We start from the raw sequence: 57,671 nt of genomic DNA on the forward strand, positions 1-57,671 counted from the left end.
GAAAACTCACAAGATATGGATTCAACCTTAGATACCATGCGTTCGATTGGTGATAGAGGCGACTATTTGCAACAGGAACTTCTCCCTGCGCTACTGCGAGGCGATTGGGAAGAGTTAGATAAAATGGTGGTCTATCAAGATCAAAAAAAGACCATCTTGTTTGGCGAGGATATATGGGCGTTTAGAGATTCTGACTACAAAGGGAGTGGGATCGCGAACTTGATTTTTAATATTGAGCCAAAGCAAGAAAAAAATGTCATGGCACTTCATCAAAAAGGGCGTCAAATGCTTAATCAAATGAAGTGTGTAGCATTGGCAGAGATGTGGTTTTCTATTAAATATACAGAACTGGCCTCAATTAATAATAAAAAAAACTCTCTTCGAACGGATATTGCTCAACTAATCAAACGTGGCATCAATTCGTTTGAGGAATTGAATCAAGAGTATTTAGAAATTTTGGTTATTGAGGGATGGTATGATATTTCTAGAAGCTATTGTTTTATAGGGTTGAATAGCCTTGTTCACTTGAAAGGGCTGCTACCTTTCAAGGTCAACTTTTCACATCAAACTCATAAGATATATAACGTGAATTCTGATGCGCAAAACGGAAAAGTAGTGATTCCCCCACGAATCTATTTTGCGGCATTAAAAGGGTACAGTGAAGACATCGTAAAAGCCTACAGATTAAGAGATGAAATAGAGCAAGCTGTTGAGCAGATGATTTCGCTTTATGAGAATGAATTAGAAAGAAAAATCCTGAGGATTAGAAGAGGTTATAGCCACAAACCTGGTAGCAGCTACGTAAAATCATGGGAACAATTTACGCAGGCTCTCAATAAAAATGGAATAACCTTAGTGGATAAAGGTGAGGATCATCGGTGGATGCAAATATTCACATCTATTCAACCCCGAATTCAAATAAACGGAGGACGTCTTAGCACCTTCAGAGCACACATTGACAACACTTGTTACGGCTGGGGTGATTTTAGGCGATATTTGAGGAGCTTAAATACAAAATCTTCATGGCTTTGTCTGGCATTGTCAGGAATGCGTGTAGACGAGCTGTACAAAATGAGCCCTGTTTACGGTGCACAAAGAATGACTTTCGATAAAAATGGCTGTGAGTCGGAAACGGGCAAGGAAACCATCTACTTTCTAACTACACGCCAATCAAAGATTACGCTCAGTAGTCAAACCAAAAATGACACGTTTGTAACCACGGAAGCTGGCTGGAAAGCATTCCATATACTGAATGCTATTAATACGCCCTATCGCAACAGATTTGCAAAGAAATATAATCATCGAATGTTTGCAAACTTGAAGGATATCGCTTTTCCCTACCCTATAGGAAAGAGCGCATTGCACACAGTAATTAATACGAAGTTTAACCGCGATAAATTTAATTTTACACTTACAGCAGAAGATATGGGGTATTTACAGACTTCAGACCCAACCCAAACATCTTTTAATCAGGGCGATAAATTTCACTTCTCTCCACATCAGACACGGCGCTCCCTCGCATACTACTTAATTGGTTATGAATTGTGTTCTTTCCCCGCCTTGAAGCAACAGTTTTCGCATTTGTCGATGGCGATGACGCGATGGTATGCCCGAAATGCCTATTCATTTGAAAAACTATACAGCGAAATACAAAAAGAGCGTGTCACACAACAAGCTGAGATATTTGCTCGCATATATCAAAAAATGGCGAATGGTGAGCGTATCGCGGGCGGTAAAGGTCAAGCAGCCGTTGCTGAAATTAGTCGCCAAGGTGAAAGTTATTTTGAAGATGGGGTAAGCAAACGCAAGCTATCAATTGACTACTGGATAGATCGGTTGACCAACGGGAAAGAACACTTACACGCTATTGCTCCTTCGATGTATTGTACTAACACTCAATGTTCAATGCGTATCAACATTGATTTAAGTGAATGTGTAGACTGCGAATATGACTTTATTGAAAATGCTGCTTATGCTGAATCCTCCCGTATGGACGCAATGCGCAACATTGAGTTTTTAAAAGAAAACAATGAATTAAATTCCAGTTCTGCAACCAAATACATGATGCAGGTAAAAGCTGCGGAAGCGATCATGGATGATCTAGGGTTTAAATATGAAAAGTATGAATTTGCAGAAGATGTGCTGAATTTAGTGATCGAAACGACAATGGGGACGTAAGGCATGGCAGACAAGTTTGGATTAAACTCAACAGAAAGGCAGTTAAGAGACGCATTGGCGCGACTTGTTGATCAAAAGCCGATTAACCGGGAGTTGAAACAAAAGCTTAAAGCTAACAAGCTTAAAATTGTTGTTTCTAATGTTGAAAAAGAAGCTGGGTTATCAAATGGATCGGCCAGACGCTATCCAGAAATAAAAGCGCTGATCGAAGGCGCTGAAGCAACGCGTGTTCATGGTGCAAGCAATGTGTCCGATAATGTGATTCGCAGTCACCCTCTCCACATAAAGGCTAAGGAAGACTTAGACAAAGCCAAAAAAGAAATCAAAAAGCTCAAGGGCGAAATTAAAAAGAAAGAACAAAAGCTTGGAGATTATAAAAAACGCTTAAAGTCTCAAGCCGTGAGAATGCACGAAGTCACCGTTGCCATGTGGAAACATATACCTGAAGAATGCAAGCATATTGAGTTAATGATCAAAATGGAAAAAACGGGGTCAACAAACAACGTTCTAGAATTCAAAAAACGAGAGAAGCTAGATTAGTTTTAGCCTCAACCTTTCGTATCGGAATACGGTTAAGTTATTGATGGCTTCTATTTATAATATATTTACAACTACTAAGGACAGATATGAGTGAAAATGAATTGCGATTAGCCTATTTCAAAAAGAAGCTTTTAGCCATGGAACGAGAGTTATTCGATGAGTTATCTGTAGGGATACAAACTGGCGGACATGCAACAGTACAGCTTGATCAACAAAGTGTCGGGCGTTTATCAAGAATGGATGCGATGCAAAGCCAACAAATGGCTTTAGAACACCAAAGAAGACGAGAAATGCAACTGGTTGCTATTCGAGGTGCATTACATAGGATAAAAGAAGATGATTATGGCTATTGTGTTCAATGTGGTGAAGATATCAACCCCAAACGCTTAGACGTTAATCCTTGTGTTATTAAGTGTATAAACTGTGCAACCTAATGACATGTAAAGGATTTGTTAAAAGCAAGCTTTACTTTGATAACAGTCATTGATACTATCAAGGAAACTTTTTTTAGAGCAGGCCAATGTAACAATTATCCATATCAACTATAACTCAGAAAATTTATCTGTTTTTAGTTTTCTTATTTCAAACTAATGAAATAAGTGATGTGGATTAAGTATGGTTTGCAATATTCCATTCACTTATCTTCATTAGATTCTATATAAATTATTTTATAATAAGGGTTTTAATGAACGAGCAAGATGTAGAACTTTATCACCACATGTTAAATGTTGAGTTAAAGTTCGTTTTTAATAATAAACTCCGAACAAATTATGATGAATTTAATTTCCCTAAGTTTGTAATTAAAGAATTTAAAGATCTTAAACGGAAAAAGAAAATATCATTATCATTATTTAAGTTTTTTAATAATGCTTTTATCCCTAATCAAAGCGGATTCTTAAACCGTTGGTTTAAAAGGTTCAAGCGATATGGTGATATATATAAAGTTAATGAGAGATTAAATGGTTGCACGGTCGAAGAACGGCTAGAGATGCTATTTTCTAAGTTGAACGACTATCAATTTGTCATAAAAAAACCACATAATGATAACATTGAGTTTTATGAAAACGAATCCCCTCACATATTATCATTTGGTTTTGTAGGTATACATAGCAATGAATTAGTAAATATAAAATCTGGCAGTAATGAAATTATGCTGACTTATTATATTGGTACTAGTGGGATTGCAGCAGAAACACTACTTATTTACCAACTGCAAAATTATGGCTTTAACATTTCACTTGAACTTCAAAGATCACAAACTCGATTAGCTCATAATGAATTTTCATATTTATTTATCGAACCATTCTATGAAAAATTAAGCTTGTGTTCTAAGGAGATAGAAAAATGATAAAAAATAAAGCACTTGTGGTTGAAGGCGGAGCGATGAGAGGAATATTTGCAGCTGGAGTACTAGACGCACTAATGGCTCATAATTATTATGATTTTAATTTTTTTGTAGGTGTTTCTGCTGGTTCTACAAATCTTGTTGGTTATTTATCAAAGCAAGTTGGCCGTAGTGAAAAAATCATCAAAAAATATGCTACTAGCTCTGAATTCATTAATCTGAAACGTTATATTAAGGGGGGGCACTTGTGCGATGTCGGGTGGCTGTGGAGAAGCTCATATGACAATGAGCCGTTACATAGACCATTTTTCATGCCGCTTTGGGTAGTGACAACAAATATTACTACGGGGGAGCCCTGCTATTATCAAACTTCGAGTGATAATATTAACCATTCTGCGATCATGGCTTCTTGTGCTATTCCGTTAGTTTATCGTTATTATCCCATGGTTGATGGTATACCAATGACTGATGGAGGGATCGCTGATGCTATTCCTGTCAAGTTTGCTTATCAGCAAGGCGCAAGAGATATTACGGTGATATTATCTCAGCCCTTAGGCTATAGAAAAAAGAAGCCATATATTTTAAAGTGGATGAAATCATTAGAAAAAGAGTATCCTCAATTATATACTGCGATGCTTAAGCGTCATGAAATGTATAATCAAGCGTTAGACTTTATTCAAGCTCCTCCTAAAGATTGCAAAATTAATGTGATTGCCCCCCCACCTTCATTCCCTGTTTCTCGTTTTACTCGATCTAAAGGAAAACTAGAATTAGGGTATCGACAGGGATTGGAAAAAGGTATCTTATTTCTAGAAAACGTATGATTGTTGTTTTCCAATCAATTGATTATTGGAGTGATTTTTGAGTAGTTATTTTCGTTTTATGAGCCAAGAATGGCCGCTTTTAAGCTTTGGCTTTATTACTGTTTTTATCGGTAATATTGGCCAATCATTTTTTTTGAGTTGGTATGGCGCAGATATTCAACAATCACTTAACATTTCTGCTGAGGACTATGGTTTCATTTATGCCATTGCCACGTTGTGCAGTAGTGCCGTCATTTTTATGGTTGGCGGCCTTGTTGACCGTTGGGCTTTGCATAAAGTGGTTATTGTCGTGTCATTTTTACTTTGTGTTTCCTGTTTATTAATGGCGAACATTCAAACTGTGTGGATGTTATTTTTTGCATTTTGGGGACTGAGGCTCGCTGGACAAGGACTCTTTCCACATACCGCGCAAACAACCATGCTTCGAGTTTACACTCACCAAAGGGGGAAAGCGCTTAGCCTTTCTGCTAGCGGAGTTGCCTTCGGTGAAATGGTGCTTCCCATAATTTTAATGACGACTATCGCTTTGCTTGGTTGGAGGTGGAGTTGGTTGATGTTGGCATTGATAGTCATGATTATTTATTTACCAATGGCTTTAACTTTATTAAAAAAGTCGAATACATCTGATAAGAAAAAACCTTTGGAACCCAAAAGCACAAAAACACAAGAGCAAGGGCGTAGAGATGTCGTGAAAGATTGGCGATTTTGGTCGATTATTCCTGCCGTTTTATCCGCTCCATTTATTGTGACGGCCGTATTTATTCAACAAAATTACTTACTGGAACAAAAGGGATGGCCTGCAAGTTTATTAGCGAGTAGTTTCGTTGCATATGGTTTTTTACATTGGGCAAGTTCTATGGTCTCTGGCTCTTTGATTGATCGTTTTCAAGCTAAATCTTTATTACCATTTCTTCCATTACCTTTAATTGCCGGTTTATTAGTCTTAACGTTATTGGATAATTACTGGGCTGCACCTCTATTTATGTCCTTATTTGGTCTAGGCATTGGTAGTTCCAGTCCTGTTATTAGTGCATTATGGGTAGAGATTTATGGGACTCAGCATATTGGAGCAATCCGCTCTATGGTGACCTCAATGATGATCTTTTCTACAGCAGCTGCCCCATGGATATTTGGGATATTTATTGAAAAAGGCTGGACAGCTTCCACTCTATTTGGTTTGTTTAGCGGCCTAACTATGATCGGATTATTACTTCTTATACCTGCTTATCAGTCCTTTAAAGATAAACAGTGTCATAGTGACTAAAAGAGTGTTAAAGATTAATTCATCTAATGATGAAGTGAAAAACCGTTTCTTTTTTGTTCTTACCATATAGACCTTTTGTGATATTCGTGTAACAATTCACACATTATTAATTTTAAAAGGATTGTAAGTTGCATATTACGCCGCCTTAGGCTACCCACCTCTTTCTTCAAAATTGTCACCATTTTGCGTGACTATTATGCCGTTTGCCGGCAGGTACCTTAGTACCATTTATTCTATTAATTTCATTAAATACAATTTCAAAGCAGCATAGTGCGTTCACTAAATTATCTTAGGCTAAATCTGCCTATAGGATCTTGTGTGCATCGATGTCGCTTTCTTTTATGATAGGATTTTCATGTTAGAAAAAATAAAACTTGAATGGTTTTCGAATGTTCGTGGCGATTTGCTCGCGGGTATTGTTGTGGCTTTAGCTCTGATCCCAGAAGCTATTGCTTTTTCTATTATTGCAGGTGTTGACCCTAAAGTTGGTCTTTACGCTTCTTTTTGTATCACTTTCATTATCTCTATTGTGGGTGGCCGCCCCGGAATGATTTCGGCTGCAACGGGTGCGATGGCGTTACTTATGGTCACTTTGGTTAAAGACCACGGTTTAGAGTATTTGTTAGCGGCAACTATGTTAACAGGGGTATTCCAAATCATAGCCGGATATTTAAAACTCGGCAGCTTAATGCGTTTTGTATCACGCTCTGTCGTGACGGGGTTTGTTAATGCATTAGCAATTCTTATCTTTATGGCTCAATTGCCCGAGTTAACCAATGTAACTTGGCATGTTTACGCGATGACAGCAGCAGGGTTAGGAATTGTTTATTTATTCCCATATGTTCCTGCTATCGGTAAAGCGATCCCATCTCCTTTGATTTGCATCATCGTTTTGACAATTGTAGCAAGCGTCTCTGGAATGGATATACGAACTGTTGGTGATATGGGGCAACTTCCCGATACGCTGCCTATTTTCTTATGGCCAGAAGTTCCACTTAATCTTGAAACTTTATTCATTATTTTACCTTATTCATTGGGCCTCGCTATGGTTGGTCTGTTGGAATCAATGATGACCGCCACGATTGTGGATGACCTTACGGATACCAAAAGTAATCGTAATCAAGAGTGTAAGGGACAAGGTATTGCTAACATTGGTGCAGGCTTAATGGGCGGTATGGCTGGTTGTGCCATGATTGGCCAGTCAATTATTAATATTAAATCTGGCGGACGTGGACGATTATCCACCTTAAGCTCCGGTATTTATCTTATCATCATGGTAGTTTTTCTAGATGAATGGCTTAAGCAAATCCCGATGGCAGCGTTAGTTGCAGTAATGATTATGGTAGCAATTGGTACCTTTTCTTGGAGTTCAATTAGAGATCTTAAAAAGCACCCATTATCAACAAATATTGTGATGATAACGACCGTTGTTGTGGTTGTGGCAACGCATAACTTAGCAATTGGTGTTTTTGTCGGGGTGTTATTAGCGACGTTATTCTTTGCCAATAAAATTGGTCGTTTTATGGTGGTAAAAACAGAGTCACCAGTAGATGCAAGCCGAACTTATCAAGTTATGGGACAAGTCTTTTTTGCATCATCAGAGCAATTTATTGAATCATTTGATTTTAAAGAGGTGGTGAATAAAGTTGTGATTGATCTCACTCATGCTCACTTTTGGGATATTACTTCAGTATCATCACTTGATAAGGTGGTGATTAAATTCCGACGCGAAGGAACAGATGTTGAAATTATTGGGATGAGTGAAGCAACAGAAACCATCGTTGATAAGTTTGGTGTGCATAATGATCCTAAAGAAGTCGAAAAGCTCATGGCAGGCCACTAAGGAGAAAGTAATGAATAACGTAATTACCTGTATTGATGGCTCAATCTATGCTGATTCCACTTGCCGTGCTGGCATTTGGGCATCGAATAAATTGAATAAAAAATTGTTGTTGTTACACGCAATTGAGAAAACACCATCAACCCAAGCCGAAGATCTTAGTGGTGCTATTGGCTTAGGCGCTCGTTCATCTTTATTAACTGAAATGGCCAGTTTAGATGAACAAAAAAGCAAATTAGCCTTGGAGTTAGGTAAAGAGATGCTGGAACATGCTTCTCAATTAGCGCAAGCACAAGGTTGTCACACAATTGAAAAAATGCAACGACATAGCGGTATCGTTGAAGCCATTTATGATCTGGAAGAAGAGGCTCGTTTAATTGTGATTGGACGCTCTGGTGAAAGCCATGGTGATAATTTCAATGTGGTGGGCTCTCACATTGAGCAAATTATTCGTCAAGTTCATACTCCTGTTGTTATTGCCAATAAAGAGTTTGCAGCCCCTAAAAGTTTTATGTTGGCTTATGATGGGCGTGAAACCGCAGATAAAGCGGTGAAAACTATTATTGAAGGAGGCTTACTTCATGGTTTGACATGTCATCTTGTCAGTGTGAAAAACAATCAACCTAAACAACAAGAAAAGTTTCAGCAAACCGAAGCTATGCTGAAAGAGAATGGATTTGAAGTATGTTCGAGTTTATTGGAAGGCAATGTATTTAATTCATTGATGGAATATAAATCGAGTCATGATGTTGAAATGCTTGTGATGGGCGCATTTTCACGCTCTAAGCTGGCACAGGTTTTCCTTGGCAGTAATACACTTAAAATGATGGAAAGTACTCAACTACCAATGGTAATTCTTCGCTAAGAAATTTTATTGGTTGTACTATTAGTCCAGCACAATTGAGTGCTGGTCTTTTTTGTCAAATTAAGTGTGATATACCTTATCCCTCCTTAATTCTGGTTCAGAAAATCTTTCCACAGAAGTTTCTGTGCGTTTATTGATGACTCAAGTATCAATGAACAACATGTAAAAATCCGAAGTGCAGTGACACTATTTGCCCCTCAATATCAAGAGTACTTGGTTAAAACGAAAAGGCTAACTCGCAACTCTTGGAATGATCCTGTAATGGCTGCTCTATAAGTTACTGGGTATCAAATGTTTGAGTCTAGTACAGTGAAAGTTGCACGCAGGGTTCTCAAGAAGACGGCTTTTAATAACAAATGTCGTCCACCCGACAAAGTGAATTGTGTTGGTGCTGAGTGAAGATTGTACATTCGATCCCTCGGTACTAAACTTAGTACATCTTAGTAATCCAATTGGTAAAAATTAGACATGTTGATGAATACTTACTATTAAAAATAGACAGCTGATTAAGCTCGGTGATTTTTTTAATATTAGATACTATCAACCTATGAAAGGTAATGGTTAATCGCTTACTTATCTATCTTTGACAGGAATTCTTAGCCAACTGTACGCCCTTTATGCTGACATGAGTAATAGAGTCATGTCACTATTATCAACATTCGTGCCCCGTTTAGAAATCTATTCAATAGACGAGGCCTTTCTTGATTTTGCAGGTATGAATAATACCTTTAATCTTGAGGAATACGGCCGCAAAATCCAATCAACTATCCTCCAAAATACTCACCTCCCTGTAGGCATCGGTATTGGCCCTACAAAAACTTTAGCTAAACTAGCTAACCATGCGGCAAAAACATGGAAAAAAACAGGTGGAGTTGTTGAACTCTCCTGCAAGCAACGGCAGCGAAAATTATTATCTCTTATCCCAATCGAAGAGGTGTGGGGTATTGGTCGTAGAATATCGGCAAAATTAAGAATTATGGGTGTAAATACTGCTTTGGATTTAGCGAATGCACCGGTAGCAACTATCCGTAAAACGTTTGGGGTTACATTAGAAAGGACATTGAGAGAACTCAATGGTGAGCCATGTATTGAATTAGAAGAAGTCCGAAAAATTAAGCAGCAAATACTGTGCTCTCGTTCATTTGGCCAGAAAGTTTTAGATATAGAAACAATGCGTAAGGCTGTTTGTGATTATGCAGAACGAGCAGCAGAAAAATTAAGGGAAGAGAAGCAACGCTGTAAAATTATCGGATTATTTATTCAAACTAGCCGTCACGCATCAGGTGAAGATTACGCAAATAGCATTAATATAAAACTCGAATACCCCAGCAGTGACACCAGAGATATTATCAATGCAGCAATGCGTGGGTTAAATACTATTTGGCGTGACGGTTACCGGTATTATAAAGCAGGCATCATACTATCTGATTTTACTGATTCAGATGTTACTCAGTTTGATATGTTTTCAACACAAAAGCCATTTCGTAATAGCGATGAGTTAATGAAAACATTAGACGCGATTAATAAGAGTGGGCAGGGTAAAGTGTGGTTTGCAAGTAAGGGCGGTGATAGCGGATACAAAATGAAAAGAGAAATGTTGTCGCCTGCTTACACGACAAATTTTGATGAATTACGAGTGGTTAAAAGCTAAGAAATGGGCTGGACGTTTTAACTGTATTGCTGAATAAGTAAAAAAGGGTAGGGAGAGGAGCTGTGAAGTACAAACAATATGGACTTTACTTTTTGACCTGACACAACTGGGGCACAGAGCTAAATTGAATATAATTGGCTGCTTTGTGCCAGAAGCAGACATAATTCATTATTCATGGATTGAGCCTTAGTGTATCGCCACGTAAGTTAAAAAAATTCCATTAGGTTATAAGTATTTTTCCATAAATATCGCAAATTAATAATGAAGATTCGAAATATTTATCTGTAAAAACGCTATGAACATGACGATAACACCATATTACATTCATCTTAAATACTGTGAGAAAAAGTGCCCCACCTCAGTGAAATGAGTTATTGTTTCGGATGCATTTGGGTCCATGTGGTACTGAGCATGAGATATTCCTTCAAGTATCATTAAATTTGCATCAACGCCTGCTTGACGTAATTTTAAGTGCATACGAACGGTATTGCTTAAAAATAAATCTCGCGTGCCTGAGGTTAATAATGTGGGAGGAAATCCTGTAACGTCACTATAAACAGGTGAAAGCATTGGGCCTTTTAAATCATGCCCATTCGCATAAAGCTTTGCAGCATCACCTAACCAACCATCATAGCTGACCAAAACATTATCGACGCCTTCATTCGTAAAATAGCTATCCCCAGTTTTTGTTAAATCAGACCAGGGGGTGCCAGGGGCTATAGCAGCAGGTAAAGGTAACCCAGCCGTCTTAATCCTTAACATAAGGGCTAACGTCATGCCACCGCCCGCCGAAGTGCCAAATACACCAATTTTATTTGCGGGTACACTTTTTAATAACGTTTGATAAGCATCAAAAGCATCATCTAGCGCAGCAGGATAAGGATGTTCTGGTGGCATTCGGTAATCAACCACAATGACTCGATACCCTGCGATCCCCGCCATATAAGTTGCTTCTAATGTCCCTGCTTCTCCCGCCCCAAGAACATAACCCCCCCCATGAAGATTGAGTAACACACGGTCTTGATTTTCTTTTTTCATCCGTTTAGGGGTGAGAATAAAAATAGGTACGTTACCGAGTTTATTCGCTTCTAATGAAACTTCTAATTGTTGGCGTAACGCGGGTAATGTTGTTTCAATTGCAGTATCAAAATCTTGAACCCATTGATTCCACTCTTGTGTATTTTTAGGATGAACGTCCCACGAAGATGCAGGTTTGGCAATCAAAGACTGCATCTGTGTACTGACCGTATTAGGAATAGGAAACTGACGAGTTTCGCTCGAAGAAAAAGCAAAGAAAGTCATCATAAAATTGACCAATAAAGCAAACAGTATTTTTCTCAATGCATTTACCTCAATTGTGCTTTAATGACTAAACAGGCTACAACTTATAAGTTCTGCTGAAAGAAAACAGTGAGTTTATCGAAAGGGATCTTGCTTGGATTATCATATAAATCAACATGATCAGCATTTGGAATAATCAAGAGTTCTTTAGGTTCTGAAGCTACTTTGTACACATCTTCAGAGTAATAACGAGAGTGTGCATTTTCTCCTGCAATCAGCAAAATTGGTCTTGGTGATATCATTTCAATATTGGTATGCATTGGAAAATTAAAAAAAGATATAGGCGTTGTTGCTGTCCACGCGGTTGTTGAGTTAATTGAACGAGGGTGAAAACCTCGAGGAGTACGGTAATAATCAAAAAATGCGGCTAATACAGGTGGCGCATTCTCTGGCAAAGTCTCCGGTAAAACACGTTGCCCCTCGATAATATTGCCATCTTCATCGAATGGCACCTCATGGTAACCTAAAGCATAGTATCCATTTTTTGCATCTTTCCAGCGCTGCTGGCTAAGATAATCAATCACTTTATGTTGTTCTTCAATAGTGTAACTATCTTGGTACCCACGGCTAATACTACGAGACATATCGTACATTGATGCTGTCGCTACGGCTTTAATGCGTGAATCGCTGCTTGCTGCGGTTAAAGCCATACCACTTAATCCACAAATAGCTAGTACCCCAATACGATTACGGTCAACATTTGGCTGCAGACCTAAAAAATCAACAGCAGCGCTAAAGTCTTCCGTATTGATATCCGCAGAAGCAACATTTCGAGGCTCCCCCCCACTTTCGCCAGTAAAAGAGGGATCAAACGCGAGAGTAATAAAACCACGTTCCGCTAATGTCTGTGCATACAACCCTGAAGACTGTTCTTTTACCGCGCCAAATGGACCACTCAATACAATCGCAGCGGATAACCCACTGGTATCTTTAGGTTGATATAAGTCCCCAACTAGCACTAAACCATAACGATTTTTGAATGTGACTTTTTTATGTTCAACTTTATCACTTTTTACAAAGGTTTTATCCCATCGCTCACTGAAACTTGTATTTGGTTGTGCTAATACTGGCGCTGTAATTATGGATGCCATACTTGCAACAGCAATACTTGCCCCCGTCAATTTCAATAAATCTCTACGTTCATGATTCATAATGTGCATCCTCTTTTAGTCATTTCTTTGGATAAGCTCTATTACGGCTTGTTTTGGTGATGTAAATTCCAGATATTCCAGTCCTTGAGTTATTTTTCCTAATTTAAATAACCCTGATGAGTAACTAAATGGTTGATAAAAAATAGCGATATTCCCCCAAGGGGCATAATAAGTAATGTCTCCCACTTCTGGCACGATCCCACTGGATGTATTACCGGTCAGTAACTTTCGGGGAAGATAAGTGATTTTTTCTGTGGATGAGTAATCTGCCAATTCAACGGTGAGCGGTAATAAACGGATAAAATCACGCGTCATTTCTGAATCTTCTAGCTCTGCCTTAATTATTTGCGTATCAAGACGGATTTCGATTAAGTACACTTGAGGCTCTATTGATAAATTACGCGCCAATAATGGCTGGTTAATACTGCCAAATACCAACAGAAAATAAAAAGTTAATGGGGTAAACCTATTTTTAAATAATAGATTCAACATATTATTTTTCCCTTTCGGCCTTTGCTGTGCATTGAACAAGTATTGCTGCAACGATAAGAAATAACGCACTGATTGCAAAAGTACTTTCATAGCCCATCGAATCAAAGAATATGCCTCCTACCGAAGCACCACAGGCAATAGAAAGTTGGATTACTGCAACCATCAATCCGCCTCCAGCCTCTGCGTTATTGGTAAATACTCGAGGTACCCAGCTCCACCAGCCAACAGGTGCCGCAGTCGCAATAAAGCCCCAAATACTCAGCAATACAATGACAACAAAAATGGAGTAACTAAAGAAAATAAGTGATACTGCAATACTGGCCATCAGTAATGGAATGACCATCAATGTTTGATAGAACCCTATTTTTAATACACGATTAATCAGTAGAGTTCCGATAAATCCCGTAATACCAATAAGTAACAAAATAAATGTCACCATTGAGATATCGACTTTTACCACGGTCTCAAGAAAAGGACGTACATAGGTAAATAGAGTAAATTGCCCCATAAAAAATAGACCGATAGCAAACATACCGAGTATGACGACACGGTATTTCAAAAAGCTAAAAATCCCGAAAATCTGAGGTGTATTTTTATGATTACTAGAATCAGTTGGCATTGAGGGTAAACTCACCCATAACCACACCATCGTTGCCACGGCTATAGGGACTAAACTTAAAAAAGCACCTCGCCACCCAATAGTTGATCCTAAATAAGCTCCTAAAGGTGCAGCAATAACGGTTGCTAGCGCATTACCGCTATTGAAAATAGCCAGTGCTTTAGGCACTTGCTCTATTGGTACAAGACGCATTGCTGTCGCAGCTGACATAGACCAAAAGCCACCTACGACAATACCGATTAGCGCACGGCCTGCCATATAAATATAATAATTGGAGGCTAAAGCAATCAATGCACCTGAGACTCCCATTAAGAACGTAAGCCCCAGTAATAAAGCTTTACGATTTAAATGGCGAGTAAGTGCAGAAATAAATAAGCTCGTTATGACAGCAAATATTCCAGAGATAGTAATACCTTGTCCCGCCATTCCTTCTGTCACCTGAAAATCAAGCGCTAACGGCGTTAACAAACTCACAGGCATAAATTCTGAAGCTATCAAAACAAAAACACATAGCGTCATGGCAAAAACTGCACTCCAGTTCGCTCTTTCGGGAAAGTTTCGCTCTTGTAAAATGGCATCATCCATCGATTATATTCACCTATGCACCTACGATATTTAATGGACATCATCATGGCATATGGGTAATAATTTAATTAGTGGGTATAATCTTTATGAACTTGTGAGAAAAATTCATTAATGATGAAAGGTAAAATGAATGACTTGCACGCTTTTCTGATCGTTGCTCAAGAGCAAAGTTTTACAAAAGCGGCTGCAAGACTTGGTGTGACGCCTTCGGCCTTAAGCCATACAATACGACTTTTGGAAGAGCGTTTAGGGATTCGACTTCTCGCAAGAACAACCCGAAATGTTTCAGTGACAGAGGCTGGCGCACAACTGATGAATGCCATTCGTCCTCTATTTGAACAGATTGATATTGAACTTAATGCATTAAGTGAGTTAAGAGACAGCCCCAGAGGGACTATTCGCTTAAGTTGTACCGATGACCAAATAGAAATTTATATTCGACCAATATTGAATAATTTTTTACAAAAATACCCTGATATCACAATAGAAATATATGTAGATTATGGATTTACAAATATTGTTGAAGAACGTTTCGATGCAGGAATTCGAATTGGCGATGATATCAATAAAGACATGATAGCCGTTCGCATTGGGCCCGATTGGCGCTTAGTTGCAGTCGCTTCACCGGATTATTTTAAACAGCATCCTAAGCCATTATTGCCTAAAGATTTATCTGATCATCAATGCATTAATATTCGCCATCGTGCTGCGGGTGCTATTTATGCGTGGGAATTTAAACAAGATAGCCATATAACGAGCATAAAAGTAGATGGCCAATTAGTTTTCAATAGTACACTACACCAATTAAATGCAGCACTTGATGGAATGGGGATAGCTTATATTCCTGAACATTTAGCAGAACCTTATATTGCCAAGGGGACATTACAGGCAGTATTAATTGATTACAGTCCTTATTTTGAAGGTTTTCACCTGTATTACCCAAACCGTCGCCAGTCCTCACCCGCTTTTATGGCTTTTGTAGAAGCAATAAGGTATCGATTCAAGGAGCATCACAAGTAAAGATCAATATAATCACTCTATATATTTTTCATATTATAGAATTAAACTTACTATATAAGTAATACGTCCGCTGTTCGCTCTGAGCAGACCGTCAAGTTTAGTTGTCTTATATAGAGTAAAGAGAGTTTGAGCAATTAGAAAAGACGATTGCTGTGATGGGGTTAACCTTAGTTTTATTCCGTTTTAAATTTAGACAAATAAAACATTAATTAGTTTGCTTATTTGCTCCATGAAAGCTACGTAGAAGGATAGGATTTAAGTGTGTGAGAATCGATTGAATTGCGTTCAATGTTTGAGAAATAGCAGTTATCAAAACTAAATTAATCATTTATGTTATCAATGACTTAAAAGCTTCTGTTTTTACCATGAGAAAGATAAAATATTAATAATAATGTTATAAATATCAGATGATTGTGATTAATGCAGCTATATACTGCTGCGCCATATGGGCTGGACTGAAGCGGCTGACCTAATCGTTAAAGGTATGGAAGGCGCAATCGAAGCTAAGACTGTAACCTATGACTTGAACGTCAGTTAGAAGGCGCTAAATTACTGAAATGTAGCGAGTTCGGTGACGCAATCATTAAACACATGTAATTTATTACATGGTGTGATTAGGAACGGGAGCCTAAAAATTCCCGTTTATTTTTTGTTCAATTAAAATTTTCCCCAAAACCCCTCCCCAAAACGGCTCAAAAAATAGGCTATTTAGATTGCGGTAATTTGCCATTCTTTACCTCGGTCATCATTATATTTATCAGTCATCGCTTGACTCTTATGGCCTGATAAACTTTTAGTATCGATGCCTTGTTTTATATAACCTTTCAGATAAAGCGTGTTGAAGCTCTCCCTATTCAGCCGATAGCTGAGCGCTTGCGTTTTAATTTGTTAATTTTTGGCATAAGAAACACGTGGCAGAAATAATAAAAAAAGTCATAAAGATTCGGAAGTGGCTCGCTGAGTTTGGAGGATTACAAGGTGATAAAGCCAAGTGGAAGCGAAAGCAACTAGGGCTCCCCGACATTCTCTCCCATAAATTTGATGGTATCATTAACGAGCTTCTAATCGCTTATGGCATTATCTGTTGTAACTGTCGATATGCAGCTCATCTGTTACCTTTATATCTCTCGAAGATATCGATCAGTACCTTAGGATTACGGTGTAGGCCTGTCAGCTATGGTGTGTCCTTTATTCTATGACGATGACTATTAATTTGTAAAGAAATGTAATTGCAAGCTTGAAATTCTAGTTAGAGACACTATATAAGAAATGCACCAAGATAAAACATTATTCTACACTAAGTACATAATTAATGGTGCATGAGTAGTGTGTGTTTAGTTTGATATATAAAATATTGAAGGAGAAATTATGTCTAACATTAGATCTTTTTCATTATTCCCAACATTATCGGATAGCTTACTTTCTAACAGATTTGACCAAATGGATCGTCTGTTTAGTCAACTTACAGGTAATAGGCCTTTAACTTCAGAACATCCGTATAATTTAAAACAAATAAATGAAACGAGTTATCAATTAACCATTAGTGTTCCAGGTTATAAGGAAGATGATTTAAGCGTATCCTTAAAAGGTGGGAAATTGTATGTTCAAGGTGAGCAATCAGCTGAATTAGTTAATGACTCAGAGAAAGAGAAATGGATCCATCAAGGAATCACTCAAAATAAATTTTCGCTTGAATTTAATCTCGGTAAGAATGTAAAGATTGAAAGCGCTGAGTTATCTAGTGGTTTACTTACTTTGGACATTGAATACGAAATCCCAGATGAAGAAAAACCTCGAGTTATAGCTATTGAAAATAAAGATATAAAATCATAGAGTTATAATTTATGACCCGTCAGCAATGGCGGGTTTTCTTTTTTAAGAGTCAGCTCATATCACAAGTGGAATATTTAATATTACCATCTAATTATTTTCGTTAATTTCTGGTTTTGTGCTGAACCTGACCATTTTCTATAAAGATGATGTAAGTGTTATTGAGAGAACCAAGCGCACAGTAGTGCTTGGATATTTGAGCAGCCCTAATTTAAACGGTTCGTCTGCGCTATATCAGTTATCCATAAAAGATCGCCTAGGCGGTCTTTTTTATAGTTAAAATAAACATAAGATTTATCGTCACGATTGGTCAGAGTTACATGTGCAGTTATGTGCAATAACCCCTCTAAAGTGTTAATTATTTGCCTTAAGATTCTGTTAAGATTTAATCGATAAACTATAAAAAATTAACAGACAAAAGGAATTATTATGAATAAGGCAATTATTGCGCTCGTATTATCAGCAGCTTCATTTGGCGTGTTAGCTAACAACCATGCTGGCGGATTAGTTTCGAATGATGGTTCTGTTGGTCCAAAAGGTGGGTTTGTTGCAACGGCTCAAGCAGTGACAACTGTCGTTCAAGCGAAAGAGCTTCCTGATGATGCATGGGTTTCACTTGAAGGTCATATTGTTAAACAGATTGGTAAAGAGCTTTACGAATTTAAAGATAGTACTGGCTCAATCGCTGTAGATATTGATGATAGACGCTGGCGTGGACAGGTTGTGACGCCTGAAACAAAAGTTCGTTTAGATGGTGAAATTGATAAAGAGTGGGCTTCATTAGAAGTTGATGTGAAGCGAGTAACTATTATCAATAAATAATCGTAAATCTTTAATGAGCCCCATGATCGGGGCTTTTCTGCAATGAAAACTCCGCTTGCTAGCTTCTGTCTAATTCGTATGTTAGTTAGATAGCTTTATCTATCGCTCTTTCAATCGCTTTACATTCGGGACTATTTCCACTGGACTGTTCTATTTTCCCAGGTAAGTTACCTTCGGGAGTATCCATTTTTATCTCGCAAGTATCTGACTTAGTTTGGGGTTTAGTGTTTGATGAACAAGCTGTTACTAAAGCGATAACAAAACATACTAATATAGCTTTGTTTTTATGCATACTGTCTATCCTGTTTTAAAGGGGGTATTCTGAGGCTACAAAGGTTAAGTGCAAAGCGCAAAGAAATCCATGAGGTTGTGCTGTGTGGTTTTTGTTTTCTATAACAATAAGGTAACTTCAAGTGGTATGCCTGTCAAAAACTCCTTACTTTGGATTATTGGTTAATCCTTACTTTATCTACAGTGCTTATAACTTCGGTGTTTTCCCTCATTAGAATACTTCGAGATTGTTTTTATTTAATTCTACAAATGCTATGCATTGAGTAGTATTTGTAGAATTTGGTATACCAGATTAACTACCTATGACTGCTTTCATTGCTTCGTTTTGTTTCGTAATTGCATTCAGGTAAGCGGGACTCGATTTTAAATTATCATGATGGTTAATAATATTTTGAGGTATTTTGAATTCTAAATTCAAAGCCTATTGAGTTGTTTGGAAAAGGAAAATATCGGCGATAGAAAATTTATTATTCGCGATGTATATCACAATTTATCCCACTTATAATCAAGAAGATAAAAGGATTGGAAGCGAATATTGAGTTTGGCGTCAAAGAAAACTCTTGGGAAGACTACAGGTAGAAAAGGATTCCGTTTCTCGCTATTTCAAGATAACAGATATAATCAATCTCCTGTGATGTAGATATTTAATTATGATTGTTCTTTCGAAAGTGCTGCAAAGATTGCCGTTTCCATTTTTTCAGGGGTAGTATTGGGTGCAAAGCGCTTGAGCGGGGCGCCGTCACGACCAATCAAAAACTTAGTAAAATTCCACTTAATTCTCTTACCTAGCAAACCGGGCAGTTCGTTCTTAAGATAGCGAAACACTGGATGTGTAGCGGCTCCATTGACTTCTATTTTCTCGAACATCGGGAAACTCACACCATAGTTAATATAGCAGGTCCGTGCGATTTCATCAGCGTTGCCAGGTTCCTGTTTCCCAAACTGATTGCAGGGGAAACCAAGCACCACCAAACCTTGGGCGGCGTATTTCTTGTAGAGAGATTCAAGTCCACCGTATTGTGGTGTAAAACCGCAATGACTGGCTGTATTAACGACTAGAACCACCTTACCTGCGTAGTCTGCCATAGAGACAAGCTGGCCACTAAGACTTCTAGCCGTTAATTGGTAAAAGGTACTCATATTCTAGTCCTCAAATGTGTGCGATGTAGCATTGAAGATATTGATGGTACAGTTTAGTGCTTTAATTTTATTATTTACATAAATAATTATTCGCAATTGCCATCCCGAATTTTGTCATAAAGCTTAAGAAATTACAGCTTGTGATAATCATAACCTCTATGAACTTAATAAGCTCCAGCGAGAATTTGACGACCTTTCTTTCAGGAACAGGGGCAACCTTGAGCAATATTTCCCCTTCCAGTTTTATGGGTGAATAAGTTCGGCGCACTGCAGCAGCGGATTGCTGGAGGGTGGACTTATAATTTTCGTTATGCTTTTTTGATTTAAATCAAAGTTGCATGCTATTTGCAATTTATTAATTGACCATTAATTAGTCCCTAAACTATAAATGGTAATGATACTGATTATTATTATCATAAAGGTTAACTATGCGTACGGATATTAATGGAACATTTTTACTCAGCTCATTAGCGCTTTTTGTTAGTCAAGGAGCCTTCTCTGCATCAACGCCTCCACCGCGTGCCCATATTGATGCCAGTGAAACGATGGTTGTCACATCAACTCGAAGTGAAAGTAGTTTATGGAATAGCCCAGTAACAATGCAAGTCATTGATAAGCAACAGCTTGATAGTTCGACAAACATAGCGCTAGCAGATGATTTACGCGATATTCCAGGTGTTGAAATTACCGATAATGCCTTAGCGGGACGTAAACAAATTCGCATTCGTGGGGAAGCATCTTCTCGAGTATTGATCTTAATTGATGGGCAAGAAGTCACTTATCAACGGGCAGGGCAAGATTATGGTGCTGGGCTGCTTATTGATGAATCCGCATTGGAACGCATTGAAGTGGTGAAAGGCCCCTATTCAGTACTTTACGGCTCTCAAGCTATTGGTGGTATCGTTAATTTCATAACCAAAAAAGGTGGCAATAAGCCATTGGGAGGCACTGTTAAGGCGGTATATAACTCCGCAACGACAGGGTGGGAAGAGTCAGCAGCGGCATGGGGGAGCATAGGTAAGTTTGATTATCGGCTCAACGGAAGTTACTCCGATCAAGGTGACAGAGATACTCCCGAGGGGCGCCTAAAAAATACGAACCATCGCAATAATAGCCAAGGTATGTGGTTAGGTTACACCGAAGGTAAACATAAATTTGGTCTTTCCCTTGATAGATATAAATTGTCGACACAAACATGGCATGAAGACCCAAGCTATGAACACTTCAGTGTCAAAATTTCTGATTTAACTCGTGAAAAAATTGGTCTTTTTTATGATTATCAAGCGGATGGTGAATATATTAAAAATATTCATTTAGATGCTTATGAACAAACTATTGAGCGTGATTTTGAAAATAAGCTGGCGGTTGTGACACCAACAGGGAGCCCAATGATTGGCGATTTACGAGTAGCTAATCAGACTCAATCGAATGACAAACAATATACTCAAGGGATCACACTACAAACAGATATTACACTACCCGCGAATAATCAACTGGTTGTGGGAGCTCAGCTTCAGCGCGACCGTGTAAAGCAGTCTTCAAAAAGTTCAACAGAGTCCCAAAGCTCAACGCAGTTCCCTCCTGCCGTCAATTATACAAAAACCAGTGATTCACATAATCGAACAGAGCAAACAAACTGGTCGATATTCGCTCAAAATCAATATGCTTTTGCAGATGATTGGAAGTGGACATTAGGGGCGCGGCAATATTGGTTAAGTTCGGAGTTGTTAAGTGGTTTTGAAAATACAAATCACTCAACAACGGGGAACACTTATCATAACCTTAAAAGCTCAAAAACGCATGATAATCAATTTATTACATCAACAAGCTTACGGTATTCAGGGTTTGAGAATACAGAGCTGCGTATCGCATTCGCTCAAGGTTATGTATTTCCAACATTGAGCCAATTATTTATGCAAACCTCAGCGGGGGGAAGTATCAATTATGGAAATGAGGGACTAAAAGCAGAGCGTTCTAACAACTATGAAATCGGTGCGCGTTATAACGGTAATCAATGGTATATCGATAGCGCTTTATATTATTCTGAAGCGAAGGATTATATCGCTTTAGTCACATGTTCAGGGCAGTCAATATGCAGTGGAAACAGTAATTCTTCACGAACAGGATATCACTATTATGACAATATCAATCGTGCGAAAACATACGGGCTAGAAATGACCGTCGAATACCAAGGATGGGATATCACTCCTTATGCCACAGGGAATTATTTACGTCGTCAATTTGATGGTGTGAATATAAAAACTTGGGATACCGGAGAGCCTAATGTTAGTGGGCGCTTTGGAGCTAAACATCAATTGATTCTAGACCAAGTGAACTTAACCTCAGATTTATATCTTCGAGCTGCTGCAAAAGCACAGGATAAAACGGGTGAAAAGCCAACGAGCACAGCAGGCTGGGCCACTCTTAACCTTGCGTTTAATACAGAATTTGGCTCAGACGATCAGTACCAAATTAACTTATCGTTAAATAACTTAACCAATAAAAAATACCAAACTGCCCACGAATCAATCCCTGCTTCTGGTTTTAGCGCTGCAACAGGCTTTGTATGGAAATTCTAAAAATGAAAAAAATAATAGCTGCACTATTTGTACTCAGTTTTTCAATAGTGAGTGCTGCGAGTGAAAGAATTGTTGTGGCAGGAGGCTCTCTCACAGAGTTAGTTTACGCTTTAGGCGCTGGAAACCAAGTGATTGGTGTTGATGAAACAACAAGTTGGCCAGTGGAAACAGCAAAATTACCTCATATTGGTTATTGGAAACAGTTAAGTGCCGAAGGAATTTTATCTTTGCATCCAACGTTGTTTGTCACTTGGCAAGATGCAAGCCCTCAATTGGTTTTTGATCAGCTAAAACTGCAAAAAGTCAGTGTATTAACGTTACCTCGAATACCAGCTACGGTTGAACAAATGTATCTCAATATTCATACCTTATCGGAGGTGTTACATAAACCGGAACAGGGGAATGCGTTGGTTAATCAGTTACGTAGCCGATTGGATAATATTGCTCAAATAAATGAAAAGAAAGGCAAAAAAATCAATGTGCTATTTATTCTTTCCGCGGGTAGTAGTGCGCCACAAATTGCAGGGAAAGGTAGCGTTGCCGATATCATTTTGACACTGGCTGGTGCGAACAATCTTGCGCAACACACACAATACAGAAGTTATAGCGCAGAAGGTTTGATTGCGGCAAACCCTGAAGTGATCATTGTAACCAGCCAGATGGTAGAAAAGGGCCTTAACCAGCTAGAACAAGTTCCCGGACTTACCCGAACTTCTGCTTGGAAAAATAAACGCATTGTGAGTATCGATCAGGCACTCATTTTAGGTATGGGGCCTCGAATTGCGGATGCCGTTGAGATTTTACACCACAATATTTGGCCAGATGAAACGGATAGTGAGTGATAATATGAAATATGATATTGATTTATCGCCTTATTTTGCATTAGAAGGCCATCAACCATTTAAAGATAGGCATGCAACAATGCCTTGGCGCGGGGCGGTACCAATTAGTGCTGATAAACGACAAGACACATGGCAGAAATTAATCAATTCGACGTTCGAACCACGTAAGCGATTGGTATACCTACATATTCCTTTTTGTGCAACACATTGTACTTTCTGTGGTTTCTACCAAAATCGCTATGATGCCTCTGAAAGCCATATTTATACAGAGTATTTGATCCGGGAGATTGAAACGGAAGCCGACAACGTATTACACCAGTCTGCCCCGATCCATGCTGTTTATTTTGGCGGTGGAACACCCTCTGCACTTTCTGCTAATGATTTAGCGCGTATTATTAATGTGTTACGCCTTCGTTTACCATTAGCTCCTGATTGTGAAATAACCATTGAAGGGAGAGTTCTTAATTTTGATGATGCACGTATTGATGCATGCTTAGATGCAGGAGCAAATCGTTTTTCAATTGGTATTCAGTCATTTAATAGTAAAATTCGTAAAAAAATGGCCCGGACATCAAATGGTGAGGAAGCTCGGAAATTTATGGAAAAATTGTGCCATCGAGATAGAGCGGCGGTGGTTTGTGATTTGTTATTTGGTTTACCTGAGCAGACAACCGAGTTTTGGGGTGAAGACCTGAGAATTGCAAGTGAGATTGGCCTAGATGGTGTCGACCTTTATGCACTTAATTTGATCCCAAGTACGCCACTTGGTAAAGCGGTTGAAAATAATCGAGTCACAGTTCCTGATCCTGCCAAGCGTCGTGACTTGTATTTACAAGGCTGCGAATTTATGGATAAACAAGGCTGGCACTGCATCAGTAATAGCCACTGGGCGCGGACAACACGGGAACGCAATTTATATAATTTGTTGATTAAACAAGGGGCTGATTGCTTGGCGTTTGGCTCTGGTGCCGGGGGCTCTCTCAATGGATATTCATGGATGGGGGAGAGGAATCTGACCTCGTATTATGAAGCAATTAATGCGAAAAGAAAACCGCTCATGATGATGATGCAGACGACCGATCCGCAGTATCAATGGCGCCATCGCTTACAGGCTGGTATTGAAACAGCGCGAGTTGTACTTGAACAATTTACCCCTCATGCGCAAATGCTGTCTCCACTCTTACAGCAGTGGTATCAGTCAGGATTAACACAAGATACTTCGACTGATTTAAGACTAACGAATGAAGGCCGTTTTTGGGCAAGTAATATTCTTCAATCACTTCAAGAGATTATCGTGAATCTTAATTCTATCCAATTCACGCAAGAAAAAATATCGTAAAGGAACATTTAATGAGTAATGTAGCGTTAGCTGATTTTTTGAAAACAGAGCCCGATGGAACATTAGAAACTATTGCAAAACAATATGATACCACCTTATTGGATGTAGTAAGACATTTGCCCGATATGGCTTTGACGATAGGAAAACATTTTGACTTGATTTGGGATGCTGTCCACACATGGGGTAATGTCACCACGCTAGTTCATACGCAGGATGTTATTCTAGAATTTTCAGGTGAGTTGCCTTCAGGTTTTCATCGCCATGGTTATTTTAATTTACGTGGCAAAAAAGGCATGACAGGGCATATCAAAGCTGAAAATTGTACGTATATTGCACTAATTGAACGAAAGTTTATGGGAATGGATACCGCCTCGATTTTATTTTTTAATCAATCAGGAGATGCCATGTTTAAAATTTTCTTAGGGCGTGATGAACACCGTCAATTATTACAGGAACAACTTGAAGCTTTTCGTTTATTAGTTAAGCAACTTAAAGAGAATAATTAATGGCAAGATGGTTAGTTTTTGGCACTGGTGGGCAGGGTGTTGGCAATATTATTGGCTCAGCTTTGGGGAGATGAACCTGTATCTAAATGGTTATTTTTGAATAAACCGACATCAGTACTCGATATTCACCACCAACAACATCTTTTTCGTTTGTTACGGCATCTAGTCAATACACGAAAAATAAATGTGTGTTGTGTATTACGCGATTTAAACCTTACGGCTCGCTTTGCTGATCACATTATTTTAATGCATCAAGGGCAAATTATTGCGGAGTACCTTTCATTATATTAAATCTTTAGTCCTCTATATGACAAGGAATGGTCTTTTTACTGGAACTACCCAAATTATTGGGTAGCTCAATTTTTTAATGGGGATATTAAGTATTCAAACAGTATCTATTTAGTTGGTTTTCCTTGCCAATATCCGGCGAGTAAAGAGCCCGATAAGTTATGCCAAACAGAAAACAATGCGCCTGGAAGAGCAGCCATAGCACCAAAGTATTGCGCTCCTAAAGTTGCTGCTAACCCTGAGTTTTGCATGCCAACTTCAATTGCCAAAGTTCGGCAAGTTGACTCATCAAAACCAAATAAACGCCCGCCCCAATAGCCACCAATTAAACCGATTCCATTATGTAATACAACAGCAATAGCGACCATAAATCCAACAGAAGCAATATGGCTTTGGCTACCTGCAACGACAGCACTGATTATTGCTAATATACAAATCATTGATAAAGAAGGTAAAAATGGTTCAATTTTTTTCACTATTTCACTGAAAAGATGATGAATGACTAACCCTGCAATGATAGGGATAATTACGATTTGTAAGATAGACAGCAACATACCCATGACATTTACACTAATTGATGTATCTGCATATAACAGAGTCAATAAAGGTGTTGCAAATACGCCAACCAAGGTAGATACCGATGAAATCGTAACAGATAATGCCACATCCCCGCGCGCTAAATAGATCATCACGTTTGAAGCCGTTCCACTCGCCACGCTACCCACTAATATCATTCCAACGGCAAGATCAGCTGGCATATCAAAAGCTTTAGCCAAAAGCCAAGCTGCTAGGGGCATAATCAAGTAATGAATAAAGGTACAAATAATCACTGGGGCGGGTCTTGTCACGACGCGTTTAAAATCGCTAATTCTAAGTGTTACTCCCATAGTAAACATAATTAGCATCAGTAAGTAGCTAATAAACGGGGAGATCCCTGTAAATGAGTTTGGTGTATAATAAGCAAATATGGATAAGAGTAGAGCCCATAATGGGAATAATCGAGTGACTTTAGACAACATTAAGACATTCCTTTTTATCTATTTTAAGTGGTTAGGTTTTCCAATAAGAACGAGTCGATATCATGGAGAGGATTGATTTGAGTTTAATGTATCAACTCTCTATTCGAGATATAGCCTTCTGATAAAGAGCGTCGCTCATAGAATAAAGTTGGCGTTTTTTCTCCACAATCAGAACCGGACTTATTTAGCGCATTTTTAAAGTTTGTTGTTATTATATTTGTAGTTATTTGTTCACCACGATTTGCTTGAAAATTCGTGTGGATATAATGAATCAGATACGGACTAACAACCTAGTAAACTTATCAGGATAGAAGCAAACACGCTATGAGGAAATTGAATGCATATATTCTCAGCATCTACTTTTGTAATCTTCAGCCTACGCTATTTAAACACCATTGCGACAGCGCCAACGATGCCTAAAAGGATATCAGCACCAGCAAAGGCATAGATATTTTTAACTTCTTCACTGCGAGTATCGGCAAAACGTTCAAGTGTTTTCTTGCTTGAAGGGGCTTCAACCTCTTCAAATTGCTGTATATAGCCAGCAGCTTTTGTATTTCTTGTTCGCTTGATTTAGGTTTTTTCCGACTTGATAAAAAAGCAGTAATTATTCATGTTACGCCCTACAGGGTATTTGGTTAACTTACTAATCTTGCGTAAAGAAAAATGTTCAAATTTAGTTATTATAATCATAATTAGCACTGAATAATAATCATTGTCAATTCAATAAATTGTTAATAAACCCTAAGGGTAGTGCATTACATAGTCTTGGTATTATGAGATGAAAAACGAGAGCTTAAAACTCCCGTTTGTGCATTTAGAAAAATTCTTCGGTCATAACATAGGTTTTTGCCCAACTCGATGGCTTAGTTTCAAGTTTAAGCATGTAGACAAATCAGGGGGAAAAGGTTAAAAGGCTAGCAGCAGCCAAGCCTTTTAACACAGGTGGTAATATCTAGTTTTTCATATATACATTTAAGAATACATTTATATTTATATTAAAAATTTTAGATATGGTTATTAAATGATCTGCATAAATTGAGGTGCCTCCATGCTCATACTCTATATAATGACTTTCTGTAATATCCAAATTAATTGCCATTTCATGAGTTGATATTTTATTTTTCACTCTTATAATTTTTATATATTCACCAAGGTTCTTATTCCTTTGTGTGATTTCTTTCTTTATTATTTCTTTTTCTAGCATATTGGTGTTGGTGCAGTATTTTTGTTGATAATGAATGTTATTATAAATAAAGATATTGTTTTCTGTTGGGTAATGAATTTGAATATAAATTTAAACCCAAATCAATAATTTCACCTTCGCTCTCCAATTCTTTTAATAAAGAAACGAAGAAGGATTCTACGCTAATGTTTAATTGTATTAAAAACATTAAAATTAGACTGAATGATATAGTATTAACACCATTTTCGTAGCGTGAAACCTGTTGTTGACTGACATGAAGTAATTTGCTTATATCTTCTCCTGTCAGATCATTTTCGATACGTTTCTGCCTTAAATAATTTCCAATTAAGATGTTTACTTTGCTATTTAAAATAGCACGATCCATATTAACCCCTATAGTGAGTAAGAATTTTCTGAGATAAAAATTAATCAAATAATAATATTAAGTACAATCGTTTAAAACGCTTAATGATATATTTTTCATAGGCGTAATCGATTGAAAGAGAAAAGTCAATCGTTTGATTTTAATTTTCAGCTTGTAACAACATATTGATAAATAGCAATTAAATCAGTTTTTGCTATTTTTCCAATATTGCGAGATAAATGAATTGACAATTGTATTTACTCGTATAAAGAGTATTTGCGATTTCATTTTTATATGATACATTGAATATTAATTTTAATGATTAAATTATGCTTATTGTTTAGTATTTTATTTATTCTATTTTTTTATTCTATATTTCTATTTAATTTATACATATATAAATATCCTTATTTACAATGCTGTATCATATTGGTAATAAAATATTACCAATTGAAATGTTTTGTTACAAATTAATTGATTGGATAATAATAAATCAGTCCAGGGAATTTTATTATGTACTGATTTTACTATGAGTAATAACGGATCTATATTAAATCTAGTCGTGATTATTTAGAATATCGGCAGTGGTTTTATATACTTGAGTAAATTAATTGTGAAGGGTGAAATTTTCATGTCTCGTTTCAATATGGAACCATGCGTTTATTATTTATTTACTGCTGAAAAATAAAACAGTATAGCTATTCATATTTCCAAAGGTAAAGGTTGTCTTTAGTGTTTATTGTTATATTCTTTAAATAATTACTTCCTATGTGAATTGAATTGGTGCATTTTTAACTAAATGTAAAAATTAGCACCCTCAAATATTAATTTTCTTATAAAATAATGGGTGAATATACATATTCAAGATTGATTAAATACACATAATTGATGTTTTATCAGTTGTAATATTTGTATCAGATTTTATCTGCCATGATAGATACAACATCGAATGATAATAGCGAGTTTTAACAGAAAAGGGTTCATGTAAGTGCAAAACAGATATGGTTTTCTTCAAAGGACTTAAGCAAATCACACGCTAAATAGGGGTTATGATTGCCCTAAACGTATATTAGGAATACATTATAAGCAATTAATATCAGGAGTGGTAGCTTGTTGTGTACACCAAAATTTTGCGAGTTCTATGTGTTTTGTTGTTGATATTATTAGCCTTTATCATAGGTGTTTCAATAAACTTTAGTAAAAAACCAACCCTTATTGATGGCGCTAAACAGACAGTAGTGGATTTTATGCACCAACCGAAAGCTGCTGACATGAGAAATGTTAAATTCTATTCACATGGTTCAATGATGGGTCATAAGGTTATTGGGGATGTATGTGGTGAAGTGTTTACATTTAAAGATGATTTACCATATAAGTATAAGCGGTTTATTGTTGAAGTTGCTGCTAATCATGAAGGCCAGTGCGTGTTTTCCATTCCTTTATTTGATTTCGAGGGGGAAATGATCTCTGAGCCGGATTTTCAGAAGATTTGGGATAATCGATGTCAGTAATTAAGCACATTATTCACTATAATGGTCTTGTGGTTGCTTGGGATCATTAAAGTGATTTCTATTTAGTAACTGTTCTTTGTTAATTTATCGTTCGAAAAATAAATCTCGGTTCAATAGTTCCTCTAGAAGATTCACTGGTGATATTCATGTTGCCATAAGAATTTTAGTAAAAGAAAACTCCTTTGAGTATAACTGTATGAAATAAAGATATTGTTACAGAGCGAGCGAGAAGGCGTATAATTCCGTAGGTAAGTAATTTTATTTAATCATCATTGATGAGATGGAATGATAAAATGAACAGAAGTGAATTGATTGATTATATTCAGCATAATTATGGTGTGGAGCCTGAAACTCCATGGATGAAGTACCCTGAATATATTGTTTTTAGACGAAAAAACAACGCAAAGTGGTTTGCAGTTATTATGCGTATTTCATCTAAGAAATTAGAAATAAATAAAAATGAGGAGGTAATTAATATTATCAACCTTAAAGCTCCCCCTGAACTTATTGGTTCATTGCGGTTAAAAGATGATATTTATCCAGCGTATCATATGAATAAAGAGCATTGGATTACGATAAAGTTGCCAGGGCGCCTTACTGATGATGAACTCAAGGAGTTAATCGAAGATAGTTATAGGCTAACAGCTTAGCATTTCATTATATTGCTAGACTATCCCATCCATGGGAAAAATTTCCATACTAACTAGTTAAGCTTTCTTGCGATGATAAACAATCGAGGAAATGGCATTAAAACATAGCCATTATCTTGTGCTGGGTAAGCTTCTGTTAATAATTCATGGTAACGAGCGAGAAATTGTTCGGTTTGTTTTTTATCTAGGTTTTCAACGTAGGGTCTTAATCCTGTCGCGCTTAACCAATCAATGATTGAATCAATCGATGGCATGACGTGATAATAAGTCGTTTGCCATATATCAACAGAACAATGGGCTGCTGAAAGCAAATCATAATATTCAGCTATTGATAAAAGCGCTGTTCTATTGACGGCGGAAATCGCTTGCTCACTGGCCACTTTGCGCATTAAAGCATGTGTGGGTTCATTCCAATTATTTGGCATCTGGATGGCTAAAATACCGTTGCTTTTTAATTGATCAACAAGATGAGGGAATAATAGGTTGTGATCAGGTAACCATTGTAACGAAGCATTGGCAAATATAAGGTCCTGTTTGATTTCAGGAACCCAGGTTTCAATGTTTGCATCTATAAACTGGCAGTCAGGAAGGTTCTTTTTTGCTTCAACTAGCATGGCAGGAGAGTTATCGACCCCAATTATTCTTGCTAATGGGTACATTTCACGAAGTATTTGAGTTGAATTACCTGGACCACAACCTAAATCGGTTAAATTACATACGTTATCGGCATGAATATGGCGGATTAAGTCATATGATGGGCGAGTTCTTTCCTGTTTAAATTGCAGATACAAATCAGGGTTCCAATCTTGCATGTGCTAGCCTCATTGTTTTATTGAATAATTAAATCATAATCTATGGCCTAACATATTGTACTTCTAGTTAAATATGTATTATTCGAGCTCCCATCATGGCGGCTTGGCCGCCAACTTTCACTTGAGTAATCTTTTTCGCTTGTGAGTGAATGTTTACTTGAATCGATGAGGTGCATCCCATGGCACGACCTTGCTCAAATAGAAATTGAGTTTCATTTGGTAAGACATAATTGACCAAATAGCAGCCAAGCGCTCCGCTAGCGCTGCCTGTTGCCGATTCCTCATTTATTCCATAGAGCGGTGCGAAATTTCGGCAATGTGCTGTGATTGATGTGTCTTGATTTAACTCAAATACATGGAAGCCGATCGTATTGAATTCACGGCTTAGTTTCGCTATTGCTTCATAATTAGGCTGTAGTAAATTTAAATAACCTGTTTTTACGGGAATAATAATGTCGGGTAACCCAGTTGAAATTATCATGATAGGTAAGCTTGTTTCAGTGATAATGTCACTCGTTATGCCAAGGGCTGCTGCAACTTCATTGATATTAGGTCCATCTCGCAGGATGGGTAGCGCTTGCTCCATAACGATATTGTTCGGGCTAACAGACACACTTAGAATACCGGCCTTGGTTTTTTGGGTGTAACACCCAGAGCAAATCAGCTTAAGTGACGCTAAAGTGAAAAACACCGCTAATGTGGCATGACCACAAAAATCGACTTCACCTTCAGCGGTGTAGAAATCTACTTCAAAATCAGTTTGTTCACCATTATAGACAAATGCTGTTTCTGAAAAACCGACTTGTTGCGCAATAGCTATTTTTTGTGAAGTACTGAGTGCTGGCGGGTTGAGAACAACACCAGCAGGGTTGCCACCAGTATTATTTTGTGTGAAAGAATTCACAAGGTATACCTGAATATCTTGCTCAATTTCGCCGGTATTTTTAATTTGCATTTATTTTCCCGAGTTCTAAATAGATATCTTAAATTTTTGAGTGCACCTTACTCATTGGTTTAAATTTCATGAGAGGTAGAAATGCTATATTAACATTAACGCATTGTGTAATAGAGTCATTATGATGCTGTCTTTTATTGATAACTTAATGAACCCATAAATAAAGTATTAATAACTTGCTTAAGCTAACATAGTGATGATGCTTAACTCGAAATGACATGGAATTTAGTTGAAGTCGGTTGTAAATTTGATATAAGGTGGATGATATTATTTTTGATTTAGGTGAAAATGATTAGATTATGTGCTGATAATACTAACGCAGGAGAAATAACTTATGTTTCCAGAGTACCGCGATTTAATTTCTCAACTTCGTCAATCAAGCCCTCATTTTCGTGCTCTTTTTGAAAAACATAATCAGTTAGACCATGAAATTGCAAGATTGGAACATTCAGACCGAAGAGGGTATGGCGATGAGGTGGTTGAGTTAAAAAAACAGAAACTACGATTAAAAGAAGAAATATATAAAGTGCTTAAAAATCCTGATGAAGAATAAAAATTTTATTTATATGGCAATAAATTTTATTATTGCCTAGAAGTAATCGTAAAATTTAACCATTAGAACAATGTTCAAAGTTATGTTTAAGTTGTTTAATAGCATATTTTTCTATATCTCTTAAACTCATGTTCATGGTATCCAAACCTTTTATATCCATTTTAAGTGTATGAACAGAACTATCATCACCGAGTAAAGTTATATGTAACCCTGTAACCTTTGTGTTTTCTTCTAATATATTTACTTGAGTTAGATTAAATCGCATAAAAATACCTTTTATAAAAGTTATAATTATTAATTAACCTACTCTAATTGCATGTTTATTTCTTTTACAAATAGTTAAAGATTGTAACTGTCATTCATCTTAATATTGTCATAATAGAAATAAAAATCCCTCAATACTTATTAATTAAGTCTGAGGGATTGTTGTTTATTTAAAGTTTATTCTTTATAAATAGATACATGAGGGATACCGTCATCACCTATAGTTCCACGGTACATACCTTCTGAATTAAATTCCATTGCGTAATTGCCAGATTTATCCAATACAATTACACCGCCACTGCCTCCGATAGCTTTAACGTCATCGAGTGCATTACGAGATGCATCAGAAAGGGTGGCTTTATTATATTTTACCTGTGCTGCAATATTATGAGCCGTTGCTGTACGAATAAACATTTCTCCAGAGCCTGTTGCGGAAACAGCTACGGTATTATTATCTGCATAATTTCCTGCACCAATAATAGGCGAGTCACCAACGCGACCATACCGTTTGTTTGTCATACCCCCTGTTGATGTACCAGCTGCAAGGTTACCTTGTTTGTCTAAAGCAACAGCTCCAACAGTGCCATATTTATAATCGTATAACATAGGGTCTACAAATAGTGCAGCTGTTTTCCCATCATGATCTAATACGACTTTTTCTTTTTCTTTCGCTTTTTGCAATTGTTCCCAGCGAAAATCAGTACGGAAATAAGATGGATCAACAATTTCAATGCCTTGCTCTGCAGCAAATTGCTCAGCACCTTTAGAAACCATCATCACGTGAGGGCTCTTTGTCATAACAGCATAGGCGGCATTGATTGGGTTTTTGATATTGGTAACACCAGCAACGGCGCCTGCTTTCAGGTTACTACCATCCATAATTGAGGCATCCATTTCATTTTTTCCATCGTGAGTGAATACCGCACCTTTGCCTGCATTAAACAAAGGCGAATCTTCCATTACATTAATGGAAGCTTGTACTGCATCAAGGCTAGAACCTCCTTTATTCAATACGTTATAACCTGCTTTTAGCGCTTCATTTAATTTATCTTGGTATGCTTTTTCTTGTTCAGGCGTGATTGTATTTTTTGTAATAGTACCAGCACCACCGTGGATAACTAGCCGGATCGGCGTTTCAGTAGCGGCAATTGCTTGCAAAGAAAAAGAAGCAGTAAGTATGCATCCTAACAAAAGTAACTTCATGATTAACCTCTTTAGGTGGTTAGCTAAGATATTTTCATAATGCTTAAAAAGTATGGGATTGGAGTATGATGTTAGCAATTAGGAGAGTCGTAAAATGAGGAAAAAGTCACAGGTTATCAATAATGGTTTTTTGGGGGATGAAATTATTTAATAAAAAAAGCCCCTGCATGCAGGGGTATCTAATGGAAATGTATATTTATAGTTATTGTTATAAGGTGTCTATTGCTTAGATAGACCATTAGATAATACCAGTGATTAGTGCTTAATCCAAATCAGAGTAATCATAAAAATGGTAAATTAAGTGGTATTTTGTAGATTAAATTACGGACAAATAAGAAATTATTGAAATATAGTATAAGAATAAAATTAAAAAGATAATAAATTGGTTTTTGACTTGAAATACAAAATAATACTCCCATAACAATGATGAAAGCTGTTTTTATGATAAGGGATAAAATATGACTAACGCGCAGTGGGTAACACAAGCATTAAATGCGGTATTGGGCGAGGATATAGGTTCGTTGTCTGTGGCTAAGCAATATTTTTCAGATAAATATATCCAAGTTGTTGATGGAAAACAAATTAATTTTAATGAGTTTATTGCCCATTTGCAGGTATTGAAAGAAGCCACTGAATCAATCGTTATTACTATAAAATCGATCGCAGAAGGGGATGGCTGTGTTCATACTCAGCATCTGGCAAAAGCGACTAAAAAAGATGGTTCAATAAGTGAATTTGAGGTATTTGCTTGTTTTCAAATAGAAGATGGGAAAATTATCCGTTGCGAAGAAATGACAAGAATGATTAAAGGCAGTAATACGGATGAAGATTTGGGTTCAAGAACATAAATTTTGATTGTTTTTGTAAGGGCTTAATATTACTGGTGTAAGTAAAACCTAATGTAACACTAGGTTTTACTTTATTCTATTTTGTGTTAACTGGTTTTATATTAACTTGAGTAAGTTAACTGTAACCCTGTGCCAACTTCTTGTACGGGCGCAAATTTCGCTAAATGTATTTTGGCGTTAAGATCGGTACAGTGACATGGGTGTATAAATTTTAAATCTTGCTGGCGAAAGTAATTACCTGTTTGTTCTAAAACTTCTTCTGAGGCTTGCTGCAAATGAAACCCGCCTATCACAGTAACAATGTTATTGATGCCAGTTACATGCTTTGCATATTCAGTAATATTGCAAATTCCAGAATGAGAGCAACCCGTTATCACAATTAGGCCTTCCGATGTTTTAATGGCAAGTGCAGAGTCATCAAAGACATAGTCGTCAACGATATTATGGTTGAAGTCGAGGGTAGTACCAATGGGGTCTTTTCCTTCAAAGCTATTGGCTCTAGGAATTTGGCCTAAAAATATAATATTTTCAGAAAGATAATATGGCTTAGTCGTTTCAATACAATGAAAATAAGAAGCTAAAAACTCTTTAGGTGTATTCGCTCCGATGACTTTAGATTGAAATTTTTTTGGAATTAGGGCATCTGGATGGTATATCAGGTGCTTAGCTTCTTGTGTTTCAATGTTACGGCGGTCAAAATGTTGAATTAAGTGACTTAAGCCCCATGTGTGATCGTTGTGGCCGTGAGAAAGAACCAGATCAGTGATCTCAGCAAGGTCAATATTTAAGATATGTGCATTATCAATAAATATATCTGAATAGCCTGTATCGAATAATATTTTTTTATTATCAGCTTCGATATAGTAGCAAACACCGGGTTCACCGCAAAAATAGCTATCAATTAGGGTATTATTATCTACAAGAACAGTAATTTTTATTGTCATCATGAACTCATGTTTAATAGAAGTAATCGTAATCTGTTATATCAGATAAACTGTAAAAAGTTATTAAATGGCGATAAAACATAGTAACAAAAATTGGAGGAATGAGAGGGATATGAGAAAATTATCGGAGGCGACTATCTAAAGCCAACCTCCTAAATAAATTGCGATACAAGATAATACATGTTTAGACAAATTATTTTACTTTTTTCACCTCGTAGTGAATATCACTGTCAACTTCATGGTCACTTTTCGGTTCTGTGTGAAAAATAGAAATAATATCTTCTAATAAATCTGATTGAGACTCTAACGCTTTTAAGGATGATTGCAATTCGCGAGTCATAGCTGCATTCGCTTGTGTGGTGTTATCTAACTCATTAATTGCTAAGTGTATTTGGCTTACCCCATGGGTTTGCTCATTCGAAGCAAGGGCAACACTTTGGATCATTTCATTGATATTAGATGTGTCTTGTGCAATTGAAACGATATTATCATTTGCATCCGCAGCTAATTGGAAACAGTGATTAATTTTATCGTTTGAATTATTAATTAATAGCTTAATTTCTTTGGATGCCTGAGTACAACTAATTGATAATTCGCGTACTTCATTTGCGACAACCGCAAAGCCCTTGCCATGTTCACCCACTCTGGCAGCTTCTACAGCGGCATTCAATGCTAATAAATTAGTTTGAAAAGCAATGTTATCGATGGTGGAGGTGATTTTACTGATTTCTTTGGAAAAATCGACAATATCATCCATGTTTTCTACAACATCAGAAATAAGTTCATTACTTTTATCAATCGTTACACTCGTCTCGGACATCAATTGACACGATTGGTTAGTGTGGGCCGTATTTAATTTAAAAGAGGAATCGAGCTCTTCGACACTGGCTGCTGTTTCAACAATGGCTGCGGCCTGTTGATCTGCTCGAATAGAAAGGTCGTGATTCATTTGAGTGATGTCACCAAGTTCAACTTTTATATGGTGAGTGTTGTCATAAATATTTTTGACGATATCAATCAGTTTACTTTGCATATTAGACACATGCTGTTTAAGTAACTTGATCTCATATAACCCTTTATTATCAAAGCTGTGATATAAAACGCCTTGGCTAACTTTTTCAATACCATCAATAACTTGGTTTAGTGGGCGAATAAAGAAAAGTTGTAGAATAAATCGAATAAATAGAGCTAAGAGGATAACTATTGAGATAGTAATGATTAAACCAATCAAACTTTGTTTATACAGTTGCTCACTTGCAAGAGCAATATCATGATAACTACTATTTAATTGTTGATGATAACTTACGTAGTTTTTCTCAAATGTATCCTGAAATCCTTGAGTCGGCTGGTTTAAAAAGTCATATGTTTTTCCTTGAACTAGAAAGACTGAAAGTTCATTCAATGCAGCATATAACGCTTTATATGATTTTTCTAACTCAGCAAATTTATCGCTGTTTTTGTAGAGTGAGGTGGCAGTGAATGCATCCCAATAATTACCTGTTTCTGCCATTTTTTTATGATAAAACGCGATAAGGCTATCTATGTCAGTATTTGAAGTTTTCATCTTATTGATAATCAACAAATGGCGAGAGCTAGCACGATTTAAAGTATTTCGTGCCTGTAATAAAGACTGCCATGTATTATTCAACTGTGTTTGTTCGTTATAGATAGTATCGAGCTTGGTTAATGTTTCTTGATATTGTTTTAAAGAACTAAAGAAAAACCAACAGGTTGAAAGAAGAAGGGCGATAAGCAGGCCTGAAATAAACCAGACTAGGGTTGTTGTCTTAAAACCAGAAAAAGAGAATTTAGCTGAACTAAAATTAATTTTTTTTAAATTACCAGACATCATTGATTATTTCCTTTCATACCATCGAGTAGTATGTTTGTACGCATACTAAGAACGACTTCTAAACATAACGTTATTAACCATGAGCAAATCGAAGCTGTCCGATAGCTAAAAAGTTATATGTAGTCACGCGAAAGCATCAGGCGTAGGGACTAAGTAAATGTATCGGCACTAATTCTGGATACTTTATATTCAACAATTTGACTTAGCTCATAAAATTGAAAGGGATTAGGCAACTTTTACTGATAACGAGGGAATAAGAGGAAATAATTGTTGTAGATTGCTACCTACAAGAGAGTTAATTTACGAGTGATTTGTGATAATAATAGTCAACGTTTAAAATTTGAGCCTAGAGTGCGGTATGCTTTCTTTATTCTTTAAATGCCTTTTAGGTGCTTTAGCCGTATTGATTATTGCACTATTTTCACGTAGTAAAATTTACTATATTGCAGGTTTAGTTCCGTTATTTCCTACATTTGCATTAATTGCTCATGTTATCGTCGTTCAAGAACAAGGAACAGAAGCTCTCAGAAAAACTGCACTGTTTGGGCTCTGGTCTCTCATTCCTTATGCAATGTATTTACTAACGGTATATTTATTAGCAACGAAAATGACCGCTTGGGGAAGTTTAAGTATGGCAACCGCTATTTGGATAATAACAGCGGCAATATTAGTTTATATATGGCAACTCACTCAATAAATAACATAGAGTAAAATAATTAGCTATAAAACATCATAAAACTAAACTCTCTCGATATGCTGACGGCTTAAACATGGTTGGCTATAGTCGCAAAAATTTAAGTATTAACTATAATGATAAGCAATGTTTTCTATTGAGCTGTACCATTAAAATGTTATTAAGAACCCTGGTATTACTGTTAGTTGCTGGCTGTGCGTATATTGCAGGAATTATGACTGAAGTTAAACTTGATGCTGAGTTAGATACTGAAAGCCGAGTGAAAAGTTCTGTCGAAGATTTTCTTGCTTACCCTTCGGCTGCAAATTATAAAAATGTTCAATATTATGTATTGACGAAAAATGAAGAAGGGGATGAAACGGGCTATTATTGCGGTGAAGTCTTTGGTTTTGAAAATGAGTTACCCCATGGCTATAAAAGATTTATCGTTAGGCTTCATAAAAATAGAGCTGGAAAAGTAATGATATCCATTCCTTTTGTAGAAAAAACAGATGATATTATTCCCGCAGAACAATTTGAAGCTGTGTGGGATAGATATTGTAAAAGAAGCTAAATTAATGATAGCTCGTTGAGTTGCTAGCAAAACGAGCGTCACTAATATTAATTTGATTTAACTGCCATCGTCGCTAGGAATGTGGGTAGATAATTGTCAACGACAAAGCGTGGATTAGGTTGCCAGTCCTCTTTAAAGCCTGTGATATGAAAACCTACCTTTATTTGCCCACCAATGAGATCTGTCAGTGAATGACCAAATACAAAAGCTTCTTGCTTTGCCTGCTTTTGTGCTATTTGCTCTGCCGATAAAGTAGATAGTTCGGAGTAAGGCATAGTGTAACTTGGCTTTATTATACCTTGTTCGTCATATTGCTTATCTCGTTCCCCAATAAAAACAACAGGATTAAAAAAACTGGATAACAGTCGTCCATTTGGTTTTAAAACACGGTAGCATTCTTGCCAGACAGGGTTAACATCCGGAATATACAGATTAGAAATAGGATGAAATATAATATCAAATGTTTCATTAGCAAACATGTGTAATGATCGCATGTCACCTTGAACAATCTCTAAGGTTAAATTATCTCTTTCTGCCACCATTTTGTCTTGTTCAAGCTGTTTCTGAGAAAAATCAAAAACAGTCACATTTGCTCCTGCTGCCGCGAGTATCGGAGCTTGCTGCCCCCCCGCAGAAGCTAAGCAAAGAATTTTTTTATCTTTTACATTCCCTAACCAAGTATCATCAACAGGAGTTGGTGTTAAATGAACTTGCCATTTTCCCTGTTTGGCATCATTGATAGTTTTGGAATCAACGGGGGTTGACCAAGCAAGTTGTGATTCAGCTTGTTTATCCCATGCTTTTTGATTTGCACTAATGAAATCTGTCATAAAATGACTCCTGTATACAATAATTTGTCACAGTGTAGCAAAAAATAAGCAAATTAAAATAAAAATGTACCAATTGGTACACAATTAACTCCCTACCATTAGATGATATGTGATGCCATTAAATTCAAAGTTAGTGGCATTGCTCATGCCTATTTTTTGATGCGCCATAAGCGATCTGAGATTGTCTGCATTAATAAAGGCAATAGGCTTTCCTTGGTTGTACGAACAAATTTTATCAAAAAGTGATTTGAGAATATTTCTCCCTCGATAATCACTATCGATACAAACAGGACCATAGAACCAGTTGCCTTGTACAATTTCTGCATGCTGTTTAATGATCAAATGTGCTATAGGGGGTAGGGATGAGGAATTAGGGTCAAAGCTAAATACGACAGCGATAATTTTATTTCCATCTCGAGCTACAACGGGAGTCAGACTTCCTGCAAACATTGCATTGACTTTGGCTTGAGGGTATTCACCGAGTAATCCACCTTGTTGGGATTCAGAATTAGATTGCAATAATTGAGCGACAGCAGGACAATCTGGTTGTGTCATTAATTCATATTTAATATTCATTATTACCTCGTAATGATTGCTAAATACGTTTAAATTTATGATATGAAGCGCAGGGGTATTTATGGGAGCACATTGTCGTGTGTTAATTCTAACCTCATAATATCGGTTATTTATTGTTTGTCTATTGAATCAGCATGTTAACTAAATTTTATCCAGTATTCTTACTTATTATTTCAAATGTATTTATGATGTTTGCTTGGTACGGCCATTTAAAGTTCACAACAAAGCCGTTGTATGTTGTTATTTTCTTTAGCTGGTTAATTGCATTGGTTGAATACTGTTTTGCAGTGCCAGCTAATCGGTTAGGGCATCAGTATTACAGTGCGGCTGAATTAAAAACAATGCAAGAGGTGATAACACTCTGTGTTTTTGTTCTTTTTTCGGTATTATATTTAGGTGAAAATTTTACCATTAACCATTTAATTGGTTTTATTTTTATTTTTGCAGGCGCCTTTTTTATCTTTAAGGGGCCATTTTAATGTAAAAAGAGCAGCTTGAACTGCTCTTTTTGGAGAGAACTTAATTTATACCCATCCTTTTTCATGAAACTGCTTTAATATCACAACAAATTGCTGCATTTCTTCGGGGGTTCCTAGTGTGAGTCTATTCCAGCCAATGGCAGGTGGGAATTCACGGCCAACCATAACATGAGCTTCAGCCATACGTTGTTGATAGGTTTTTACGTCACCTTTAACTTTATGGAAAATAAAATTAGCCTGTGATGGGGCATATTCTAACCCAATCTCATTTAATGCTTTTTCTACGATTTTTCTCGAAATATTGTTAGATTTTAGGCTGTATTCAATAAATGATTTATCCTTTAGAGACGCTATTGCAGCGACTGCTCCCGCTGTATTGGTATTATCAATAGATAAAAATTCGTCTACAGCAGCAATAATTTCGGGGGTCGCAACACCATAGCCAACTCTTAAACCTGCTAAGGCGAAAATTTTTGAGAAAGTACGTGTGACAATCAGGTTATTTTGGCCTTTTTTGACTAATTGAATAGCACTCGTAAAATTTGGGTCTTCAACAAACTCGGCGTAAGCTTCATCAACGATAAAAAATGTGTTGTCAGACTCTTTACTCATCCATTTAACCAACTGGCTATAAGGCGTGATCATTGCTGTCGGGTTATTCGGGTTACAAATATAGACCATTGATAAACCGTCAAAATCATTAGCAGCTTTTTCCATTCCTTCTAGATCAAATGATAAATCAGTTTTTAAAGGAATTTTGGTTATCTTAATACTTAATGGCAGAGAATAAAGTTCTGCATAATTGAACGTTGGATCAGGGGTGACTAGTTGAATTTTTTTACCGAGTTTGTTTGCTTTATTTGCCAACATAGCGACAACAGCTTGAATCGTTTCAGATGATCCATTACCCATACTAATGTGCTTATTAGATAAACTGTAGAGCTCACCAATATTATGCTGTAATTCAGCACGAGCGTCATCCGGATAACGAAATGCATTAGGTAACGCTTTGATAATGGCCTCTTTTGCACTCGGTGACATCCCTAATGAATTTTCATTAAAATTCAGCAAGAGAGGTTGTTTTTCACTTGGTATATTTATGTTGTTTGTTTGCGCAATGGCTTGATTAAAAAGTGAGTTAAGTGCAATTCCACCTGCAACTAGTGATGTGGATTTAAGAAACGAACGGCGATCCATAGTTATTCCCTGAAATTATTATCTTTGAAAGTATTAGATTACTCAAAATAGTTCCAAAGTAAATAATTATTTACTTTTTATGATTACTTATTCATCTGGTTAGTTTCTGAACTATTGCAAATTTATCTACGGTAAATAAGAAAAGAAACATGTCATGCCAAGATAGCAAAGTAAGGGGGATCAATTATGGGGGGGTATAACCATTGAAGTCATATAAACAAAAAAGGGTAGTTTATTCTACCCTTGGTAAAAATTATTGGCCTTGTACTGGAAAGTTAGGTGTAATTTCTACAACCGCAACTTTAACCATATATTGTTTACCATTTTCTCCTTTAGGAGCATCTGCAGCAATTTTTTTCAGTGTTTCATCTGGTTGAGTAGTTTGAATTGATGTTGAATACTGCATCATACCACGGTGACGATTTGCATGATTAGAGTGGCGGTAATTATCGCAAGGCCTATCATTATATTGCTGTTGGTTTTGGTACCCTCCGCGGTGCCATGAACCATTACCATCTCCTGGGTAAGCGAATGTTGAAAAGCTAATCGCGATTAAACTTGCACTGAGAATTAATGGTTTTAATATATTCATGTTATATCTCCTTTAGATATTTATTGATTATTATTCTGCCATTGGAATTAATTAATTCAATTGAATTTACTTATCTAAATGAATAAACCATAATTCAGTCATGTTTCTTCCTTTATTTTCTCATAATGCAAATCATTTGTTAAATAAATGAATTTTACGTTAAATCGTTATTTTTTTAATTGGTTTTGTTTTGTTGGGTTTCATGGAAGAATTTAGCTAGTTTGCTAATTGATACAATTGATGCTACAGCAATATCTTTATTATAATCCTCACATAAAGCTAATAGTCTATCGATAGCATCTTCTTGTTCAATAGAACAAATATAATCGCCTAATGCATTTATCGCCGCTATTTTAACATCATTGTTGGTACCATGAGTTAGGCTAACAAGGTTTTTAACGATTTTTTCTTTCATAAAAATATATTAAATCAGTCAGGTAGTATATAGGCCAGTATAAAACTAAATAAATAAATAAAAAATGTTTTTTTATTAATGTTAATTTAATAGATATAGATTGAATCAATAATAATAGGAAGGACATTGGTTATGTTTTCAATTTAAAAACTAATTTTTATAAAGTAGTGTCAACTGGTTAGGACAAACGTAAATGCGTAAGGCAAAAGCTCAAATTGTTTACTCAAATTGATATAATACATTTATACTAGGTTAAGTTATCATAAAGTAGAAAGGTGATGCGTTGAAACGTATAAAAACAAAATTATTAATTGTATTGCTATTGGCTTTAGGCGTATTTGCATACCATTCTTATACCAGTATTGGTGACTCAGATGTTAAAAATGAAGCGCAAAGCATGGTGGAAAAAAAGCTAGGAAATGCATCAGTAATTGAGTTCAGTGATGTGGATATAGTGCAAAAAAGCGAGTTTAAGGAAGGAGAGAGTTATCGGGTTTGCGGCTTATACCGCTTATCGAGCCAAGATAGCTCGCTACCATTTGTTGCAAATGTCAGCATTAAAGAAGGGCGTTTCTCTGAGCATGGGCAATTGATTATTAGTGAAACACCTGAATTACAATTCTCGATTGAACAGTTGTGTGTTAAAAAAACAACCAATTAATAAAAAAGCGCTCAAATTTTAGTTTGAGCGCTTTTTCTTTTTTTAAAAATTAAATGATTAAGATTTATTCAAAAGTAGTTCAGTTTGGATCTTACAAGCTGAAATGGAGTCATTTAATGATTTATTGAAGTCAGCTTCATTAGCAAACTTAGATTTATTGCTACGTACGGTGTCAATCGCTGATGTTAGATTTTCGCGGAGGTCTGACTCTACAGTGGCTAATTGCTTGAGGTCGACATTTTCACTTTTCAATTTAGCAATGGTTGATTGGGTTAATTCACTGCTAGTTTTGTCAGTGCTGTATGCTTCACTTAGTGCTTGACCAGTGATCTCACAATAATCTTTGGCTATTTCACTAATATTTAATGGGGCATTATCAGCCATAACAAGGGCTGGAGCCAGGCAAAAAGCCAGTAACAAACGCTTCATAGTCATACCTCTATTTTGCACACAATGAATAATAACTCTATCTGGTACTAGAAAAATACTATAGCAGATTAGGCCTAAAATGGGGGATGAAGAAGAGGGTTTTAGCATGATTTCATAAAAAAGAGCCAGTATAAATACTGGCCGCTATAATTAGCAAAAGCAATGTAAATGAAAATTACGTTATATACAGTATCATATAACGATGTGAGGTAAAGCGATTTTAACTTGTTTTGGTGAAAGTTAAGATTAAGTATGATCTTGATCAGAGTTTGAACCCATATTAGAGGCGTGTTATCGAAATATGGGAGAAATAAAAAATAACCAGCTAGAGGTCAGGTAGACTCATAGCTGGTTTTGTTCATGTAACCTAACACGGAGATTACTGTTTTAACCAATGGCCATGTTTTAAGACATCTTCGACAAGTTCATGTAAGACAATATGGGCTTCGTTATCATCATGGAAGCCTTTAGTTTGAAAGGTTGTTGGGCCATTATCATGAGTAATCAAAAGATAGCTGCCAGGGTAAACTTCTAAAACACGTGCTTTCAACTCAGCAATGAAGGATTCATATGATTTTTCAGGGAGCTGAGAAAGTGGGTCATCAGATAACTTGATATTAATTTCCATACGTTAACCTCTTGTCTATAAAATTTAATTAGGCTCAGTTTATTGTTAAGTGAAAGTATAAGCAACTATCTAATTGTGACGATTGTAACGTGATAGGCTTTTTGATTATAAATTAACCTCATTTATTGATTAGATATTCCAAATAATATATGAATTAAGCAAAATAAATATTACAAATATTTTTGTTAAGAAATAAGTTAATTAAGATTGAAGTGATAAAATGAATAATGGTTTTTTATTTATTTAAGTAACTTTTTGGTTAAAATAAATACTGAAAATCAATCATTTGATTTATTTCTTACTTAATCATAAAGAATTTTTTCTTGGTTAGGTTTTTCAAGGTGTTATATGTGTTTATTTGTGAGTATCTAACTTGTTTTAATTAAAATACAATGTAGTTAACGATTGATGAAACGGAAATTAATTTACATTAAAGAGAAAAAAATATAATTTCTGATAATCATATTAAGATGATTTGGCTTTTGTAGGCTAAACTCCTTTTTCTGGAGTTATGTTTTAAATGTGAGGATTTGATTTTCGATTAATACATTATTAATCGTTCTAATAAAAAAGGAGTGTAATTTGATAGAATTTATAAACTCACTAACTAATATTATTTGGGGTTCGTTACTTATTTATTTATTACTGGGAGCAGGCCTGTATTTTACGCTTCGATCAGGGTTTATTCAAATTAGGCATTTTGGCCATATGTTTAGTGTCTTAAAAAACAGTAAACAATCTGATAGCGCAGGTATTTCATCTTTTCAGGCACTATGTACAAGTTTAGCCGCTAGGGTCGGTACAGGAAACTTAACCGGGGTCGCAATTGCGCTAACAGCTGGCGGACCGGGTGCTATTTTTTGGATGTGGGTCGTTGCTATACTCGGGATGGCAACGTCTTTTGTGGAGTGTACTTTAGCACAGTTATACAAAACCAAAGATGATAAAGGAAATTATCGCGGTGGGCCTTCATATTATATGCAAAAAGGCTTAAACCAACGATGGATGGGCGTGTTATTTTCAATTTTCCTCATTATTGCCTTTGGTTTGGTATTTAATGCAGTACAAGCTAATTCTATCGCTCAAGCAACCGCAGTCGCCTTTGATTTCAATCCAATTTATGTTGGCATTGGCTTAGTTTTATTAAGTGGAATTATTATTTTTGGTGGATTGAAATCCATTGCGAGGGTTGCTGAATTAGTTGTTCCTGTTATGGCGTTAGCCTATTTGTTATTGGCATTTTGGGTTGTTGGGCACCATATTGAACGATTACCTGAAGTTTTTATGCTGATAATCCGAAATGCATTTGGTTTGCAAGAGGCAGCGGGTGGTGCTGTTGGTTATGGTGTTGCTCAGGCTATGACACAAGGTATTCAGCGAGGGCTATTCTCTAACGAGGCCGGGATGGGGTCAGCACCGAATGCAGCGGCATCTGCAGCGCCTTATCCACCTCATCCTGCATCTCAAGGATATGTGCAGATGCTTGGTGTTTTTATGGATACCATTGTTATTTGTAGTGCGACCGCAATTATTATTTTGTCATCTGGTGTTCTAGAAAGTGGGATGGATAACATTAATGGCATTGAATTGACACAACTTGCGCTATCTTCTGCCGTTGGTAGCTGGGGAAGTACCTTTATTGCGATTGCTATCTTCTTTTTTGCGTTTACATCAATCATTGCTAACTATGCATACGCTGAAAGCAATATGATTTTTCTAGAAAATAACCATACAGCGGGTTTATTTATTTTCCGTTTAGCTGCCTTAGGTATGGTGATGTTTGGCGCACTTGCTGAAATGCCATTTATTTGGAAACTTGCTGATTTATCCATGGGGTTAATGGCAATAACAAATCTAATCGCGATCCTTTTATTATCGGGTATCGCTTTCAAACTCGCTAAAGATTATAACCAGCAATTGGTTGCAGGTAAAATACCGACTTTTGATATTAATCAGCACCCTGAATTAAAGAAACAGTTTGAGGAGGGGATATGGGAAAAAGAAGAAGTCGATAAGTGGGTTGAGAAAGAAACATCTCGCTAATATAAAAAACGTAAAGCATAAAATTCTTAGGTGAAAGCCTGAGAATTTTTTTATGAAATATTATCAAGGTTTAATAAGAATAAATGTTTGTTTTATAATTCTTTGAGCTATAAGGTTTTTTAAGATGATAAAATAAATGTATTATCACAATATATATCATTTTCTAATTTAAATAGCCGAGAGAGTTATGAAATTGAATCAGTACGCTGCAACGCTGTATGGAGTTATTTCAATCTTGTTGTGGAGCACAATGGTAGGACTGATCCGCAGTGTAAGTGAAAATTTTGGGCCTGTCGGTGGTGCAGCATTAGTTTATACAGTCGGTTCCCTTGTGTTAGTACTTGCCATGGGGGTGCCTAAAATAACGAAGTATCCCAAACGCTACTTGCTTTGGGGAACGGTACTGTTTGTTAGCTATGAAATCTGTTTTGTATTAGCGTTAGGCTTAGCCAATAGCCGGCAGCAAGCTATTGAACTTGGTATGGTGAATTATTTGTGGCCAAGTTTTACTATCGCACTGGCTGTATTTTTTAACCGTCAACGTTTCACTTTATTATTGGGATTAGGTTTAGTTTTAGCATTTATGGGGTTGATCTGGGTAATTTCAGGAAATCAACCATTGTCGGTGCAAAGTATTTGGGCAAATATTCAAAGTAATCCACTGTGTTATTTTTTAGCCTTTATTGGGGCTATTGTTTGGTCGTTTTACAGCAATGTCACTAAGCGTATTTCTGGAGGTCACAATGGTATGGTACTATTCTTTATCATGACCTCTATTGGGTTATGGATATTGTATTTTTTCAGTACTCCAACACCGTTTATTATCAATAAAGAAAGCCTGTTATTATTAGTGGTGGCCTCAATTGCGACTGGCGGTGCGAATGCATTATGGACATTTGCGGTTATCAAGGGCAATGTGGCTTTTTTAGGGACACTCTCTTATTTTACCCCAGTTATATCAACTGCATTCGCGTCTATGTTATTAAGCACGGCATTAACGTTAAGTTTTTGGCAAGGTGTGTTAATGGTGACAATGGGGTCGGTGATTTGCTTTTTAGCGACGAGGCAAAAACCAATACGCGGTTAAAAGGTGCAGCGCGTCCCAGATAAGCGCTGCAACAGAAAATATACTGAAGTGAATTTTTGCGGGCTTATACATTAATAAATTTATTAATGGCGACGGCAACGCCATCTTCATCATTAGTTGTGGTCACAAATTTAACCATTTGGCGAATTGGCTCTAAAGCATTGCCCATTGCGACAGAAACACTGGCGTATTGTAGCATTTTGATATCATTATTTTGGTCACCAATACTCATGACTTTGTCAGGTGTAATACCCAGTTTTTCACAGATACATTGCAATGCCGCGCCTTTACTTGAGGTTTTATTTGATACCTCTAGGAAATACGGGCTTGTTCGGGTTAAAGCGTAATTATCGAAGACATTCTCTGGAAGATAACTGATACCAATATCTAATTTCTCTGGATGGTCAATCATCATAAATTTAGTAAATTCCAAAGAAGAGTCCATTTCATTAACGGGGCAATAGATAAGCGGAGTGTGAGTTAAATAAGCATCTGCAACTGTATAGTGACTAATATGGCGGTTTGCCGTGAACATGCTGTTATCCGCAAGAGCATGCATGTGAACCCCGACATTTCTAGCCAGTTCCTCAAAATATTGGAAGTCAGCGAAATCTAACAAATTCTCTGCCAGATGACTGCCATCATTGGCTTGGTGAATGACACTACCATTATTACTAATACAATAGTTATCTGCGGTATTTAAATCTAGTTCCCGTAGGTAAGGGGAGATCCCCGAAAATGGCCTACCTGAGGCTAAAATAATATGTACACCTTTTTGTTTGGCTTGAGTGACAGCCTCTTTTACTGCGGGAGATATTTGGTGTTGGGAGTTAAGTAATGTGCCATCTAAATCAATGGCGACCAGTTTGATTGACATCCAATGCCTCCTAAAATGCGTGCTTTCTGCCAATACCTTACTCCAATTATTCAGAATGTAAATTATACAAATAGTTATAATTTTATTCACAATAGAATAATGGGTGTTTGATTTGAAATTGAACAGAATACAAGGCAGGAACTCTGTTCAATAGTCGAAGCTTGAAATGACAATGTTTTATAGCATTAGCATGTGAATCAATAGATTAATGCGGCTAAAATATTCTCACTCATAATTATGAATCAAATGAAGCGGTTGCTTCACATCTAATTGAATTTGGTCATTCTGTCTAAAATCAAATGGCGTAATGCCATATTCTTTACGGAACATATAGGTAAAGTGGGATTGTGACCCAAAACCAAAATCCAGAGCGATATCGAAAATAGACTGGCTGCTATTGCGCAGTAAGTTAACCGCACCAGCAAGACGGCGTTGACGGATATATTTACCCAGTGAAATCCCTGTGACTTCTTTAAATATTTTTTGCATATGCCAAAGTGAATAGCCTGAATAAGCCGCGAGCTCTTCTAAGTGGATCACGCGCCCTAAGTGTTCTTCTATCCATTTACTCAAAGCATAAACAAGTGCTAAGTGGTTATCTTGTGGCATCTCAAATGTTTTCTAGTTTTACGGTAGCAGAAGTATACACAACTTCATTTCATGATGACAAAGGCTGCTTGTGCGGTATTTCCCATTTTTAGGGTAAAAAAAGCACAATCAGAATAAGTTACTGGCCAATAGCACCTAAAATGAGCGGGATTTTTGTAAAAAGAGGTTAATTGCATATTTTCCTCAAATTTGACGCTCTAAATTAGAGTACCATTTATTCTATAAACGCATTACGTGCAATGCCATAAATGATATCTATCATAAAATGGCAGTACCTTAATATTGTAATCATTTGAAAAATAAAATCATCATAGAAATATGAAGGAATTGTCGGTGTTTGGTCGTAAATTAATTATTGCTGTAAGTGCTGTTTTAGCGTGTCTTTTTTTCTATCTCTTAGCGATGGACAACCTGTGTGATCAGGGAGGAGAAAACTTTATTTTTGGTATTTGTCGTGTAACTGACTTGTTACCATTTTGAATTTGCTTTTTAATGCACAATCCATGATATTGAGTTGGGGTAGCTATCCCGCTGTATCATTTTGTTATGTGATGAAAAAAAATAACTAATAGCACCTGCTTTTGGGCCGTAAGATATGGTAAAAACAGCGCCAGAAGAATGTAGTGTTAATAAGAAAATTCAAATAAACTTGTGTCATTATCATTATTTTGGACGATAAAAAGCAAGTAAGAGGACGAAAGGGTAAAGTTATGGCGCAACAGCAACAGACGCTAAAGCGGGGATTAAAAAACAGGCATATCCAATTGATTGCTTTGGGAGGCGCTGTTGGTACAGGGTTATTCCTTGGAATAGCAACAACCATACAAATGGCAGGGCCATCGGTTTTACTTGGCTACGCACTGTGTGGGTTTATTGCTTTTCTTATTATGCGCCAGTTGGGAGAAATGATTGTTCAGGAACCTGTCGCGGGTTCGTTTAGTCATTTTGCATTTAAGTATTGGGGTGGCTTTGCGGGTTTTCTCTCAGGGTGGAACTACTGGGTCATGTTTATCCTTGTTGGGATGACGGAACTCACCGCCGCAGGTAAATATATGCAACATTGGTGGCCTGAACTCCCGATATGGGTTTCTGCCGCGGTGTTTTTTATTGCTGTGAATGCGGTTAACTTGGTCAATGTGCGCTCTTATGGGGAAACGGAATTCTGGTTTGCATTAATCAAAGTCATTGCAGTGGTTGCTATGATTATTTTTGGTTGCTACTTACTGCTCAGCGGTCATGGCGGCCCACAAGCGAAAGTCAGTAACTTATGGGAATATGGTGGTTTCTTTGCTAATGGCTTTAATGGGCTAATAATGGCTTTGGCAATTATTATGTTTTCATTTGGGGGATTAGAGCTTGTCGGTATTACCGCCGCAGAGGCAGAAGACCCAGATAAAAGCATTCCAAAGGCGATTAACCAAGTTGTATACCGTATCTTAATTTTTTATATTGGCTCGTTAGCGGTATTACTCGCATTATATCCTTGGGTTGACCTTGATGGCAAAACAAGCCCATTTGTATTAATTTTCCATGAATTAGGGGACTTACTGGTTGCTAACTCATTGAACGTTGTCATTCTAATCGCTGCGTTGTCGGTGTATAACAGTGGGGCTTACGCGACAAGCCGTATGTTATATGGCTTGGCACAACAAAGTAACGCACCTAAATTTCTTGCGAAAGTGAATAAAGGTGGCGTTCCCGTCATGGCTTTATTGGTTTCAGGTATTGCGACTTCTGGCGGGATTTTAATTAACTTTGTGATGGAAGGTAAAGCTTTCGAATTGTTAATGTCATTGGTCGTGACAACGTTAGTTCTAAACTGGATTATGATTTGTGTGTCAAATTTGAAGTTCAGAGCAGCAATGAACAAACAAGGTGTTGAAACGAAATTTAAAAGCATTTGGTATCCATTTGGGAACTATCTGTGCTTAGCATTTTTACTGCTGATTTTAGGGATCATCCTAACAATGGACGGTTTGCGCATTTCAGTATTAATTATGCCATTATGGATAGCAGTTCTATGGGTTGGATACCAATTCTCAGGGGCTAAAAAACAAGACTTAGCCAAAAGCCAACAATTCAGTTAGATTTGGTTTTTTCTTATAATAAAAAGACCGGTGGGAATACCCGACCGGTCTTTTTATACTGCGATGAAGTCGTTAGGTCACCATTGCCAACGTAGCCAAGCAAATAATACGTTACCGTTATTATAAGTCCCTGGAATATAAGTGGCTTGCAGCGAAAGCTTGTCATATTCCACTGATACTAGCGGGAGCGGTGCTGGGATTGGAATATAGTACATATCCCTACGGGCAGTGACACTCAGAGTGAAACCTGCTCCCATGCGAAAACCATCAATGTCCCCTGGGATCCACATTTTTTGGAATGCATAACCACCAATTGGCTCCCAATCATTATGTGAATCTTTAAATGCCATTGCATAGATAGCATGCCAGTCATTGTCTTCATCATAACGATATTTACCAAGGCCAAAACCCCAAGGTCGCTCGTTATACTCATCCGTTTTTTTCTTGTCGTACATTGCACGGTTGTGCCAAGTCACCGCTGGAACATATAACTCATATTTGTCAGAGTCCCATGTGGTACTGACATTATTTTTAAATTTATCCCATAAATTTGCCGATTGTTCTTGCGCAACGGCAGGCGATGATATGCAGATTGAGGCGCTCATGAGTAGCGAAGCACCTACAGCCAACTGTATGTTTTTATAAACTCTCATTGTAAATCCAGTTCTGTATCGCAGATATAAAAATGATGATTAGCTCGCTAATGATTATCAGATTAGCATTATTATTATAATTTTGAGCTCAATTATTTTAATTAAGATGTACAGAATATAACAGTATTAATTACATAGTTAAGGATAATAACTCGCTGGTCATATTAGAACTGTTTAATTTTGCCTATTTTTAAGGGGGATAACCGACAGTAGAAAGGGATATTAGCTGATCAAATTGGTTATTGAATAGGTTAATTCTCCTAAAAACCAATAATTGACAGAATACTCCATTTTTAAATTAGATAATGTGATTATTTGATGAAAATAAATGAGCTGAATTGAGTTAAAAAAGATAAGAAAAACCAATGTATCACTCATTATAGCTGTGGCTAACTTTCTGTAATAAAGAGATATTTCGTATTATTTAGGTGATAACGACTAGTAATGTTGATAGAGCAGACATTTATGAAAAATAGCGTGCAAACAAATCCAAAAAGTATGACGCACGTCAAATAATGACTTGTCTCAATGGGATGAAATGGAGGACATAGGCGGCGGTTATAAGTTGCTGCATGTCAACACGGCTAGGAGCTAATTTTTGAAAGTTTATGGCAGATACATTGCTGTAAGCAACATTAGCTTCTAACTAAAAAAGGAACATCACCATGATGAAACGCCAAGAACCACTGACTGAATACCAAGCTAAATGCTTGGCTATCGCCACAGATAAAATATTATCACCAAAACAAAAAGCCAATTTTTTAGCGGTAGAAGCGGATAGCCACATTCCCTATCTTGCGGTGAGCGAACCCCTCGCAGAGGCGTTAAGTGAACGTGTTATTTGTGATATGTATGAAGGAAATGCACCATATAAGCCGCGCTATGTGTTGCCTGACTATGTAAAATACCTCAATCAAGGTTCAACATACTTAGAATTAGCCCCTGCAGAGGACTTTGATGATGCGCTTAATCATCTGATGATTTTGTATCATCACGTTCCGTCGGTAACCAATTTCCCTGTATTTTTAGGGTACTTAGATAAAGTACTCATGCCATATGTAGGTGAGTTGACAGAAGAACAATTGTATCCAAAATTAAAAAGATTTTGGATACAATTAGACCGAACTCTACCTGATGCCTTTATGCATGCCAATATTGGGCCGGATGACAACGTGATTTGCCGTTTGATTTTACGTATCGATGCGGAATTGAAACAAGTAGCACCTAACCTGACATTTGTTTACCACCCACAGCGCACACCTGAATCACTTTTCTTACAAGCGATTGAAAATATTTGTGAATGTAGCAAACCGCATATTGCGAATGATATTATTCATCGTGCTGCATTTGATGAACAAGGTTACGGCATTGTCAGCTGTTATAATGCATTGCCTGTTGCAGGTGGAGGAAGCACTTTAGTCCGTATTAATTTGCGCGAGGTTGCATTACGCAGTCAAAATTCAGTTGATTTTTTAAATGTGCAATTGAAAAAGTATTGTGAGTTACAAATGGAACTTATAGAAACACGTAGCGCATTTTTATTTGAGGAATCAAACTTCTTCCAAACCAGTTTTCTTGTCCAAGAAGGGTTAATAGAACCAGAACGCTTTGCCCCGATGTTTGGTATTTATGGTTTAGCCGAAGCCGTGAATATCCTCATGGAAAAAGACGGAGCGAAAGGCGCATATCAAGCAAATTCACCCGCCTTACCACTGTCTTATCAAATCAGTGAACAGTTGGCAGGCTTTGTCGAAACCACACCTGTTAAATATGGTTATAAAAACCGAGCCATGCTCCATGCTCAATCTGGGATCAGTTCGGATATAGGAACTACACCGGGGGCTCGCATTCCATACGGTGAAGAGCCGGATCCTGTTTCGCATATCCAAGCCGTAGCTCCTCATCACAAACACTATTTATCTGGGATCAGTGACATTTTAACCATCGATGAAACGATTAAACAAAACCCGCAAGCACTAATGCAATTATGCAAAGGGGCATTTAGCTGTGGAATGCGTGAGTTTACTGCAAACGTGGCGAGTAATGATTTAGTCCGTGTTACTGGCTACATGGTACGTCTGTCGGATATCGAAAAATACAAAGAACAAGGTTCTAGAAGTAACACTACCTGGTTAGGGGAGGAAGCGACTAAGAACTGTAAAATTACAGCCCGTCAGCAACGAGTAATTAGTCATGAGCAATCGATGCGCTACGCTGAATAAGGTTATTCCTTTTTCCTGTGTAGATGGGCCGGGTAATCGGCATGTTATCTTTTTGCAAGGTTGCAATTTACGGTGTTTGAATTGCCATAATCCATATACCATGGCGCTTTGTGACCATTGTGGGGACTGTGTTTTTACCTGTCCTCACAATGGGTTATTGTTTGTAGATGGTCAGGTTATCTGGGATAGCGATGCCTGCCAGCTTTGTGATACCTGTTTACAAACTTGCACTAAAAATTCAAGCCCGATGACGGTGCCATTAAGTGTTAATGACGCAATCAATGACTTGAAAAAAAATGTTGTTTTCCTGAATGGCGTAACCATTAGTGGTGGGGAAGCAACAACACAATTACCTTTTATTATTGAATTATTTAAAGCAATTAAGGCCACACCAGAGCTCAAGCATTTAACCTGCTTTATTGACAGTAATGGGCATCTGGCTTCTGCGGGTTGGAATAAAGTGATTGAGTATACGGATGGCGTGATGATTGACCTGAAATCATGGAGTGATGAGTGTGCTTTAAGGCTAACAGGAAAAGATAACCAGCGTGTTTTTCAATCAATTCAATATTTGGGGCAAGCGGGGAAATTGTATGAATTGCGTTTATTGTATATTCCTAAGCAAACAGATTACTTAGAGCATATTGATAAACTTGCTGATTTCCTAAATCAATTGCCTACAAACACACGGATAAAGATTAACGCCTTTCAACAACATGGCGTAAAAAATGAAGCAGCTAGCTGGCCTGCGGCAACCCAAATAGAAGTGGAGGCATTCGCTCAACTATTACGACAACGAGGCGTTGGTCATATTCATTTGCCTAATGTGTACTTATAAATCATGTCAATTTTTCCTGTGTGAGATATCCTCTCTTTTTATCTAACTCATTAAAATTCATTCACTAACCGCTGGTATTTGTTAAATGTTATGAGACAATTAAGGCGGTTTTATTGTTTGGTTTAAAATGATGTCAGTAAACCTTGCTTATCAATCTATTCAATTGCTTTAGCCGACGAAAAGGGGAATCACACATGAGGATCAATGCGTTAACCATAGCCGGAACAGACCCATCGGGTGGGGCGGGTATTCAGGCAGATTTAAAAACGTTCTCTGCATTAGAGGCTTATGGTACGAGTGTGATGACAGCATTGGTGGCTCAAAATACCCGAGGTGTGCAATCTGTTCAAGACTTACCCCCTGAATTTGTAGCGGCACAATTAGACTCGGTTCTCAGTGATGTGCGAATTGATAGCGCAAAAATCGGTATGCTGTTTAACCAAAGTAATGTCGCAGTTGTGGCGAATGCACTGAAACAATATCCTATTCCGTATGTGGTATTGGACACTGTAATGGTGGCTAAAAGTGGCGACCCGTTGCTATTACCAGATGCGGTTGATGCGCTACGTCAACAGTTATTACCCCTCGTTTCTATTATTACACCAAATCTACCCGAAGCCGCGGTATTGTTAGACGAAAAAGTCGCACAAACAGAAAGCCAAATGCTGACTCAAGGGTATAAATTGCTTGAGAAAGGTTGCCAAGCGGTATTGATGAAAGGTGGTCATCTAAGTGATGCTGAAAGCCCAGATTGGTTAATCACACCAGAAGGTGAATGGCGTTTTACGTCAGTTCGTATAAATACTAAAAATACCCATGGTACAGGGTGTACTTTGTCAGCAGCTTTGGCTGCGTTGCGGCCTCGTTGCGCTGATTGGCAAGAAGCGGTTACGCAGGCTAAAGCGTATTTACAAGCCGCGTTAGAACAAGCGGATAGCTTAGAAGTCGGCAAGGGAATCGGTCCTGTGCATCACTTCCATGCATGGTGGTAACCTTAAAAGATTGAAAGCCCAAATACTTGGGCTTTCATATTATGCTTTAAGTTAATAAGTTACATTGAGGAGGTAACCGGCACTGAATGGCGTTTGGCTGCACTGAGAACGTAAAGGTATCTCCCGAGAGTGGCTCACCATCAAGGTTTAAGATCATATCGTGAGGAGATGAAATTTTTACCCACGATAATTGCTTTTCAACTAAGTGTTCGTTTTTATCAGCTGAAAATAAATTCGATAAAAATGCGGGTATCACATCCCTTGCAGGAATAATCAGTAAATTTAATGCACCGTCATTAATGAGTGCTTGTGGTGTCAATTGCTGACCTCCACCAGCTTGTCGGCCGTTTCCGACAGCAATGACTAACGTTTCTCCCTCCCAACTAAAATTTTCCCCTTCAATATGGCAAATGTCTGTTTTTAGTGTGTCAGGACGCAGTAAGCCATTTATCACGTAAGCCGCTCCCCCTAATGCTGACTTTAGTGCTTCTGGTGTTTCGGTGGTAATACGTGTCCCAAAGCCGCCAGTGGCCATATTGAGGAAATAATATTGCTCATTGACTTGCGCAATATCAATAGGCACAGCTTTGCCTTTTAATGAGAGTGCTAGGGCAGATTCAATATCCATTGGGATATTCGCGCTAGTGGCAAAATCATTTGCTGTACCCATCGGAAGGACCCCTAAAGCAGGACGAGACTCACTAGGGAACTTCATCAGGGTGCTGGCAACCGCATTCACTGTGCCATCACCTCCGGCGGCAATAATGGTATCAACACCATGTTTTATCGCCTGAGAAATAAAATAATGCGTATCATCCAGCTCCCAAGGAATACGGACTTGAATTTTATGGCCTTCTTTACGCAGGTGAGTAATGGCTTTTCGCAGCTCAATGTGATTTGCTTGTTTACCATTAAGAATAACCATGGCTGACTGATATTGATTCATAAATACCCATCCATTTGGCTTAACGTATGTCAAATATTCGTTAAAATGAGTATAAATGGATTAATAAAATATTGATGAGCTTTTTTTAGTTTTTTTACAGAAATAGAGTTAACAAGAGAAATGAAATAAAGTAGCAGATAAAAGAAATGGCTAGCTCAAGGGAGATTGAGCCAGCCAAGGAGGTGGTTCCTAGTCTTATTTTATGACTTTCTAGTTCTTCGTTTTCGAGAGTGACTATACGATATTGAATAACCAATTGATGTGATCTGTTGCATAAAATTGGATATTCAGCGCATTTTTTAATGGAAATGTCAATAACGCGAATGATTATCATATAAGAAAAAAGCATATAAAGTGAAATAATATCGTTTTATAGGTAAAAAAAAGCCAAAATATCAAAGTATTAAACGATGAGCTTTTGGCTTTTAGTGAACAAGCTATGTAAAAATAACTAAGTGGTGATTAGCCTGCAATTTGCTTTTCTGGCTGAGCTTGATGAGGTGCCCGGGTGGTTGTTCCTGCTAGGTTACGGATCAACAAACCAAAATTGACATCAACATCTTCAGGGATTGGCAGATAAACCACATGGCCGTTGCCTGGTGCAACATCAATCGTTTCACCTTTGCGGTTTGTTAAGGCGTCTAAGGTAAAGACGATATTACCCGCAGGTGTCATCATCTCTAAGCTGTCTCCAACGCTAAATTTATTTTTTACATCAACCTCTGCCATACCATTGACACGTTTGCCGGT

58 protein-coding genes and 3 pseudogenes (2 of these 61 running past the window's edge) are annotated in these 57,671 nt (G+C 37.2%); 33 read left to right on the top strand and 28 right to left on the bottom strand.

Annotated features, from left to right (window positions below; all coding sequences use genetic code 11):
* From FVA69_RS09360 to umuC, 9 genes are all read left to right on the top strand, one after another.
* Positions 1-2,178: the 3' portion of a hypothetical protein gene (locus tag FVA69_RS09360; protein ID WP_024008854.1), read on the top strand. 12 nt of this gene lie to the left of the window's left edge; the window shows 2,178 of its 2,190 coding nt (coding positions 13-2,190); the start codon falls outside the window, past its left edge; it ends in the stop codon at positions 2,176-2,178.
* A gap of 3 nt (positions 2,179-2,181) precedes the next feature.
* Positions 2,182-2,718: a hypothetical protein gene (locus FVA69_RS09365; RefSeq protein ID WP_024008855.1), complete on the top strand. Its 537-nt coding sequence runs from the start codon at positions 2,182-2,184 to the stop codon at positions 2,716-2,718.
* Between the two features lie 86 nt (positions 2,719-2,804).
* Positions 2,805-3,152, top strand: coding sequence for a TraR/DksA family transcriptional regulator (locus FVA69_RS09370; protein ID WP_024008856.1), 348 nt, complete (start codon positions 2,805-2,807; stop codon positions 3,150-3,152).
* A 251-nt stretch (positions 3,153-3,403) separates the two neighbouring features.
* Positions 3,404-4,066 carry a hypothetical protein gene (locus FVA69_RS09375; protein ID WP_024008857.1) on the top strand — a complete coding sequence of 221 codons (663 nt, stop codon included), beginning with the start codon at positions 3,404-3,406 and terminating at the stop codon, positions 4,064-4,066.
* Entirely contained in the window at positions 4,063-4,887 is an 825-nt protein-coding gene (locus tag FVA69_RS09380) for a patatin-like phospholipase family protein (protein WP_024008858.1), read from the top strand. The genes FVA69_RS09375 and FVA69_RS09380 overlap by 4 nt, the downstream gene beginning before the upstream one ends.
* A gap of 37 nt (positions 4,888-4,924) precedes the next feature.
* Positions 4,925-6,151, top strand: coding sequence for an MFS transporter (locus tag FVA69_RS09385; protein WP_024008859.1), 1,227 nt, complete (start codon positions 4,925-4,927; stop codon positions 6,149-6,151).
* 355 nt (positions 6,152-6,506) lie between these two features.
* Positions 6,507-7,994 (top strand): SulP family inorganic anion transporter, encoded by a 1,488-nt coding sequence (locus FVA69_RS09390; protein ID WP_024008860.1) that lies wholly within the window; start codon positions 6,507-6,509, stop codon positions 7,992-7,994.
* Positions 7,995-8,004: 10 nt separating this feature from the next.
* A complete protein-coding gene (locus FVA69_RS09395) occupies positions 8,005-8,856 on the top strand; it encodes a universal stress protein (RefSeq protein WP_024008861.1) in 852 nt (283 codons plus the stop codon).
* Between the two features lie 640 nt (positions 8,857-9,496).
* Positions 9,497-10,507 carry a translesion error-prone DNA polymerase V subunit UmuC gene (gene umuC, locus FVA69_RS09400; protein WP_238789301.1) on the top strand — a complete coding sequence of 337 codons (1,011 nt, stop codon included), beginning with the start codon at positions 9,497-9,499 and terminating at the stop codon, positions 10,505-10,507.
* Positions 10,508-10,831: 324 nt separating this feature from the next.
* Here umuC and FVA69_RS09405 read toward each other — a convergent pair whose 3' ends face one another.
* From FVA69_RS09405 to FVA69_RS09420, 4 genes are read right to left on the bottom strand one after another with little or no spacing between them, the layout of a single operon-like run.
* The gene (locus tag FVA69_RS09405) at positions 10,832-11,848 is read right to left on the bottom strand and encodes an alpha/beta hydrolase (protein ID WP_202983401.1); all 1,017 of its coding nucleotides are present in this window, start codon (positions 11,846-11,848) and stop codon (positions 10,832-10,834) included.
* 44 nt (positions 11,849-11,892) lie between these two features.
* Positions 11,893-13,008, bottom strand: a complete 1,116-nt coding sequence (locus FVA69_RS09410) for an alpha/beta hydrolase (protein WP_164528747.1) — start codon at positions 13,006-13,008, stop codon at positions 11,893-11,895.
* A 6-nt stretch (positions 13,009-13,014) separates the two neighbouring features.
* Positions 13,015-13,491, bottom strand: coding sequence for a cyclophilin-like fold protein (locus FVA69_RS09415; protein WP_117162310.1), 477 nt, complete (start codon positions 13,489-13,491; stop codon positions 13,015-13,017).
* Position 13,492: 1 nt separating this feature from the next.
* On the bottom strand, positions 13,493-14,695 hold the full coding sequence (locus tag FVA69_RS09420) for an MFS transporter (protein WP_117162309.1): 1,203 nt from the start codon (positions 14,693-14,695) through the stop codon (positions 13,493-13,495).
* A 111-nt stretch (positions 14,696-14,806) separates the two neighbouring features.
* On the opposite strand from FVA69_RS09420, the gene FVA69_RS09425 reads away from it, so the two are divergent.
* Complete coding sequence (locus tag FVA69_RS09425) at positions 14,807-15,715, top strand: LysR family transcriptional regulator (protein ID WP_117162308.1); 909 nt, start codon at positions 14,807-14,809, stop codon at positions 15,713-15,715.
* 430 nt (positions 15,716-16,145) lie between these two features.
* Positions 16,146-16,312 (top strand): annotated as a pseudogene (locus FVA69_RS09430) (NADP-dependent isocitrate dehydrogenase); the annotation flags it as partial.
* A 111-nt stretch (positions 16,313-16,423) separates the two neighbouring features.
* Here the strand turns inward: FVA69_RS09430 and FVA69_RS21350 are convergent.
* Positions 16,424-16,556: pseudogene (locus FVA69_RS21350) on the bottom strand (integrase); the annotation flags it as partial.
* 527 nt (positions 16,557-17,083) lie between these two features.
* On the opposite strand from FVA69_RS21350, the gene FVA69_RS09435 reads away from it, so the two are divergent.
* Together FVA69_RS09435 and FVA69_RS09440 are read left to right on the top strand one after the other, a co-directional pair.
* The gene (locus FVA69_RS09435) at positions 17,084-17,548 is read left to right on the top strand and encodes an Hsp20 family protein (protein WP_004911545.1); all 465 of its coding nucleotides are present in this window, start codon (positions 17,084-17,086) and stop codon (positions 17,546-17,548) included.
* Positions 17,549-17,974: 426 nt separating this feature from the next.
* A complete protein-coding gene (locus tag FVA69_RS09440) occupies positions 17,975-18,367 on the top strand; it encodes a YgiW/YdeI family stress tolerance OB fold protein (protein ID WP_164528748.1) in 393 nt (130 codons plus the stop codon).
* An 85-nt stretch (positions 18,368-18,452) separates the two neighbouring features.
* Here the strand turns inward: FVA69_RS09440 and FVA69_RS09445 are convergent, their stop codons facing one another.
* Positions 18,453-18,659, bottom strand: a complete 207-nt coding sequence (locus FVA69_RS09445; protein WP_004261484.1) for a hypothetical protein — start codon at positions 18,657-18,659, stop codon at positions 18,453-18,455.
* A 647-nt stretch (positions 18,660-19,306) separates the two neighbouring features.
* The gene (locus FVA69_RS09450; RefSeq protein WP_004911535.1) at positions 19,307-19,798 is read right to left on the bottom strand and encodes a glutathione peroxidase; all 492 of its coding nucleotides are present in this window, start codon (positions 19,796-19,798) and stop codon (positions 19,307-19,309) included.
* 428 nt (positions 19,799-20,226) lie between these two features.
* On the opposite strand from FVA69_RS09450, the gene FVA69_RS09455 reads away from it, so the two are divergent.
* From FVA69_RS09455 to hmuV, 5 genes and pseudogenes are all read left to right on the top strand, one after another.
* The gene (locus tag FVA69_RS09455; RefSeq protein ID WP_164528749.1) at positions 20,227-22,377 is read left to right on the top strand and encodes a TonB-dependent receptor; all 2,151 of its coding nucleotides are present in this window, start codon (positions 20,227-20,229) and stop codon (positions 22,375-22,377) included.
* The gene (locus tag FVA69_RS09460; protein ID WP_109913090.1) at positions 22,365-23,219 is read left to right on the top strand and encodes a heme/hemin ABC transporter substrate-binding protein; all 855 of its coding nucleotides are present in this window, start codon (positions 22,365-22,367) and stop codon (positions 23,217-23,219) included. Before FVA69_RS09455 ends, FVA69_RS09460 begins: the two co-directional genes overlap by 13 nt.
* 4 nt (positions 23,220-23,223) lie before the next feature.
* Positions 23,224-24,558 (top strand): heme anaerobic degradation radical SAM methyltransferase ChuW/HutW, encoded by a 1,335-nt coding sequence (hutW, locus tag FVA69_RS09465; RefSeq protein ID WP_109913126.1) that lies wholly within the window; start codon positions 23,224-23,226, stop codon positions 24,556-24,558.
* 11 nt (positions 24,559-24,569) lie between these two features.
* Entirely contained in the window at positions 24,570-25,064 is a 495-nt protein-coding gene (hutX, locus tag FVA69_RS09470; protein WP_109913089.1) for a heme utilization cystosolic carrier protein HutX, read from the top strand.
* Between the two features lie 39 nt (positions 25,065-25,103).
* Positions 25,104-25,334, top strand: a pseudogene (hmuV, locus tag FVA69_RS09475) (heme ABC transporter ATP-binding protein); the annotation flags it as partial.
* 125 nt (positions 25,335-25,459) lie between these two features.
* Here the strand turns inward: hmuV and panS are convergent.
* The 3 genes from panS to FVA69_RS09490 all read right to left on the bottom strand — a co-directional run bounded on the left by panS (position 25,460) and on the right by FVA69_RS09490 (position 27,942).
* Positions 25,460-26,371: a ketopantoate/pantoate/pantothenate transporter PanS gene (panS, locus tag FVA69_RS09480; protein WP_110731983.1), complete on the bottom strand. Its 912-nt coding sequence runs from the start codon at positions 26,369-26,371 to the stop codon at positions 25,460-25,462.
* Between the two features lie 955 nt (positions 26,372-27,326).
* Positions 27,327-27,578, bottom strand: a complete 252-nt coding sequence (locus FVA69_RS21640; RefSeq protein WP_004911521.1) for a helix-turn-helix domain-containing protein — start codon at positions 27,576-27,578, stop codon at positions 27,327-27,329.
* Between the two features lie 40 nt (positions 27,579-27,618).
* Entirely contained in the window at positions 27,619-27,942 is a 324-nt protein-coding gene (locus tag FVA69_RS09490) for a helix-turn-helix domain-containing protein (RefSeq protein ID WP_004911517.1), read from the bottom strand.
* A 1,094-nt stretch (positions 27,943-29,036) separates the two neighbouring features.
* On the opposite strand from FVA69_RS09490, the gene FVA69_RS09495 reads away from it, so the two are divergent.
* Together FVA69_RS09495 and FVA69_RS09500 are read left to right on the top strand one after the other, a co-directional pair.
* Complete coding sequence (locus FVA69_RS09495; protein ID WP_109912405.1) at positions 29,037-29,432, top strand: hypothetical protein; 396 nt, start codon at positions 29,037-29,039, stop codon at positions 29,430-29,432.
* A 293-nt stretch (positions 29,433-29,725) separates the two neighbouring features.
* Complete coding sequence (locus tag FVA69_RS09500) at positions 29,726-30,082, top strand: MmcQ/YjbR family DNA-binding protein (protein ID WP_004911514.1); 357 nt, start codon at positions 29,726-29,728, stop codon at positions 30,080-30,082.
* A 53-nt stretch (positions 30,083-30,135) separates the two neighbouring features.
* Here the strand turns inward: FVA69_RS09500 and tam are convergent, their stop codons facing one another.
* Positions 30,136-30,894: a trans-aconitate 2-methyltransferase gene (gene tam, locus FVA69_RS09505; protein ID WP_164528750.1), complete on the bottom strand. Its 759-nt coding sequence runs from the start codon at positions 30,892-30,894 to the stop codon at positions 30,136-30,138.
* A 67-nt stretch (positions 30,895-30,961) separates the two neighbouring features.
* A complete protein-coding gene (locus tag FVA69_RS09510) occupies positions 30,962-31,849 on the bottom strand; it encodes a PhzF family phenazine biosynthesis protein (protein WP_164528751.1) in 888 nt (295 codons plus the stop codon).
* A gap of 334 nt (positions 31,850-32,183) precedes the next feature.
* Between FVA69_RS09510 and FVA69_RS09515 the strand changes: the two genes are divergently transcribed.
* The gene (locus tag FVA69_RS09515) at positions 32,184-32,402 is read left to right on the top strand and encodes a YdcH family protein (protein WP_110731982.1); all 219 of its coding nucleotides are present in this window, start codon (positions 32,184-32,186) and stop codon (positions 32,400-32,402) included.
* A gap of 55 nt (positions 32,403-32,457) precedes the next feature.
* Here FVA69_RS09515 and FVA69_RS09520 read toward each other — a convergent pair whose 3' ends face one another.
* Together FVA69_RS09520 and FVA69_RS09525 are read right to left on the bottom strand one after the other, a co-directional pair.
* Positions 32,458-32,667, bottom strand: a complete 210-nt coding sequence (locus tag FVA69_RS09520; RefSeq protein WP_004911505.1) for a hypothetical protein — start codon at positions 32,665-32,667, stop codon at positions 32,458-32,460.
* A 176-nt stretch (positions 32,668-32,843) separates the two neighbouring features.
* Positions 32,844-33,869 carry an isoaspartyl peptidase/L-asparaginase family protein gene (locus tag FVA69_RS09525; RefSeq protein ID WP_109912411.1) on the bottom strand — a complete coding sequence of 342 codons (1,026 nt, stop codon included), beginning with the start codon at positions 33,867-33,869 and terminating at the stop codon, positions 32,844-32,846.
* A gap of 458 nt (positions 33,870-34,327) precedes the next feature.
* Between FVA69_RS09525 and FVA69_RS09530 the strand changes: the two genes are divergently transcribed.
* Positions 34,328-34,717 (top strand): nuclear transport factor 2 family protein, encoded by a 390-nt coding sequence (locus FVA69_RS09530; protein WP_004911500.1) that lies wholly within the window; start codon positions 34,328-34,330, stop codon positions 34,715-34,717.
* Between the two features lie 101 nt (positions 34,718-34,818).
* Here FVA69_RS09530 and FVA69_RS09535 read toward each other — a convergent pair whose 3' ends face one another.
* Together FVA69_RS09535 and FVA69_RS09540 are read right to left on the bottom strand one after the other, a co-directional pair.
* Positions 34,819-35,661 carry an MBL fold metallo-hydrolase gene (locus FVA69_RS09535; protein ID WP_004911498.1) on the bottom strand — a complete coding sequence of 281 codons (843 nt, stop codon included), beginning with the start codon at positions 35,659-35,661 and terminating at the stop codon, positions 34,819-34,821.
* A gap of 193 nt (positions 35,662-35,854) precedes the next feature.
* Positions 35,855-37,513: a methyl-accepting chemotaxis protein gene (locus FVA69_RS09540; protein ID WP_164528752.1), complete on the bottom strand. Its 1,659-nt coding sequence runs from the start codon at positions 37,511-37,513 to the stop codon at positions 35,855-35,857.
* A 358-nt stretch (positions 37,514-37,871) separates the two neighbouring features.
* On the opposite strand from FVA69_RS09540, the gene FVA69_RS09545 reads away from it, so the two are divergent.
* Both FVA69_RS09545 and FVA69_RS09550 read left to right on the top strand, forming a co-directional pair.
* A complete protein-coding gene (locus FVA69_RS09545) occupies positions 37,872-38,210 on the top strand; it encodes a GlpM family protein (RefSeq protein ID WP_004911490.1) in 339 nt (112 codons plus the stop codon).
* Between the two features lie 73 nt (positions 38,211-38,283).
* Positions 38,284-38,760 (top strand): hypothetical protein, encoded by a 477-nt coding sequence (locus FVA69_RS09550; RefSeq protein WP_004911484.1) that lies wholly within the window; start codon positions 38,284-38,286, stop codon positions 38,758-38,760.
* Positions 38,761-38,807: 47 nt separating this feature from the next.
* On the opposite strand, the gene FVA69_RS09555 is transcribed toward FVA69_RS09550, so the two are convergent.
* Together FVA69_RS09555 and FVA69_RS09560 are read right to left on the bottom strand one after the other, a co-directional pair.
* Positions 38,808-39,590, bottom strand: coding sequence for a class I SAM-dependent methyltransferase (locus tag FVA69_RS09555; RefSeq protein WP_164528753.1), 783 nt, complete (start codon positions 39,588-39,590; stop codon positions 38,808-38,810).
* Between the two features lie 84 nt (positions 39,591-39,674).
* On the bottom strand, positions 39,675-40,166 hold the full coding sequence (locus FVA69_RS09560) for an N-acetyltransferase (RefSeq protein WP_123381886.1): 492 nt from the start codon (positions 40,164-40,166) through the stop codon (positions 39,675-39,677).
* Positions 40,167-40,300: 134 nt separating this feature from the next.
* Here FVA69_RS09560 and FVA69_RS09565 point away from each other — a divergent pair, with 134 nt between their 5' ends.
* Complete coding sequence (locus FVA69_RS09565) at positions 40,301-40,645, top strand: DMT family protein (RefSeq protein WP_109912416.1); 345 nt, start codon at positions 40,301-40,303, stop codon at positions 40,643-40,645.
* A gap of 45 nt (positions 40,646-40,690) precedes the next feature.
* On the opposite strand, the gene FVA69_RS09570 is transcribed toward FVA69_RS09565, so the two are convergent.
* The 3 genes from FVA69_RS09570 to FVA69_RS09580 all read right to left on the bottom strand — a co-directional run bounded on the left by FVA69_RS09570 (position 40,691) and on the right by FVA69_RS09580 (position 42,849).
* Positions 40,691-41,842 (bottom strand): pyridoxal phosphate-dependent aminotransferase, encoded by a 1,152-nt coding sequence (locus FVA69_RS09570; protein WP_164528754.1) that lies wholly within the window; start codon positions 41,840-41,842, stop codon positions 40,691-40,693.
* A 253-nt stretch (positions 41,843-42,095) separates the two neighbouring features.
* A complete protein-coding gene (locus FVA69_RS09575; protein ID WP_004911469.1) occupies positions 42,096-42,434 on the bottom strand; it encodes a hypothetical protein in 339 nt (112 codons plus the stop codon).
* A gap of 175 nt (positions 42,435-42,609) precedes the next feature.
* Positions 42,610-42,849 (bottom strand): HEAT repeat domain-containing protein, encoded by a 240-nt coding sequence (locus tag FVA69_RS09580; protein WP_004911467.1) that lies wholly within the window; start codon positions 42,847-42,849, stop codon positions 42,610-42,612.
* 283 nt (positions 42,850-43,132) lie between these two features.
* Here FVA69_RS09580 and FVA69_RS09585 point away from each other — a divergent pair, with 283 nt between their 5' ends.
* Positions 43,133-43,510, top strand: a complete 378-nt coding sequence (locus FVA69_RS09585) for a hypothetical protein (protein WP_004911465.1) — start codon at positions 43,133-43,135, stop codon at positions 43,508-43,510.
* A gap of 57 nt (positions 43,511-43,567) precedes the next feature.
* On the opposite strand, the gene FVA69_RS09590 is transcribed toward FVA69_RS09585, so the two are convergent.
* Together FVA69_RS09590 and FVA69_RS09595 are read right to left on the bottom strand one after the other, a co-directional pair.
* Positions 43,568-43,939, bottom strand: a complete 372-nt coding sequence (locus FVA69_RS09590; protein WP_004911457.1) for a hypothetical protein — start codon at positions 43,937-43,939, stop codon at positions 43,568-43,570.
* 379 nt (positions 43,940-44,318) lie between these two features.
* Positions 44,319-44,567, bottom strand: coding sequence for a DinI-like family protein (locus FVA69_RS09595; protein WP_004253462.1), 249 nt, complete (start codon positions 44,565-44,567; stop codon positions 44,319-44,321).
* A gap of 582 nt (positions 44,568-45,149) precedes the next feature.
* Here FVA69_RS09595 and FVA69_RS09600 point away from each other — a divergent pair.
* Together FVA69_RS09600 and yddG are read left to right on the top strand one after the other, a co-directional pair.
* The gene (locus FVA69_RS09600) at positions 45,150-46,610 is read left to right on the top strand and encodes an alanine/glycine:cation symporter family protein (protein WP_004911454.1); all 1,461 of its coding nucleotides are present in this window, start codon (positions 45,150-45,152) and stop codon (positions 46,608-46,610) included.
* Between the two features lie 187 nt (positions 46,611-46,797).
* Positions 46,798-47,697: an aromatic amino acid DMT transporter YddG gene (gene yddG / locus FVA69_RS09605; RefSeq protein ID WP_042851608.1), complete on the top strand. Its 900-nt coding sequence runs from the start codon at positions 46,798-46,800 to the stop codon at positions 47,695-47,697.
* Between the two features lie 64 nt (positions 47,698-47,761).
* On the opposite strand, the gene yidA is transcribed toward yddG, so the two are convergent.
* Entirely contained in the window at positions 47,762-48,574 is an 813-nt protein-coding gene (gene yidA / locus FVA69_RS09610; RefSeq protein ID WP_164528755.1) for a sugar-phosphatase, read from the bottom strand.
* Between the two features lie 225 nt (positions 48,575-48,799).
* Positions 48,800-49,183: a helix-turn-helix domain-containing protein gene (locus tag FVA69_RS09615; RefSeq protein ID WP_004911441.1), complete on the bottom strand. Its 384-nt coding sequence runs from the start codon at positions 49,181-49,183 to the stop codon at positions 48,800-48,802.
* 333 nt (positions 49,184-49,516) lie between these two features.
* Between FVA69_RS09615 and mgrB the strand changes: the two genes are divergently transcribed.
* On the top strand, positions 49,517-49,663 hold the full coding sequence (mgrB, locus tag FVA69_RS09620) for a PhoP/PhoQ regulator MgrB (protein ID WP_004911439.1): 147 nt from the start codon (positions 49,517-49,519) through the stop codon (positions 49,661-49,663).
* Between the two features lie 230 nt (positions 49,664-49,893).
* Positions 49,894-51,270, top strand: coding sequence for an amino acid permease (locus FVA69_RS09625; RefSeq protein WP_117162299.1), 1,377 nt, complete (start codon positions 49,894-49,896; stop codon positions 51,268-51,270).
* 77 nt (positions 51,271-51,347) lie between these two features.
* Here the strand turns inward: FVA69_RS09625 and pagP are convergent, their stop codons facing one another.
* The gene (gene pagP / locus FVA69_RS09630; protein WP_109912424.1) at positions 51,348-51,923 is read right to left on the bottom strand and encodes a lipid IV(A) palmitoyltransferase PagP; all 576 of its coding nucleotides are present in this window, start codon (positions 51,921-51,923) and stop codon (positions 51,348-51,350) included.
* Positions 51,924-52,588: 665 nt separating this feature from the next.
* Here pagP and FVA69_RS09635 point away from each other — a divergent pair.
* The 3 genes from FVA69_RS09635 to thiD all read left to right on the top strand — a co-directional run bounded on the left by FVA69_RS09635 (position 52,589) and on the right by thiD (position 55,975).
* Positions 52,589-54,145: a YjjI family glycine radical enzyme gene (locus FVA69_RS09635; RefSeq protein WP_164528756.1), complete on the top strand. Its 1,557-nt coding sequence runs from the start codon at positions 52,589-52,591 to the stop codon at positions 54,143-54,145.
* Entirely contained in the window at positions 54,117-54,983 is an 867-nt protein-coding gene (locus FVA69_RS09640) for a YjjW family glycine radical enzyme activase (protein WP_164528757.1), read from the top strand. Before FVA69_RS09635 ends, FVA69_RS09640 begins: the two co-directional genes overlap by 29 nt.
* A 194-nt stretch (positions 54,984-55,177) precedes the next feature.
* On the top strand, positions 55,178-55,975 hold the full coding sequence (gene thiD, locus FVA69_RS09645; protein ID WP_115167137.1) for a bifunctional hydroxymethylpyrimidine kinase/phosphomethylpyrimidine kinase: 798 nt from the start codon (positions 55,178-55,180) through the stop codon (positions 55,973-55,975).
* Between the two features lie 46 nt (positions 55,976-56,021).
* Here thiD and yegS read toward each other — a convergent pair whose 3' ends face one another.
* Both yegS and yegQ read right to left on the bottom strand, forming a co-directional pair.
* The gene (gene yegS / locus FVA69_RS09650; RefSeq protein WP_004911418.1) at positions 56,022-56,921 is read right to left on the bottom strand and encodes a lipid kinase YegS; all 900 of its coding nucleotides are present in this window, start codon (positions 56,919-56,921) and stop codon (positions 56,022-56,024) included.
* Positions 56,922-57,383: 462 nt separating this feature from the next.
* A protein-coding gene (gene yegQ / locus FVA69_RS09655; RefSeq protein ID WP_109912427.1) for a tRNA 5-hydroxyuridine modification protein YegQ crosses the window boundary here: on the bottom strand, positions 57,384-57,671 show its end. 1,098 nt of this gene lie beyond the right edge of the window; only the last 288 of its 1,386 coding nucleotides appear in the window; its start codon lies beyond the right edge, outside the window; the stop codon is at positions 57,384-57,386.

Origin of the sequence: Providencia sp. PROV004 (genome assembly GCF_011045615.1) — a bacterium.
Lineage (GTDB): Bacteria > Pseudomonadota > Gammaproteobacteria > Enterobacterales > Enterobacteriaceae > Providencia > Providencia rettgeri.

Bases quoted from the DNA above. Each gene is read 5' to 3' on its own strand.
- FVA69_RS09365 (WP_024008855.1), top strand. From the start codon at position 2,182: ATGGCAGACAAGTTTGGATTAAACTCAACAGAAAGGCAGTTAAGAGAC.
- FVA69_RS09370 (WP_024008856.1), top strand. From the start codon at position 2,805: ATGAGTGAAAATGAATTGCGATTAGCCTATTTCAAAAAGAAGCTTTTA.
- FVA69_RS09375 (WP_024008857.1), top strand. From the start codon at position 3,404: ATGAACGAGCAAGATGTAGAACTTTATCACCACATGTTAAATGTTGAG.
- FVA69_RS09380 (WP_024008858.1), top strand. From the start codon at position 4,063: ATGATAAAAAATAAAGCACTTGTGGTTGAAGGCGGAGCGATGAGAGGA.
- FVA69_RS09390 (WP_024008860.1), top strand. From the start codon at position 6,507: ATGTTAGAAAAAATAAAACTTGAATGGTTTTCGAATGTTCGTGGCGAT.
- FVA69_RS09395 (WP_024008861.1), top strand. From the start codon at position 8,005: ATGAATAACGTAATTACCTGTATTGATGGCTCAATCTATGCTGATTCC.
- umuC (WP_238789301.1), top strand. From the start codon at position 9,497: ATGTCACTATTATCAACATTCGTGCCCCGTTTAGAAATCTATTCAATA.
- FVA69_RS09410 (WP_164528747.1), bottom strand. From the start codon at position 13,008: ATGCACATTATGAATCATGAACGTAGAGATTTATTGAAATTGACGGGG.
- FVA69_RS09415 (WP_117162310.1), bottom strand. From the start codon at position 13,491: ATGTTGAATCTATTATTTAAAAATAGGTTTACCCCATTAACTTTTTAT.
- FVA69_RS09420 (WP_117162309.1), bottom strand. From the start codon at position 14,695: ATGGATGATGCCATTTTACAAGAGCGAAACTTTCCCGAAAGAGCGAAC.
- FVA69_RS09425 (WP_117162308.1), top strand. From the start codon at position 14,807: ATGATGAAAGGTAAAATGAATGACTTGCACGCTTTTCTGATCGTTGCT.
- FVA69_RS09435 (WP_004911545.1), top strand. From the start codon at position 17,084: ATGTCTAACATTAGATCTTTTTCATTATTCCCAACATTATCGGATAGC.
- FVA69_RS09440 (WP_164528748.1), top strand. From the start codon at position 17,975: ATGAATAAGGCAATTATTGCGCTCGTATTATCAGCAGCTTCATTTGGC.
- FVA69_RS09445 (WP_004261484.1), bottom strand. From the start codon at position 18,659: ATGCATAAAAACAAAGCTATATTAGTATGTTTTGTTATCGCTTTAGTA.
- FVA69_RS09450 (WP_004911535.1), bottom strand. From the start codon at position 19,798: ATGAGTACCTTTTACCAATTAACGGCTAGAAGTCTTAGTGGCCAGCTT.
- FVA69_RS09455 (WP_164528749.1), top strand. From the start codon at position 20,227: ATGCGTACGGATATTAATGGAACATTTTTACTCAGCTCATTAGCGCTT.
- FVA69_RS09460 (WP_109913090.1), top strand. From the start codon at position 22,365: ATGGAAATTCTAAAAATGAAAAAAATAATAGCTGCACTATTTGTACTC.
- hutW (WP_109913126.1), top strand. From the start codon at position 23,224: ATGAAATATGATATTGATTTATCGCCTTATTTTGCATTAGAAGGCCAT.
- hutX (WP_109913089.1), top strand. From the start codon at position 24,570: ATGAGTAATGTAGCGTTAGCTGATTTTTTGAAAACAGAGCCCGATGGA.
- panS (WP_110731983.1), bottom strand. From the start codon at position 26,371: ATGTTGTCTAAAGTCACTCGATTATTCCCATTATGGGCTCTACTCTTA.
- FVA69_RS21640 (WP_004911521.1), bottom strand. From the start codon at position 27,578: ATGCTAGAAAAAGAAATAATAAAGAAAGAAATCACACAAAGGAATAAG.
- FVA69_RS09490 (WP_004911517.1), bottom strand. From the start codon at position 27,942: ATGGATCGTGCTATTTTAAATAGCAAAGTAAACATCTTAATTGGAAAT.
- FVA69_RS09500 (WP_004911514.1), top strand. From the start codon at position 29,726: ATGAACAGAAGTGAATTGATTGATTATATTCAGCATAATTATGGTGTG.
- tam (WP_164528750.1), bottom strand. From the start codon at position 30,894: ATGCAAGATTGGAACCCTGATTTGTATCTGCAATTTAAACAGGAAAGA.
- FVA69_RS09510 (WP_164528751.1), bottom strand. From the start codon at position 31,849: ATGCAAATTAAAAATACCGGCGAAATTGAGCAAGATATTCAGGTATAC.
- FVA69_RS09515 (WP_110731982.1), top strand. From the start codon at position 32,184: ATGTTTCCAGAGTACCGCGATTTAATTTCTCAACTTCGTCAATCAAGC.
- FVA69_RS09520 (WP_004911505.1), bottom strand. From the start codon at position 32,667: ATGCGATTTAATCTAACTCAAGTAAATATATTAGAAGAAAACACAAAG.
- FVA69_RS09525 (WP_109912411.1), bottom strand. From the start codon at position 33,869: ATGAAGTTACTTTTGTTAGGATGCATACTTACTGCTTCTTTTTCTTTG.
- FVA69_RS09530 (WP_004911500.1), top strand. From the start codon at position 34,328: ATGACTAACGCGCAGTGGGTAACACAAGCATTAAATGCGGTATTGGGC.
- FVA69_RS09535 (WP_004911498.1), bottom strand. From the start codon at position 35,661: ATGACAATAAAAATTACTGTTCTTGTAGATAATAATACCCTAATTGAT.
- FVA69_RS09540 (WP_164528752.1), bottom strand. From the start codon at position 37,513: ATGATGTCTGGTAATTTAAAAAAAATTAATTTTAGTTCAGCTAAATTC.
- FVA69_RS09545 (WP_004911490.1), top strand. From the start codon at position 37,872: ATGCTTTCTTTATTCTTTAAATGCCTTTTAGGTGCTTTAGCCGTATTG.
- FVA69_RS09550 (WP_004911484.1), top strand. From the start codon at position 38,284: ATGGTTGGCTATAGTCGCAAAAATTTAAGTATTAACTATAATGATAAG.
- FVA69_RS09555 (WP_164528753.1), bottom strand. From the start codon at position 39,590: ATGACAGATTTCATTAGTGCAAATCAAAAAGCATGGGATAAACAAGCT.
- FVA69_RS09560 (WP_123381886.1), bottom strand. From the start codon at position 40,166: ATGAATATTAAATATGAATTAATGACACAACCAGATTGTCCTGCTGTC.
- FVA69_RS09565 (WP_109912416.1), top strand. From the start codon at position 40,301: ATGTTAACTAAATTTTATCCAGTATTCTTACTTATTATTTCAAATGTA.
- FVA69_RS09570 (WP_164528754.1), bottom strand. From the start codon at position 41,842: ATGGATCGCCGTTCGTTTCTTAAATCCACATCACTAGTTGCAGGTGGA.
- FVA69_RS09575 (WP_004911469.1), bottom strand. From the start codon at position 42,434: ATGAATATATTAAAACCATTAATTCTCAGTGCAAGTTTAATCGCGATT.
- FVA69_RS09580 (WP_004911467.1), bottom strand. From the start codon at position 42,849: ATGAAAGAAAAAATCGTTAAAAACCTTGTTAGCCTAACTCATGGTACC.
- FVA69_RS09590 (WP_004911457.1), bottom strand. From the start codon at position 43,939: ATGAAGCGTTTGTTACTGGCTTTTTGCCTGGCTCCAGCCCTTGTTATG.
- FVA69_RS09595 (WP_004253462.1), bottom strand. From the start codon at position 44,567: ATGGAAATTAATATCAAGTTATCTGATGACCCACTTTCTCAGCTCCCT.
- yddG (WP_042851608.1), top strand. From the start codon at position 46,798: ATGAAATTGAATCAGTACGCTGCAACGCTGTATGGAGTTATTTCAATC.
- yidA (WP_164528755.1), bottom strand. From the start codon at position 48,574: ATGTCAATCAAACTGGTCGCCATTGATTTAGATGGCACATTACTTAAC.
- FVA69_RS09615 (WP_004911441.1), bottom strand. From the start codon at position 49,183: ATGCCACAAGATAACCACTTAGCACTTGTTTATGCTTTGAGTAAATGG.
- FVA69_RS09625 (WP_117162299.1), top strand. From the start codon at position 49,894: ATGGCGCAACAGCAACAGACGCTAAAGCGGGGATTAAAAAACAGGCAT.
- pagP (WP_109912424.1), bottom strand. From the start codon at position 51,923: ATGAGAGTTTATAAAAACATACAGTTGGCTGTAGGTGCTTCGCTACTC.
- FVA69_RS09635 (WP_164528756.1), top strand. From the start codon at position 52,589: ATGATGAAACGCCAAGAACCACTGACTGAATACCAAGCTAAATGCTTG.
- FVA69_RS09640 (WP_164528757.1), top strand. From the start codon at position 54,117: ATGAGCAATCGATGCGCTACGCTGAATAAGGTTATTCCTTTTTCCTGT.
- thiD (WP_115167137.1), top strand. From the start codon at position 55,178: ATGAGGATCAATGCGTTAACCATAGCCGGAACAGACCCATCGGGTGGG.
- yegS (WP_004911418.1), bottom strand. From the start codon at position 56,921: ATGAATCAATATCAGTCAGCCATGGTTATTCTTAATGGTAAACAAGCA.